Annotated in this window: 57 protein-coding genes and 5 pseudogenes (2 of these 62 only partly in view); 36 read left to right on the top strand and 26 right to left on the bottom strand. The window is 61.8% G+C overall.

Translation table 11 applies throughout. The annotated features are described in order from the left end of the window. Positions 1 to 141, top strand: partial view of an iron-sulfur cluster carrier protein ApbC gene (gene apbC, locus B2D37_RS11075; protein ID WP_079202734.1) — the end only. It extends 951 nt beyond the left edge of the window; only the last 141 of its 1,092 coding nucleotides appear in the window; the start codon falls outside the window, past its left edge; the stop codon is at positions 139 to 141. Positions 142 to 254: 113 nt separating this feature from the next. Here the strand turns inward: apbC and B2D37_RS11070 are convergent, their stop codons facing one another. Further along, positions 255 to 464: a cold-shock protein gene (locus B2D37_RS11070; RefSeq protein WP_079202733.1), complete on the bottom strand. Its 210-nt coding sequence runs from the start codon at positions 462 to 464 to the stop codon at positions 255 to 257. Positions 465 to 788: 324 nt separating this feature from the next. On the opposite strand from B2D37_RS11070, the gene dcd reads away from it, so the two are divergent. Then, entirely contained in the window at positions 789 to 1,355 is a 567-nt protein-coding gene (dcd, locus tag B2D37_RS11065) for a dCTP deaminase (RefSeq protein WP_079202732.1), read from the top strand. A gap of 73 nt (positions 1,356 to 1,428) precedes the next feature. Here the strand turns inward: dcd and nadE are convergent, their stop codons facing one another. Further along, positions 1,429 to 2,256: an ammonia-dependent NAD(+) synthetase gene (nadE, locus tag B2D37_RS11060; protein WP_079202731.1), complete on the bottom strand. Its 828-nt coding sequence runs from the start codon at positions 2,254 to 2,256 to the stop codon at positions 1,429 to 1,431. Positions 2,257 to 2,800: 544 nt separating this feature from the next. Between nadE and B2D37_RS11055 the strand changes: the two genes are divergently transcribed. Further along, complete coding sequence (locus B2D37_RS11055) at positions 2,801 to 3,028, top strand: hypothetical protein (protein ID WP_079202730.1); 228 nt, start codon at positions 2,801 to 2,803, stop codon at positions 3,026 to 3,028. A gap of 163 nt (positions 3,029 to 3,191) precedes the next feature. Here B2D37_RS11055 and B2D37_RS11050 read toward each other — a convergent pair whose 3' ends face one another. The 4 genes from B2D37_RS11050 to B2D37_RS11035 form a co-directional block, all read right to left on the bottom strand. Further along, on the bottom strand, positions 3,192 to 5,729 hold the full coding sequence (locus B2D37_RS11050; RefSeq protein WP_079202729.1) for a penicillin acylase family protein: 2,538 nt from the start codon (positions 5,727 to 5,729) through the stop codon (positions 3,192 to 3,194). 80 nt (positions 5,730 to 5,809) lie between these two features. Next, positions 5,810 to 6,268, bottom strand: coding sequence for a DUF2489 domain-containing protein (locus B2D37_RS11045; protein WP_079202728.1), 459 nt, complete (start codon positions 6,266 to 6,268; stop codon positions 5,810 to 5,812). Positions 6,269 to 6,275: 7 nt separating this feature from the next. Then, positions 6,276 to 6,482 carry an SEC-C metal-binding domain-containing protein gene (locus B2D37_RS11040; RefSeq protein ID WP_079202727.1) on the bottom strand — a complete coding sequence of 69 codons (207 nt, stop codon included), beginning with the start codon at positions 6,480 to 6,482 and terminating at the stop codon, positions 6,276 to 6,278. Positions 6,483 to 6,488: 6 nt separating this feature from the next. Beyond that, positions 6,489 to 6,986, bottom strand: coding sequence for an LEA type 2 family protein (locus B2D37_RS11035; protein ID WP_079202726.1), 498 nt, complete (start codon positions 6,984 to 6,986; stop codon positions 6,489 to 6,491). 112 nt (positions 6,987 to 7,098) lie between these two features. Here B2D37_RS11035 and B2D37_RS11030 point away from each other — a divergent pair, with 112 nt between their 5' ends. Continuing rightward, positions 7,099 to 7,656, top strand: a complete 558-nt coding sequence (locus B2D37_RS11030; protein ID WP_079202725.1) for a hypothetical protein — start codon at positions 7,099 to 7,101, stop codon at positions 7,654 to 7,656. Between the two features lie 255 nt (positions 7,657 to 7,911). Here B2D37_RS11030 and B2D37_RS11025 read toward each other — a convergent pair whose 3' ends face one another. Further along, a complete protein-coding gene (locus tag B2D37_RS11025; RefSeq protein ID WP_079202724.1) occupies positions 7,912 to 8,400 on the bottom strand; it encodes a YchJ family protein in 489 nt (162 codons plus the stop codon). 5 nt (positions 8,401 to 8,405) lie between these two features. Next, a complete protein-coding gene (locus B2D37_RS11020; protein WP_079202723.1) occupies positions 8,406 to 8,903 on the bottom strand; it encodes a DUF6231 family protein in 498 nt (165 codons plus the stop codon). Positions 8,904 to 9,341: 438 nt separating this feature from the next. Here B2D37_RS11020 and B2D37_RS23665 point away from each other — a divergent pair. The 4 genes and pseudogenes from B2D37_RS23665 to B2D37_RS11000 all read left to right on the top strand — a co-directional run. Continuing rightward, positions 9,342 to 9,698: pseudogene (locus B2D37_RS23665) on the top strand (OmpA family protein); the annotation flags it as partial. A gap of 104 nt (positions 9,699 to 9,802) precedes the next feature. Next, a complete protein-coding gene (locus tag B2D37_RS11010; protein ID WP_177345212.1) occupies positions 9,803 to 10,534 on the top strand; it encodes an OmpA family protein in 732 nt (243 codons plus the stop codon). A gap of 133 nt (positions 10,535 to 10,667) precedes the next feature. Continuing rightward, positions 10,668 to 10,973, top strand: coding sequence for a DUF1145 domain-containing protein (locus tag B2D37_RS11005; RefSeq protein WP_079202721.1), 306 nt, complete (start codon positions 10,668 to 10,670; stop codon positions 10,971 to 10,973). Further along, a complete protein-coding gene (locus B2D37_RS11000) occupies positions 10,966 to 11,727 on the top strand; it encodes a hypothetical protein (protein WP_079202720.1) in 762 nt (253 codons plus the stop codon). The genes B2D37_RS11005 and B2D37_RS11000 overlap by 8 nt, the downstream gene beginning before the upstream one ends. Before the next feature lie 46 nt (positions 11,728 to 11,773). Here B2D37_RS11000 and B2D37_RS10995 read toward each other — a convergent pair whose 3' ends face one another. After that, positions 11,774 to 12,238 carry a CopD family protein gene (locus tag B2D37_RS10995; protein ID WP_079202719.1) on the bottom strand — a complete coding sequence of 155 codons (465 nt, stop codon included), beginning with the start codon at positions 12,236 to 12,238 and terminating at the stop codon, positions 11,774 to 11,776. Positions 12,239 to 12,352: 114 nt separating this feature from the next. Here B2D37_RS10995 and dinG point away from each other — a divergent pair, with 114 nt between their 5' ends. The 4 genes and pseudogenes from dinG (at position 12,353) to pdxH (ending at position 17,206) form a co-directional block, all read left to right on the top strand. Continuing rightward, complete coding sequence (gene dinG, locus B2D37_RS10990; RefSeq protein WP_079202718.1) at positions 12,353 to 14,497, top strand: ATP-dependent DNA helicase DinG; 2,145 nt, start codon at positions 12,353 to 12,355, stop codon at positions 14,495 to 14,497. Positions 14,498 to 14,579: 82 nt separating this feature from the next. Beyond that, positions 14,580 to 15,725, top strand: a complete 1,146-nt coding sequence (locus tag B2D37_RS10985) for a serine hydrolase domain-containing protein (protein ID WP_079202717.1) — start codon at positions 14,580 to 14,582, stop codon at positions 15,723 to 15,725. Positions 15,726 to 15,821: 96 nt separating this feature from the next. Next, positions 15,822 to 16,439, top strand: a pseudogene (locus B2D37_RS10980) (OmpA family protein); the annotation flags it as partial. Between the two features lie 119 nt (positions 16,440 to 16,558). Continuing rightward, positions 16,559 to 17,206: a pyridoxamine 5'-phosphate oxidase gene (gene pdxH / locus B2D37_RS10975; protein ID WP_079202715.1), complete on the top strand. Its 648-nt coding sequence runs from the start codon at positions 16,559 to 16,561 to the stop codon at positions 17,204 to 17,206. Between the two features lie 108 nt (positions 17,207 to 17,314). Here pdxH and B2D37_RS10970 read toward each other — a convergent pair whose 3' ends face one another. Next, positions 17,315 to 17,551, bottom strand: a complete 237-nt coding sequence (locus B2D37_RS10970) for a hypothetical protein (protein WP_079202714.1) — start codon at positions 17,549 to 17,551, stop codon at positions 17,315 to 17,317. A gap of 148 nt (positions 17,552 to 17,699) precedes the next feature. On the opposite strand from B2D37_RS10970, the gene B2D37_RS10965 reads away from it, so the two are divergent. From B2D37_RS10965 to B2D37_RS10925, 9 genes and pseudogenes are all read left to right on the top strand, one after another. Continuing rightward, entirely contained in the window at positions 17,700 to 18,164 is a 465-nt protein-coding gene (locus tag B2D37_RS10965) for a glycine zipper 2TM domain-containing protein (protein WP_079202713.1), read from the top strand. A gap of 409 nt (positions 18,165 to 18,573) precedes the next feature. Continuing rightward, on the top strand, positions 18,574 to 21,366 hold the full coding sequence (locus B2D37_RS10960) for a monovalent cation/H+ antiporter subunit A (RefSeq protein WP_079202712.1): 2,793 nt from the start codon (positions 18,574 to 18,576) through the stop codon (positions 21,364 to 21,366). Position 21,367: 1 nt separating this feature from the next. Then, positions 21,368 to 21,697 (top strand): Na+/H+ antiporter subunit C, encoded by a 330-nt coding sequence (locus B2D37_RS10955; RefSeq protein WP_079202711.1) that lies wholly within the window; start codon positions 21,368 to 21,370, stop codon positions 21,695 to 21,697. Continuing rightward, positions 21,694 to 23,198, top strand: a pseudogene (locus B2D37_RS10950) (monovalent cation/H+ antiporter subunit D). The gene B2D37_RS10955 and the pseudogene B2D37_RS10950 overlap by 4 nt, the downstream one beginning before the upstream one ends. Then, on the top strand, positions 23,195 to 23,698 hold the full coding sequence (locus tag B2D37_RS10945; RefSeq protein ID WP_079202710.1) for a Na+/H+ antiporter subunit E: 504 nt from the start codon (positions 23,195 to 23,197) through the stop codon (positions 23,696 to 23,698). The pseudogene B2D37_RS10950 and the gene B2D37_RS10945 overlap by 4 nt, the downstream one beginning before the upstream one ends. Beyond that, positions 23,683 to 23,952 carry a K+/H+ antiporter subunit F gene (locus tag B2D37_RS10940; protein ID WP_079202709.1) on the top strand — a complete coding sequence of 90 codons (270 nt, stop codon included), beginning with the start codon at positions 23,683 to 23,685 and terminating at the stop codon, positions 23,950 to 23,952. The genes B2D37_RS10945 and B2D37_RS10940 overlap by 16 nt, the downstream gene beginning before the upstream one ends. 9 nt (positions 23,953 to 23,961) lie before the next feature. Beyond that, a complete protein-coding gene (locus tag B2D37_RS10935) occupies positions 23,962 to 24,294 on the top strand; it encodes a Na+/H+ antiporter subunit G (protein ID WP_079202708.1) in 333 nt (110 codons plus the stop codon). A gap of 290 nt (positions 24,295 to 24,584) precedes the next feature. After that, positions 24,585 to 25,490 (top strand): DMT family transporter, encoded by a 906-nt coding sequence (locus B2D37_RS10930; RefSeq protein WP_079202707.1) that lies wholly within the window; start codon positions 24,585 to 24,587, stop codon positions 25,488 to 25,490. A gap of 10 nt (positions 25,491 to 25,500) precedes the next feature. Further along, on the top strand, positions 25,501 to 26,595 hold the full coding sequence (locus tag B2D37_RS10925; protein WP_079202706.1) for a PLP-dependent cysteine synthase family protein: 1,095 nt from the start codon (positions 25,501 to 25,503) through the stop codon (positions 26,593 to 26,595). A gap of 267 nt (positions 26,596 to 26,862) precedes the next feature. Here B2D37_RS10925 and B2D37_RS10920 read toward each other — a convergent pair whose 3' ends face one another. Together B2D37_RS10920 and B2D37_RS10915 are read right to left on the bottom strand one after the other, a co-directional pair. Next, the gene (locus B2D37_RS10920; protein ID WP_079202705.1) at positions 26,863 to 28,479 is read right to left on the bottom strand and encodes an NAD(P)/FAD-dependent oxidoreductase; all 1,617 of its coding nucleotides are present in this window, start codon (positions 28,477 to 28,479) and stop codon (positions 26,863 to 26,865) included. A gap of 135 nt (positions 28,480 to 28,614) precedes the next feature. After that, entirely contained in the window at positions 28,615 to 29,286 is a 672-nt protein-coding gene (locus B2D37_RS10915; RefSeq protein ID WP_079202704.1) for a COG3650 family protein, read from the bottom strand. A 66-nt stretch (positions 29,287 to 29,352) separates the two neighbouring features. Between B2D37_RS10915 and B2D37_RS10910 the strand changes: the two genes are divergently transcribed. Further along, positions 29,353 to 29,748: a DUF488 domain-containing protein gene (locus tag B2D37_RS10910; RefSeq protein WP_079202703.1), complete on the top strand. Its 396-nt coding sequence runs from the start codon at positions 29,353 to 29,355 to the stop codon at positions 29,746 to 29,748. A 9-nt stretch (positions 29,749 to 29,757) separates the two neighbouring features. Here B2D37_RS10910 and B2D37_RS10905 read toward each other — a convergent pair whose 3' ends face one another. After that, complete coding sequence (locus B2D37_RS10905) at positions 29,758 to 30,459, bottom strand: YebC/PmpR family DNA-binding transcriptional regulator (RefSeq protein WP_079202702.1); 702 nt, start codon at positions 30,457 to 30,459, stop codon at positions 29,758 to 29,760. A 334-nt stretch (positions 30,460 to 30,793) separates the two neighbouring features. Here B2D37_RS10905 and B2D37_RS10900 point away from each other — a divergent pair, with 334 nt between their 5' ends. Beyond that, a complete protein-coding gene (locus B2D37_RS10900) occupies positions 30,794 to 31,225 on the top strand; it encodes a universal stress protein (protein ID WP_079202701.1) in 432 nt (143 codons plus the stop codon). A gap of 599 nt (positions 31,226 to 31,824) precedes the next feature. Beyond that, on the top strand, positions 31,825 to 32,703 hold the full coding sequence (locus tag B2D37_RS10895; RefSeq protein ID WP_079202700.1) for an EamA family transporter: 879 nt from the start codon (positions 31,825 to 31,827) through the stop codon (positions 32,701 to 32,703). 39 nt (positions 32,704 to 32,742) lie between these two features. Here the strand turns inward: B2D37_RS10895 and B2D37_RS10890 are convergent, their stop codons facing one another. After that, positions 32,743 to 33,000: a hypothetical protein gene (locus tag B2D37_RS10890; RefSeq protein WP_079202699.1), complete on the bottom strand. Its 258-nt coding sequence runs from the start codon at positions 32,998 to 33,000 to the stop codon at positions 32,743 to 32,745. Positions 33,001 to 33,357: 357 nt separating this feature from the next. After that, the gene (locus tag B2D37_RS10885; protein WP_154067080.1) at positions 33,358 to 33,714 is read right to left on the bottom strand and encodes a hypothetical protein; all 357 of its coding nucleotides are present in this window, start codon (positions 33,712 to 33,714) and stop codon (positions 33,358 to 33,360) included. Between the two features lie 384 nt (positions 33,715 to 34,098). On the opposite strand from B2D37_RS10885, the gene B2D37_RS10880 reads away from it, so the two are divergent. Then, positions 34,099 to 34,431 (top strand): carboxymuconolactone decarboxylase family protein, encoded by a 333-nt coding sequence (locus B2D37_RS10880; RefSeq protein WP_079202697.1) that lies wholly within the window; start codon positions 34,099 to 34,101, stop codon positions 34,429 to 34,431. Between the two features lie 50 nt (positions 34,432 to 34,481). On the opposite strand, the gene B2D37_RS10875 is transcribed toward B2D37_RS10880, so the two are convergent. Beyond that, positions 34,482 to 34,763 carry a peptidylprolyl isomerase gene (locus tag B2D37_RS10875; protein WP_079202696.1) on the bottom strand — a complete coding sequence of 94 codons (282 nt, stop codon included), beginning with the start codon at positions 34,761 to 34,763 and terminating at the stop codon, positions 34,482 to 34,484. A 311-nt stretch (positions 34,764 to 35,074) separates the two neighbouring features. Between B2D37_RS10875 and B2D37_RS10870 the strand changes: the two genes are divergently transcribed. Further along, the gene (locus B2D37_RS10870) at positions 35,075 to 35,413 is read left to right on the top strand and encodes a hypothetical protein (protein ID WP_079202695.1); all 339 of its coding nucleotides are present in this window, start codon (positions 35,075 to 35,077) and stop codon (positions 35,411 to 35,413) included. Between the two features lie 88 nt (positions 35,414 to 35,501). Here the strand turns inward: B2D37_RS10870 and B2D37_RS10865 are convergent, their stop codons facing one another. After that, positions 35,502 to 37,676, bottom strand: coding sequence for a retention module-containing protein (locus B2D37_RS10865; protein WP_177345211.1), 2,175 nt, complete (start codon positions 37,674 to 37,676; stop codon positions 35,502 to 35,504). A gap of 608 nt (positions 37,677 to 38,284) precedes the next feature. On the opposite strand from B2D37_RS10865, the gene B2D37_RS23105 reads away from it, so the two are divergent. The 3 genes from B2D37_RS23105 to B2D37_RS10855 all read left to right on the top strand — a co-directional run bounded on the left by B2D37_RS23105 (position 38,285) and on the right by B2D37_RS10855 (position 40,524). Continuing rightward, entirely contained in the window at positions 38,285 to 38,437 is a 153-nt protein-coding gene (locus B2D37_RS23105) for a hypothetical protein (RefSeq protein ID WP_154067079.1), read from the top strand. A 239-nt stretch (positions 38,438 to 38,676) separates the two neighbouring features. Then, positions 38,677 to 39,486, top strand: a complete 810-nt coding sequence (locus tag B2D37_RS10860; protein WP_256573174.1) for a CAP domain-containing protein — start codon at positions 38,677 to 38,679, stop codon at positions 39,484 to 39,486. Between the two features lie 648 nt (positions 39,487 to 40,134). Beyond that, the gene (locus B2D37_RS10855) at positions 40,135 to 40,524 is read left to right on the top strand and encodes a peptidoglycan-binding protein (RefSeq protein WP_079202692.1); all 390 of its coding nucleotides are present in this window, start codon (positions 40,135 to 40,137) and stop codon (positions 40,522 to 40,524) included. A gap of 262 nt (positions 40,525 to 40,786) precedes the next feature. Here the strand turns inward: B2D37_RS10855 and B2D37_RS10850 are convergent, their stop codons facing one another. After that, positions 40,787 to 41,155 carry an STAS/SEC14 domain-containing protein gene (locus B2D37_RS10850; protein ID WP_079202691.1) on the bottom strand — a complete coding sequence of 123 codons (369 nt, stop codon included), beginning with the start codon at positions 41,153 to 41,155 and terminating at the stop codon, positions 40,787 to 40,789. Positions 41,156 to 41,470: 315 nt separating this feature from the next. Here B2D37_RS10850 and B2D37_RS10845 point away from each other — a divergent pair, with 315 nt between their 5' ends. After that, positions 41,471 to 41,623, top strand: a complete 153-nt coding sequence (locus B2D37_RS10845) for a glycine zipper 2TM domain-containing protein (protein ID WP_256573173.1) — start codon at positions 41,471 to 41,473, stop codon at positions 41,621 to 41,623. 483 nt (positions 41,624 to 42,106) lie between these two features. Here B2D37_RS10845 and B2D37_RS10840 read toward each other — a convergent pair whose 3' ends face one another. The 3 genes from B2D37_RS10840 to B2D37_RS10830 form a co-directional block, all read right to left on the bottom strand. Beyond that, positions 42,107 to 43,351 (bottom strand): sensor domain-containing diguanylate cyclase, encoded by a 1,245-nt coding sequence (locus B2D37_RS10840; RefSeq protein ID WP_218190385.1) that lies wholly within the window; start codon positions 43,349 to 43,351, stop codon positions 42,107 to 42,109. Between the two features lie 614 nt (positions 43,352 to 43,965). Then, positions 43,966 to 44,268 carry a hypothetical protein gene (locus B2D37_RS10835; protein ID WP_079202688.1) on the bottom strand — a complete coding sequence of 101 codons (303 nt, stop codon included), beginning with the start codon at positions 44,266 to 44,268 and terminating at the stop codon, positions 43,966 to 43,968. 212 nt (positions 44,269 to 44,480) lie between these two features. After that, positions 44,481 to 45,077, bottom strand: coding sequence for an NAD(P)H-dependent oxidoreductase (locus B2D37_RS10830; RefSeq protein WP_079202687.1), 597 nt, complete (start codon positions 45,075 to 45,077; stop codon positions 44,481 to 44,483). 154 nt (positions 45,078 to 45,231) lie between these two features. Between B2D37_RS10830 and B2D37_RS10825 the strand changes: the two are divergent. The 4 genes and pseudogenes from B2D37_RS10825 to B2D37_RS10810 all read left to right on the top strand — a co-directional run. Then, a pseudogene (locus B2D37_RS10825) lies at positions 45,232 to 45,351 on the top strand (antibiotic biosynthesis monooxygenase); the annotation flags it as partial. A gap of 134 nt (positions 45,352 to 45,485) precedes the next feature. After that, positions 45,486 to 45,677 carry a CsbD family protein gene (locus B2D37_RS10820; RefSeq protein ID WP_079202686.1) on the top strand — a complete coding sequence of 64 codons (192 nt, stop codon included), beginning with the start codon at positions 45,486 to 45,488 and terminating at the stop codon, positions 45,675 to 45,677. Between the two features lie 260 nt (positions 45,678 to 45,937). Beyond that, on the top strand, positions 45,938 to 46,978 hold the full coding sequence (locus B2D37_RS10815; RefSeq protein ID WP_079202685.1) for a sterol desaturase family protein: 1,041 nt from the start codon (positions 45,938 to 45,940) through the stop codon (positions 46,976 to 46,978). A 393-nt stretch (positions 46,979 to 47,371) separates the two neighbouring features. Further along, positions 47,372 to 48,223, top strand: a complete 852-nt coding sequence (locus B2D37_RS10810) for a CAP domain-containing protein (protein ID WP_079202684.1) — start codon at positions 47,372 to 47,374, stop codon at positions 48,221 to 48,223. Positions 48,224 to 48,559: 336 nt separating this feature from the next. Here the strand turns inward: B2D37_RS10810 and B2D37_RS10805 are convergent, their stop codons facing one another. Then, the gene (locus B2D37_RS10805) at positions 48,560 to 49,078 is read right to left on the bottom strand and encodes a phage infection protein (protein ID WP_079202683.1); all 519 of its coding nucleotides are present in this window, start codon (positions 49,076 to 49,078) and stop codon (positions 48,560 to 48,562) included. A 343-nt stretch (positions 49,079 to 49,421) separates the two neighbouring features. Between B2D37_RS10805 and B2D37_RS10800 the strand changes: the two genes are divergently transcribed. Next, entirely contained in the window at positions 49,422 to 49,841 is a 420-nt protein-coding gene (locus tag B2D37_RS10800; protein ID WP_079202682.1) for a group II truncated hemoglobin, read from the top strand. A gap of 166 nt (positions 49,842 to 50,007) precedes the next feature. On the opposite strand, the gene B2D37_RS10795 is transcribed toward B2D37_RS10800, so the two are convergent. Beyond that, positions 50,008 to 50,319 (bottom strand): hypothetical protein, encoded by a 312-nt coding sequence (locus B2D37_RS10795; RefSeq protein WP_079202681.1) that lies wholly within the window; start codon positions 50,317 to 50,319, stop codon positions 50,008 to 50,010. Positions 50,320 to 50,677: 358 nt separating this feature from the next. Here B2D37_RS10795 and B2D37_RS10790 point away from each other — a divergent pair, with 358 nt between their 5' ends. Further along, positions 50,678 to 51,337 (top strand): twin-arginine translocation signal domain-containing protein, encoded by a 660-nt coding sequence (locus tag B2D37_RS10790; protein ID WP_079202680.1) that lies wholly within the window; start codon positions 50,678 to 50,680, stop codon positions 51,335 to 51,337. Between the two features lie 204 nt (positions 51,338 to 51,541). Here the strand turns inward: B2D37_RS10790 and B2D37_RS10785 are convergent. The 3 genes and pseudogenes from B2D37_RS10785 to B2D37_RS10775 form a co-directional block, all read right to left on the bottom strand. Continuing rightward, positions 51,542 to 51,948, bottom strand: a pseudogene (locus tag B2D37_RS10785) (NUDIX domain-containing protein). A 127-nt stretch (positions 51,949 to 52,075) separates the two neighbouring features. Then, entirely contained in the window at positions 52,076 to 52,762 is a 687-nt protein-coding gene (locus B2D37_RS10780; RefSeq protein ID WP_079202679.1) for a GNAT family N-acetyltransferase, read from the bottom strand. Between the two features lie 270 nt (positions 52,763 to 53,032). Next, positions 53,033 to 53,964: the 3' portion of a ribonucleotide-diphosphate reductase subunit beta gene (locus B2D37_RS10775; protein WP_079202678.1), read on the bottom strand. Its footprint extends 319 nt past the window's final position; only the last 932 of its 1,251 coding nucleotides appear in the window; its start codon lies beyond the right edge, outside the window; the stop codon is at positions 53,033 to 53,035.

Here is a 53,964-nt window from a genome sequence, read left to right as displayed (position 1 = left end):
GGCAAGCCGACCACAGTCGCCGACCCGGAAAGCCAGATCGCCATGATCTATCAGGAGATCGCGCGTAATGTTGGCGCGCGTATCGCCCAGGGTGAGCGGCAGGTGCAGGCCATGCCGAGCATCGTAGTCAGCGAGGACTGAATGAGTCAATGCCGTGCGCTTAGTGCGCACGGCATTGGTGTAGGCGACGGATCAGCGCCCACAAAAAAGCCCCGCACATGGCGGGGCTTTTTCTCAAGCGAGGTTAGATCAGGTTATGCAACCTGAACTTCCTCAGCTTGCATGCCTTTCTGACCACGGGTGGCCACGAAAGTCACTGCTTGGCCTTCTTTCAGGCTCTTGAAGCCATCGCTCTGGATAGCTTTGAAGTGTACGAACAGGTCATCACCGGATTGCGGAGTGATAAAGCCGTAGCCTTTCTCATCGTTAAACCACTTGACGGTACCATTCTGACGATTCGACATGTTATGTCTCCTAACAATTTTTAATAACAGCCCTGGAAAAGCCCAGGCCGGGACTGAGTGCAACGAGTACTAGGAGTCGGACGATGTTTGGATCGAGATCTAGGCATCAAGTAGCGATTCGCGGTGACACATGCAGCACAGTGGCGCTACTGTACGCGTTTTTTACGCTAAGCGCGAACGCTCTGTAGGCCTTTTTGTTATTTGGCGACGGGTGAAGTAAAGCCAGGCTTGCGCACTGACGTTGGTCGACAGCCTTTGAACCCTGTCGCTGGCCCCGGTAAGATGCGCTCACTTTTTCATCACCCGCTTATCAGGACGCCCGCCATGAGCATCAAATCGGATAAATGGATTCGCCGCATGGCGCAAGAGCACGGCATGATTGAGCCTTTCGTCGAGCGCCAAGTGCGCACCGAAGGCAGTCAGGCGCTGATCTCCTACGGTGTCTCCAGCTATGGCTACGATGTGCGCTGCGCCGATGAATTCAAGGTGTTTACCAACATCAATTCGGCCACCGTCGACCCGAAGAATTTCGATGAAAAGAGCTTCGTCGACGTAAAGAGCGATGTCTGCATCATTCCGCCGAACTCCTTCGCCCTGGCCCGCACCGTCGAATACTTCCGTATCCCGCGCAATGTACTGACCATCTGCCTGGGCAAGAGCACCTACGCGCGCTGCGGCATCATCGTCAACGTCACCCCGCTGGAACCCGAGTGGGAGGGCCATGTGACGCTGGAGTTCTCCAATACCACAACCTTGCCGGCGAAGATCTACGCCCACGAAGGCGTGGCCCAGATGCTCTTTTTCGAGTCTGATGAGGAGTGCGAAGTGTCCTATAAGGATCGCGGTGGTAAATACCAGGGGCAACTGGGCGTGACCTTGCCGAAAGCCTGATCGATCTGCTGGATCAAGAAAAGCCGGTTTACACACTACGTGGAGCCGGCTTTTTCTTGCCTGCGCTTTGTGATCAGGGCGCCAGTGGCAGTTCGCGTTTATGCCGGCTGTTGTCGTAGGTGCGGGTGATGATGGCGTAAACCTCGTCGCGAACCGGCTGGCCATGCAGGAACGCGTCGATCTCGGCGTAACTGACGCCGTGCGCTTCTTCGTCCGGCTTGCCTGGGCGCAGTTCCTCCAGGTCGGCGGTAGGCACCTTGACGACCAGGTTTTCCGGGGCGCCAAGCTGCTTGGCGATGGCGCGCACCTGGCCTTTGACCAGGCCACTGAGTGGCGCGAGGTCGCAAGCGCCATCACCGAACTTGGTGAAAAAGCCCATGACCGCCTCGGCAGCGTGGTCGGTGCCGATTACCAGGCCGTTATTGGCGTTGGCAATGGTGAACTGGGCGACCATGCGCATGCGCGCCTTGATGTTACCGACGATAAAATCGCGACGTGTATCGCTGAGCGTCTGCAGGTGGCTGACCTGCTCGCCGAGTGCATACACGCTGTCGGCGATGTTCACCGTGTCTTCTTCGTCCGCACGGATAAACTGCAGTGACGCCCGGGCGTCGTGCTCGTCGTGCTGGGTGCCGTGAGGCAGGCGTACGGCGATGAAGCGATACGCGTCGTCGTTCGTCTCGTTGCGCAGTTCTTCCACGCTCAGTTGCGCGAGGCGTCCTGCGGTCAGCGAATCGACCCCGCCGCTGATGCCCAGCACCAGTACTTTCAGGCCCGCGTTACGCAGGCAATTCTTGATAAAAATTTTGCGCCGCTCGATCTCTGCCAGCAGGGCGGTTTCGTCGGCAAAGGGGGGCACCACGTTCAGGGCGGTGGCGATCTCGGCTTGGCGGCTGCTCATGGTGGTTCCTTAGTGCAAGTCGGTTACGCGGAAGATAGTGGTCAGAAGGTGACAACCTGCTCGTTGGGGCATTGCGTCCAGTTTGACTGGCTTGGCGCAGGCGCTGCAGGATCATAAGCCAACTGTGGCCTTGCGTTAATCGTCAATGACCGTGCATAAGGCTGAATTTCAAGCAAAAAAATAGGCGCCATAGGCGCCCGGAGAATCAATCGATGCATCTGCTTTGAGGCATGTCGGCGCACAAGGTTCAGTCTTGGCGGTAATGCTGTTCACTTGAGGGGCGCTCATCCTCCGCTTCCACGTCCGTCGCGGCCTGTCGTCCGTGGCTTTTCGCCAATTTCATCCGGCTACAAAAATGCCGCTAACTTGGCTTAAATGAACAGCATTGCAGTCTTGCCGAGCTAGCGGCGCTGAAACATCTGGAAAGCCTGTCCGGCGGGGTGTCGCCCACAGTGACCGGGCGGCTTTGGTAAGGTGGGTCTAATCAGGACCGTGTCCGTCAACATGCGGATGGTCGAGTGTTTTAGCGCGGGAGGAATCAGTCATGACAACCTGGAAGATCACATACAGCAAAGATGAGCGCACCGAGGTGTTCGAGCTTCAGTCCGCCAGTAAACCGAGCCTGGAACAGGCGGTGATGCATCTGCTCAAAATGGCCGAGCAGGTCTACGAGCGCGAAGAGCCAAAAGACCTTCCCAATGAAATCCAGACCCCGGCCGTGCGTCTGGCTGAGTGTTACGGCATCACCATCACCGGAATTACTCGGGTCTGACCCTTGTCAGCCGCCCGGCAGAATGGGGCGGGCGATCAAACGGCTAAATCGCGCAGAAAAAAAGGGCGCCCAAAGGCGCCCTAAAATGATGATCTATGGAGTAAGTCCGTTAACTCAGAGCGGGGCCTGTCAGGTTGGTTCAGCAATCGCCGACGAACGGTAATTATTTTCCGGGGGTCAGGATCAGTCGTTTAGTGCCATAGACCTTCTCGAGGTTTTGCGGCTGAAACGGGAAGCTCATGTACTGGCCCTTGCGCCAAGCCTCAATACCGTCGGCGTAATGCTCACTCGCCGGGTTGCCGGATTGGCCGGAGCTGTTCAGGCCGATCAGCGGCTCTTCGCGGCCGAAGTCGACGACGATGCGCATGGCTGGAATCAGCCAGGTGTCGAAGTCCTGCCCCCAGCTGTAGGCCGAGACATTGAGGGTGCTGTGGTCGCCGCCGGCCGGGTAGGGGCCGCGGTCGAGATAGCCCTTCAGTGCGTTGATTGCGGCGTGCTGGCTGGTGCTCATGTAGGGCGCCAGTTTGCTGGTTTCGCTGGTCCAGCTGTAGCTGTGCAGCTTGCCCCATTGCCAGGCACTGCGTTCAGTGCCGAGCTTGGCTTCGGCGAAGCTCACGGCGGCGGCCAGGCTGCGGGCGAGAATGGCCGGCTTGTCTTCTTGCTGGGTGCTGCCGATATCGTTCCAGAATGGACTGTCGTCGCGGCCAAGCAGGTGGTCGGCCTGGGCCGAATAGGATTGATTGGCGGTTTCCACTAGGGCCAGCCAGGCCGGACTGGTATCGGGGCCCAGTTCATCGAGAAAGATCTGCCGCGCACTTTCGTGCAGGAAGGCGCCATAGAGTGCGGCATCCCCCGAACTTGCACTGAGTTTGCCGTCGAACGCCATCAGTCGGCTGTAGGCTTCGCGCGCTTTTGCGCGCTCCTGCGCTGGCAGGGCATTGATGGCTTTTTGCAGCGGCTCGGCCATGCCGGGTGCTTCGAACATGCTTTGCAGCTTGCTGACGAAGGGCGTGGTCTGGTCGTACTGCATGGCAATCATGCTGCGCGTGTCGTGCTTGCCGCTGCCAGCCAGTTGTGCGAGGCGCTCGTAGCGATCCGGGTAGAACCAGGAGTTGGACAATTGCATGCCATAACCGCGCGGCACGGTGCGATTGTTGGCGGTACCCAACCAGCCTTGCTGCGGGTCCTGGTCGTAGGGATGCAGCATCGGGTCGGCGAAGCCATCCCAGTCGTAGCGGCTATCCCAGCCAGGTGAGGGCATCAGACCAAGGCCTTCGCGGCGATTGGGGAAGCGCCCGGTGACCTGCCAGCCGATGTGCTGGGCGTCGGCGAAGACGATATTCAATGGCATGGCCCGCACGTCGCGGGTGGCCTCGAAGGCTTGCTCCACCGACTGCGCGCGGGACAGATCGAACAGCGCATCGAGGCTCTGGTCCGCCTCGAATTGGGTGGTTTGCAGGGCCAGGCCGTAACCGCTGCTCAGATGCAGCGGCTGCAAAGGGTGTTTGCGTTCGCCCAGTACCGAGTTGAGCAGCGGGCCGTGACGGGTCTCGAAGATGGTTTCGCGGATCGGTCGCTGGCCCTTGATGAAGAAGGTTTCCTGGCGCTCCCGGGCGGGTAGCCACTTGCCGTCGGCCTGATAATAGAGGCGGTTGCCTTGGCGTTGGATTTTCTCCAGGAACAGGTCCTGATTGTCGCCCATGACCATGGTCATGCCCCAGCCGAGCTTGCCGTTGAAGCCGGCGACGATGGCGGGCACGCCGGCAATCGAGACGCCGGCAGCCTGGAATTTCGGCGAGCGGATCTGGACGAAATTCCAGGCCGATGGCATCGACAGTGGCAGGTGGGTGTCGTTGGCCAGCAGGCTCTTGCCGCTGCGGCTGTTCTGCGGGGCGATGGCCCAGTTATTGGACGCGGCGACGCCAAGCATGTGGGTGCTGGCGAGTTGGCTGGCCGCATTGTTGACGGCGGCCAAACCGGGAATTTGTCCGCTCAGGGTCAGGCCCTTGAGCTTTTCGGCCTCATCGAACGGTAGCGGTTCGTCCGGGTAGGTGGGCAGCAGCCAGGCGAGGGGTTCGCTGCCGACTTTCTGCGCCAGCACCAGGGTGGCGATTTCTTCCTGCAGGTTGACCGCCAGGCCGAAGTTCAGCAGGCAGAACACCAGCACTGAATCTTCGGCTTTCCAGTAGGGCGGCCGATAGCCGGATTGGGCCAGGTCCATCGGCAGCTTGTCGCGATAGCGGAACAGGTAGGCATTGACGCCGCGGGCGTACACCTCGAAGAACTTCTTCAGGCGAGGCGAGGCGTTGTCATAGAGCACGGCGGCACTTTTTTTCAGGTTGACCGCGCGCATCAGACGGTCGATTTCCAGGACGCCGGGGCCCGCCATTTCCGCCAATCGGCCTTCGGCCAACAGGCGCATGCCGATCATCTGGCTGAGGCGGTCGCTGGCATGCACATAGCCCAAGGCGAACAGCGCGTCGTGGAAGGTATTGGTTTCGATCAGCGGCATGCCCAGGGCATTGCGTCGAACCACAACGGTTTGTGCCAGGCCCTGAATGCGCACGCTGCCCTGGTCCGGGTGCAGGCTATCGCGGTAACGGTTGTCGAGAAATGACTGGCAGCCGCTTAACGCCAGGCCGGTAGTCAGGGTGGCGGCGAGACCCAGGTGGGCCAGGGGACGGAATGCGCGCGATAGCATGCGGCGAGCTCCTTGCAGAACGCAGGACTGGAAAGTTCGGTGGATGATAGTGCCGGCCAAACCCTGAAAGCCGGCGAGGGTCAGTTGCCGGGTTGCTTCAGGCCTTCGTCGAGCAGCCAGCGTGCGGCTGTGCGAGTGGCCGCCTTGTGCTGCAGCTCCAGTTCATTGAAGCGTTTTTCGTGCTGGCGTCGCTCGCTCGGCTCCAGGGCCTTCCAGTTTGCATGGGTCGGCACCTGGGCGGTGGCTGCGAACAGCAGGTGAAACACCTGGCAGTGGGGGTCTTGGCTCAGCGCAGTGTCGTAGTTGTCCAGCAGCACCTTGATGCGAATAGCGCCTTCGATCAACGGCAGTTGGCCATCGAGCAGGCTGCTGGCGAGCATCAGCAAGTCGCCAGCCAGACGTCCACGGCGCTGGCGTTCTACCTGCGCCAAGTTGCGGCGTTGCGCCCAGACTCGGCGCCACAGCAGCAAGGCATACAGCGCAAGGGCCGTCACCAGCAGGGCGCCGGCCAGCAGAAGCAGCAGATTCAAGGTGCTCATGGGCACATCAGGCGCCGTGACATTTCTTGAATTTCTTCTGGCTACCGCATGGGCAGGGGTCGTTGCGACCGACATCTTTCAGGGTGTTGCGCACCGGCTCCTGGTGAGCATGGTTGCAGTCTGGGCCATGCACGTGACCGTGGTCATGATCATGCTGATGATCGGGCTCGGCGTGGTTGCAGTCGGGACCGTGTACGTGGGCTTGTTGGTTCATGTGCACTTACTCAGGAATGAAATCGCCGGGGATTATCTCGCCATTCCGCGACATGTGCACGCTGCGCCCGAACAACAAACCAGTTTTTACCTGACCTTCGAGTCGATAGCGGATCGGCTCTTCAGGTTGTTCAAGCAATTTGACGATTTGTCGTAGGTGCCGCCAGAGGTTGGTGCGCACCGGTACATCGAACACATGATGGCCATAGGCCGGAACCGTGAACCAAGTATTGGTTTCGCCTTCTGCCAGCTCCACCTCGTTGAGGTGCACCCGGTAATCCAGGCCGCGTACCGGCAGGCTCATGCTGTTGGGGTTGTCGATGCGAAATCGCAGGACGAACTGCTGCTCCAACAACTTGGCCCGGATTACTTCGACTTTGAGCAAGCGGACATCCGGATCCTTGAACCCTCCGCTCGTCCAGGTGGAACATCCGCCGATGCTGGAAAACAGGCCGAAAAACATTAATAGGCTGAGAATTCTTATAGTTAGCGCCTGGGAAAACATTTCATACTCCAAAGGACGCGTCAGTGTAACAAGCAGGTGCTTGGCTGCAACGTGTTGTGAGGGTAAAAAAACCTGCGCCATACTGGGCGCCGATGAAGACAGGAGTGTGACCATGGTTCGTTATGAGATCGCCTTTGCCGGCCAGCTAGTGGCGGGGGCGCAGTTGGAGTCGGTGAAAGCCAATCTGGCCAAGTTGTTCCAGGCCGATGCTCAGCGTATTGCCTTACTGTTTTCCGGGCGGCGCATTGTGATCAAGAACAATCTGGATGCGGCTGGCGCGGAAAAATATCGCAGCAGCCTGCTGCGCGCCGGTGCTCTGGTCGAAGTTAAGGACATGGCGGAGGAGATCGAGGAAATCGAACTGGCGCCGCCGCCTGCCGTTGCAGCGCCCGAAGCTGTGCCGGCTACAATCCCGCAGGCGCCGGCTGGCAAACGGCTGAAAGTACTGCCGCGGGATGAATATATGGCGGCGTTCTCCGAGGTCGATGCGCCGGATTTTGAAATCGCCCCGCTCGGTGAGGACTTGCAGGATGACAAGCCTGCGGCGCAAGCACCGCCTCTCGATCTGGCGCAATTCAGTCTGGCGCCTGCCGGCAGCGACATGGGTGAGATAAAGGCCGCACCTGCCGCGCCACCGCCGGACGTATCCCATCTGAAATTACAGGAATAGGTCGAGGTCGGGTTAGCTCCCGGCCTTGTCGCCGCACCTGGCAAGCGCGCAGGGCCGTTGACTAAAATCGAGTGCGGGCTTTGGGGTCGCATGGATGAAATACGGGGGCTGCAGTCTGCCGCGCCACTGCCGCATTTTCCCCGGGTTCCCCGCGCGACGCGCCGAGCACCTGGTGTGCAGCAAACGAGGGAGCTGGTCAATTAACGCAACTGGATTGTGTTATGGCCTGCACGGATCGGTCTGATGCGTTTTGTTTCAGACAAAGCCCGCGCAGCATTTCTTGAATTTCTGTCCACTGCCGCAAGGGCAGGGGTCATTGCGCCCAGCCTGTAGCGCCACCGTAGGATCGATAAAGTACCAATGGCCCTTGTGCTGGACGAAGGCTGAGCGTTCGCGGTGGGCATGTTCGCCGCCGCTATCGTGCCAGCGCGCGGTAAAGGTCACGAATGCATGTTCCGGCTGGCCGCCCAGGACTTCAGTGGTTTCGACGTCGAGGCCAAGCCAGGTGCTTTGCAGGCTCCAGGCGCTGATGGCGGCGCGATCCAGGCCCGGCTGTTGTGCCGCCAGGGTGGTCGCCAGCAGGTAATCGACCAGTCCCAGGACATAGGCGCTGTAGCGTGAACGCATGAGCACTTCGGCGCTCGGCGCCGGCAGCCCGGCATGGTAGCGGCCGCAGCACTCGCTCAGTGAGTCGCCACTGCCGCACGGGCAGCTTGGCAGGGTCTCGGCATTGACTGTCGTCATGTGACTTACCACCAGTATTTGCCAAAGTTTTCCGGGTTGGCCCAGAACTTGGCATTCAGCCAGTCGGGTACCTGTTTGTAGTCAAGCAGGTCGTAGGTGAACAGGCTCAGGGTCTGTTCACCCCGCTGAAAGCGCTCGCTGGACTGCAGGGCCAGGGCAAAGAAGTCGGTGTCCTGCCAGGCGCAGGCCTGCAGGTCGACCAGCACCGCCAGGCGGCTGGCATTCAGATTGCGGATGCCGCCGAGCAGCTCCAGCCCTGTGCGTTTGGGCAGGTGTTCGAGGCAGTCGACGACCAGTGCCAGGTCGAACCGTTGTGCGGCCAGTTCGGCCGGCAGGGCACCTGCGGCGGCGTGTGCGACCTGGCAATCGGCATGCGCGGCCTGAAAAGCGGCCAGCGCTGGCAGTTCGCTGGCGCCTATCAAAAGCAGGCGACTGGGGGAGTAACGTTCTAGTAGAGCAGCCAGCGCTTGTTGTGGCGTGCGGGAAGAAATGCGCTCAGTCATCGATAATCCTCAATCGGTTCTGAAAAGACTAACGTGTGGTTGCGTGTAGGCCTAGCGCCATCATTCTTACCGGGTAAGTAAATCAACTCTGGCGGATTCTAAAACGGAGGTCTTTACTCCATAAGTATCGGTTTAGGTCCGATTCCCACTGGAGATATGCATATGAGCATCGTAAGGAACGCTGTACCCCTGATTCTGGCGACCAGCTTCTTGACGGGCTGCGCCGGCTTGCAGAAAACCGATTGGCCGATGTGTGCGGCAGTCGGTGGCGTGGGTGGCGCGGCACTGGGCGCTATTGAGAGCTCTACCTGGGCGGGTGGTGGCGCGTTGGTCGGTGCCGGCATGGCGGCAGCCTATTGCTGGGTGCATGGCGCCGGAGCGCAAGAAATGGTGATGGTCGAGGAGGTGATGGTCGAGGAGCCTGTCATGCCTGAACCGGTCGCGGAAGCTGTTCGTGTCGAGCTGGATGTGAAGTTCGATTTCGACAAGGCTCAAGTGAAGGACGGCAGCTTTGCCGACATCAAAAACCTTGCAGACTTCATGGCGCAATACCCACAAACCACCACCGTGGTTGAAGGGCATACCGACTCCATCGGTACCGACACTTACAACCAGGGGCTATCCGAGCGTCGCGCCAACGCCGTTCGCGATGTGTTGGTCAACCAGTATGGTGTGGGAGGTAGTCGTGTCAACGCAGTAGGTTATGGCGAAACTCGACCAGTTGCCGACAACGCAACCGATGCCGGGCGCGCGATCAACCGTCGAGTCGAGGCTGAAGTCGAGGCGCGGCCTTAACTACTTTGATCATGCGCCCTCACGGGGGCGCGCTTGTACTATCCCGAGGGGGCGACTTAACTCCTGTGTTACCGGCAGTGCGCCGGTGACACAGGAGATCCGCCATGAGAACCAGACTCTTCAGAGTTGCTTTTCCCCTTCTCTTGGCCAGTAGTGTTCTTTCTGGTTGTGTCACGACTTCCAGTACGGGAGACGCGGCGCTTAACCAGGGGAACTGGCCCTTGTGCAGTGCGATTGGTGGTCTGGCCGGTGGTGGCCTGGGCGCAATCGAAAGTTCGGCTTGGGCAGCAGGTGGTGCCGTGGCCGGTGCGGTCATAGGCAGCATTATTTGCTATGCCCAGGACGGTGACCAAGACGGTGACGGTGTATTTGATCGTCGCGACCGTTGTCCCGATACACCGGCCAATACTCAGGTGCGCCACAATGGCTGCCCACTCCCAGAGTACGCGAGTCCCGCGCAAGTGATTGAACCTGATGAACCTGCAATGCCGGTTCGCGTCGAGCTGGACGTCAAGTTCGATTTCGACAAGTCGGACGTCAAGGAAGGCAGTTACGTCGATATCAAAAGTCTCGCTGACTTGATGAGGCAGTATCCGCAGACCACCACGACTGTCGAGGGACACACCGATGCCGTTGGCTCCGATGCTTATAACCAGGGGCTGTCCGAGCGGCGTGCCAATGCCGTGCGTGATGTATTGGTCGAGCAACATGGCATCGGAATCGGGCGGGTCTCGGCGGTAGGTTATGGCGAATCACGGCCGGTTGCCGACAACAACACCGAGTCTGGACGCGCTATCAACCGAAGGGTCGAGGCCGCGGTCGAAGTGCGGCCGTAGCCGACGTTGCCTGATGCGGGCCGGTCTTTGACCGGCCATGTATCTGGCGCGGCGGCAGGCCTCGGCAGTTTTTGCTAGCCCGGCGCAAAGCAGTTAAGGTGCGGCGGACCAAAAAATACTGCCAGGGGCGGACATGAAAATCTTGTTGGGGCTGGGGAAAGTGCTGACCGCGATATTTTGGGGCGTGGTCTTGGCCAATCTGATCGATCCGTTCGCGCAACCTTTCGCACTGCTGCTGAATCTGGCGGGTGCTGTGCTTGTGCTGATCCATGGGCTGGAGTTGTGGCTATTCAATGAGCGCGTGAGCGGGCGTACTCGGCTGGGGCTCGAACGCGTACAGATTTTACTGTTTGGCATTTTTCACTTGCAGGGGTTGTCATCGGCACCGGCGCAACTGGTGAGCGCGGAGCTGGCGCAGTTGGAGGTCGAACATGCGTAGCCTGTTGCTGCTGGCCGCACTCTGTAGCCCGCTGGCATTGGCGCAGAGCCTGATCGATGTGCAGCCGCATACCTTGCTGCGCTTGCCGGCGACAACCAGCGTGTTGCGGGTGGAGCGCTTGCACATCGCCGATCATGGCACCTTGCTGATTCCGTCCGGGCTGACTGACATGTATGTCGCGGAACTGCGCCTGGGGCGTGACGCGCGGATTGCCATTGCACCTGGCGAGCAGGCATTTCGTCTGGATGTGGAGCGCGGTGAGGTCGCTGCCGGCGCGCAGATCAGCGTGCGTGGTGCCCCGGGTTCGTTCCTGCAACCGGCATTGCCGGGCCGTACGCTGAGCCTTCGCCTGGTGAGCGTGGTGACCGAGGCCCTCTTGGTCGATGCTCGAGGTGGCATGGGCGCACCAGGTTACTCCGGCCTGGATGGTGCGGATGGCAAACCGGGTGGCTGTACCTGGGGTCAGGCCAGTCGCGGTCATGACGGGTTGAACGGTGGCGATGGCCAGGTCGGCGCCCGGGGTGCCCAGGTGCGCCTGGAAGTGCCGCTGGATTTTCCCCTGCAGCGGCTGCAGGTACTCCTCGATGGCGGCGCTGGTGGCGCAGCCGGCAATGGCGGGAACGCTGGGGTCGGTGGCGCGAGCAAGGGCTGCTGGCTGTACAGCACGGCGCATGCCGGTGATGGGCGCTCCGGTCAGAGCGGCCAATCGGGCGTTGCGGGGACGGCCGGCAGTCTGGATGTAGTGCGCTTTTAACTCTGCGGCTCCAAGGCCAGGAGCGCCATGCGCTCCTGGCTCGTCCTCAAAAGCCTGGGCGGGTGGCCGCGATGCTGATCAGTGCCAGGCCCAGAATCAGGTTGATCCCCACCAAGCGGCGAATGCGCCCGAGCACGGCACCGCCGCTCGGCCAGTCTTCGGCGGCCACTGCGCGACGCAGTTCGGGCAGTTGCAGGGCCTGCACGCGGAGAAACAGCGCGAGCATGGCGATATACAGGCCGATCATGATGTGCACGTAGCGCGGCGCGGCCTCGAAACCGGAAAAGCGCAGATGAAGCATGCCCATGCCGGTAATCGGCAGCACTATCACGGCCGCCCAGACCCAGTAGAAGAAGCGCTGAAATACCTCGAGCCACAGTTTCAAGCGAGCCGGCGCCTCGAGTGCGCTGACCGCGGCGGGGCGCAGGATCATCCAGGCGAAAAACATACCACCGACCCAAACGAGTGCGGCGAGCAGATGCAGGGCGTAGGTCACAGCGTAAGGTGTCATGTAAAACTCCAGTCCGGGTTCTGCGCATTATCGATTAGCGCGCTATGATAGCGGCCGATGTCAGACACTGAAAATTTATCCAGCCTTTTTGCGCCAAGACCCCGTCCATATCCCATGCTCAGTACCGAACTCAAGTCCCAGATCCAGGGCGCCTACACGCGTTTTCTCGAAGCCAAGTCGCTCAAACCTCGCTATGGCCAACGGCTGATGATCGCCGACATCGCCAAGGTGTTGGGGGCGATCAAGGTCGATGGGGAAGGTCGGCGTGAGGGTGAACCGGCCGTGGTGGCGGTCGAGGCCGGTACTGGCACCGGCAAGACGGTGGCCTACTGCCTGGCGGCGATTCCCGTGGCCAAGGCCGCCGGCAAGCGTCTGGTAATCGCCACCGCGACCGTGGCCCTGCAGGAGCAGATCGTCCACAAGGATCTGCCCGACCTGATGCGCAACAGCGGTCTGAGCTTCAGCTTCGCCCTGGCCAAGGGCCGTGGTCGCTACCTGTGCCTGTCCAAACTCGACATGCTGTTGCAGGAGGGCCATGCGCAAACCGCCACTGCCCAGTTGTTCGAGGAAGAGGGCTTCCGGATCGACGTCGACGAGCAGAGCCAGAAACTGTTCGTGCTCATGATGGAAAAGCTCGCCGGCAACAAATGGGACGGCGATCGCGACAACTGGCCCGAGGAACTGGAGGATACGCGCTGGTCGCAACTGACCACCGATCACAGCCAGTGCACCAGCCGGCATTGCCCGAACTTCCAGCAGTGCGCCTTCTACAAGGCGCGCGAGGGTATGAGCAAGGTCGATGTGATCGTCACCAACCATGACATGGTGCTCGCCGACCTGGCGCTGGGCGGCGGCGCGGTGCTGCCCGATCCGCGGGAAACCCTCTATGTGTTCGACGAGGGACACCATCTGCCGGACAAGGCCATCGGTCACTTCGCCCATTTCACCCGCTTGCGCTCAACCGCCGACTGGCTGGAGCAGACCGCGAAGAACCTCAGCAAGCTGCTGGCCCAGCACCCGTTGCCGGGAGATCTGGGGCGCTTGATCGAGCAGGTCCCGGAGCTGGCGCGGGAGATCAAGACCCAGCAGCAGTTCATGTTCAGCGCCTGTGAGCAGGTGGCCGAATTCAAGCCCGGCGAAGACATGCAAGGCCGTGAACGACCGCGCCATCGTTTCGTTGGCGGCCAGGTGCCGGAGCACCTGCGTGAGCTGGGCACGGAGTTGAAGAAGGGCTTTTCCAAGCTGTCCGAATTGTTCACCGGGGTGACCGAGAAGCTCAAGGAAGCCATGGATGGCGAGGCCACCATCGGCATCGCCAGTCACCAGGCCGAGGAGTGGTACCCGCTGTTCGGCAGCCTGCTGGCGCGTGCCCATGGTAGCTGGGAACTGTGGCTGGCCTTCACCGCCGAAGACCCCGAAGACAGCCCGCCGATGGCGCGTTGGCTGACCCTGGCCGACAGCGGTGCGCTGTTCGACATCGAGGTCAACGCCAGCCCGATCCTGGCCGCCGAGACCTTGCGGCGCAACCTGTGGAACGTGGCCTATGGCGCCCTGGTGACTTCGGCAACCCTGACCGCGCTGGGTACCTTCGATCGCTATCGGATGCGTGCCGGCCTGCCCAAGGTGGCGGTGACCTCCGTGGTGCCGAGCCCCTTCCATCATGCCGATGCCGGCGTCTTGCGGGTGCCGAATCTGCATGCCGATCCGCGTGATGCGGTGGCGCACACGGCGGCGATCATTCGCGACCTTCCGGCATTGGTGGAGGGCTCGCGCGGCACCCTGGTGCTGTTCTCCTCGCGCAAACAGATGCAGGACGTGTTCGAGGGGCTGGAGCGCGATTGGCGCAAGCGGGTATTTATCCAGGGCAACCTGTCCAAGCAGGAAACCCTCAACAAGCACAAGGCGCGGGTCGACAGCGGCGAAGACAGCGTGTTGTTCGGCCTGGCCAGTTTCGCCGAAGGCGTCGACCTGCCCGGCGCCTACTGCGAGCATGTGGTGATCGCCAAAATCCCCTTCGCGGTGCCGGATGACCCGGTGGAGGCGGCGCTGGCCGAGTGGATCGAGGCGCGCGGCGGCAACCCCTTCATGGAAATCGCCGTACCCGACGCCTCGCTGCGCCTGGTCCAGGCCTGTGGGCGCTTGCTGCGTACCGAAGCAGACCGCGGCACCATCACCTTGCTCGACCGGCGAGTGGTGACCCAGCGTTATGGCAAGGCGATTCTCAATGCCTTGCCGCCTTTTCGGCGGGAGATCAGTTAGCCGGCTGCGCGGGTTCCCAAGCGCAAGCTGGGCTGGAACAATGCGTGGCTGATCATCCATTCCCCAGTTCAAGGAGCCGTTTGTGCAGATTCAGGGCTATTTCGACCTCAAGTTCGAGGCGGTCAAGGACACCTTCGCCGCCCTGTTCGACGATCCCCAGGAGCGTGGTGGCGCGCTCTGCGTGCAGGTCGCCGGCGAGACGGTGCTGGATATCTGGGCCGGAGTGGCCGATAAGGACGGTCAGCAGGCCTGGCACAGCGACACCATTCTCAACCTGTTTTCCTGCACCAAGACCTTTACCGCCGTGACCGCCTTGCAGCTGGTCGGCGAGGGCAAACTCGAGCTGGACGCGCCCGTGGCCCGTTACTGGCCAGAGTTCGCCGCCGCTGGCAAAGCCAGGATCACCCTGCGTCATTTACTCTGCCATCAGGCCGGGTTGCCGGCGCTGCGCCAGATGCTGCCGGCCGAAGCCTTGTATGACTGGCAGACGATGACCAGCGCCCTGGCGGCCGAAGAGCCCTGGTGGCCACTTGGCGAGGGGCATGGTTATGCGCCCATCACCTATGGCTGGCTGGTTGGCGAGCTATTGCGGCGCATCGAAGGCCGCGGCCCGGGTGAGTCGATAGTCGCGCGCACCGCCAAACCGCTGGGCCTGGACTTTCATGTCGGCCTGGCCGATGAAGAATTCGACCGCGTGGCGCATATCTCGCGCGGCAAGGGCAGCATGGGTGATGACGCTGCCCAGCGCCTGCTCAAGGTCATGATGAGCGACTCGACGGCCATGAGTACGCGAGCGTTCACTAATCCGCCGTCGATCATGACCAGCACTAATAAGCCGCAGTGGCGTCAAATGCAGCAACCGGCGGCCAATGGTCACGGTAATGCGCGCAGTCTGGCCGGTTTTTACAGCGGTTTGCTCGATGGGCGCTTGCTGGAAAGCGAGCTGCTCGATGAGTTGACCCGAGAGCATGGTATCGGCGAAGACAAGACCCTGTTGACCCGTACGCGCTTCGGTTTGGGCTGCATGCTTGATCAGCCCGGGGTGGCCAACGCCACCTATGGCATGGGTGCGCGTGCTTTCGGTCATCCGGGAGCGGGTGGTTCCAGCGGCTTTGCCGATCCGGAGCGCGATGTGGCGTTTGGTTTCGTGGTCAACAATCTGGGACCGTTCGTCTTGATGGACCCTCGTGCGCAGAAACTTGCGCGTGTTTTGGCAGATTGTTTATAGAAGGCTCGGCTAAACTCCGGGCACAGTGTGGTTGTTTCAAGTGCTCATGCCGGCCCGTCGCCGGTTTCTTTAGACTATTTTGTATGTGGATAACCGATGCGCGCCAACAAATCTCTCGCCTTCGCCCTGTGTCTGCTCCTTGCCGGTTGCGCTGGCTCTGAAAAGAGCAAGCAATCAGTGGCGGCCGCCATGCCCGACCCGAAAGTCACCCAGGCCTGGCTGGACGATTACGAACCGCGCGTGCGTGAGGCGATCAAGGACAGCCACTTCGAGCTGGAGCGGCGTGAGAACCTGCTGGTGGTGACGGCCCCGGTGCAGGGAACGTTCAATCCGGACCGCCCCTTTATGCTGCTGCCGGTGACCCTTGGGCCGATCAGCCGGGTGGCCAAGTTGCTGGAAAAAGACCAGAGCGTTGCCGTGTTCGTGCTCGGCCATGCCGACACCTCTGGCGCCGCCGCGGCCAACCGTGAGCTCAGCCACGAGCGAGCGCGGGCCTTTACCGCAATCTTCCGCTTGAGCGGGTTGAAGCAGAATCGCCTGATGGTCAAAGGTATGGGCTCGGACATGCCGCGAGCGGCCAATGACAGCGTCGAGGGTCGTGCGCTGAATCGGCGGGTGGAAATTCTGCTGACCTCGAAGGACACCATGCAGGCGCTGGTTGCCAAATACAGCCAGCCGGTTCCAGCTGCTGTGCCCGAGTTGGTCGCAGTCAGAGGCAAGCAGCAAGACAGTGCCGATTCGCTTGCCGCCAAGAAGTAGAGACTTGCCCCAGATCAAGCCAAGTCAGGTGTGTCCGGGTAAGCTAGGCAGCCTCCGTTTTCGAGGGCTTCGTCATGACCCAGACCCTGGCCGATATGCGCCGCGACTACACCCGTGATGGCTTGAGCGAGGCGCAAGCGCCTTCCGAGCCATTCGGCTTGTTCACACAATGGTTTGCCGATGCGCTGAAAACCGAGCAACCGCCGGTTGAGCCCAATACCATGACTCTGGCCACTGTCGATGCCGAGGGCCGTCCGCATTGTCGGGTGCTGCTGCTCAAAGGCCTGGACGAGCGCGGCTTCACCTTTTTCAGCAACTACGACAGTGCCAAGGGCGAGCAATTGGCTGCCCGGCCGTATGCAGCCATGACTTTCTTCTGGCCGAGCCTGGAGCGTCAGGTTCGCATCGAAGGTCGGGTCGAGCGCGTCACCCCGGCCGAGTCTGATGCTTATTTCCAGGTGCGTCCGCTGGGCAGTCGCCTGGGCGCTTGGGCTTCACCGCAGAGTCAGTTGATCAAGGATCGCGCTGAACTGGAAAGTCTGCTGGCGCAAGTCGAGGAACGCTTTCTCGGTCAGGCGCCACACTGCCCGCCACACTGGGGCGGTTACCGCCTGCTGGCCGAGCGAGTCGAGTTCTGGCAGGGCCGTAGCAGTCGTCTGCATGATCGTCTCGATTACCGCTTGCACAACGATGTCTGGACGCGCGAGCGGCTGGCACCCTGATCGCAGGGGTGGATGTGATCTGTTGCATACGGGGCGCCTGCGGGCGCCTCACTGTTTCTGCGCGGGTGAAGAAACCCTCGCCGCATGGTTTTGGTTTGTCTCTACCCCTCAGGGCGCGCGGTAATCGGCGGCGGCACGTTCCAGCCAGGCGTGCAGTGCACGACGTTTGACCTTATCTGTCTGGGCTTCGGCCAGGCGCTGGAGCATATAGTTCTTCTTCGCTGCGTCCTTGCCGGCCATCGATAGGGCCAGGTCGCGGTCGGCCCAGCGCTTGATGCGCACGAACAGCCACCAGTGGAAATAGAGTCCGGCGCAGGTCAGGCTGACGATGATGAAATAATCCATGGATGCTTCCTCCTACGGCGAAGCCTAGCCGATAGCCTAAACTGACTGAAGCGGACAGGTTGTCGCGGCGGGTTTTTCCATGGTCAGGATGACAGGTGCCTGCTTTGCCGGTTTAATGAGCTATATATTGAAAACGGAGGTGGTTCTCATGCGTAAGCCAGTCGCGTTGGTTACAGTTTTTACGGCATTGGCTCTGATCCTGGGTGGTTGTGCGTCCAGCCTCACGGGTGACAGCTATTCGCGCGATGAAGCCCGCGCGGTGCAAACCGTGCGCATGGGAACTATCGAATCGCTGCGGCCGGTGAAAATCGAAGGCACCAAGACGCCGATCGGTGCCGGTGCTGGTGCGGTGGTGGGCGGCGTGGCGGGTAGTGGTGTCGGTGGCGGTCGCGGCAGTGCCGTCGCGGCGGTGATCGGTGCGGTGGCCGGTGGTTTGCTCGGTGCTGCCACCGAAGAGGGCTTCACTCGCACCCAGGGCGTGGAAATCACCGTGCGTGAAGACGACGGCACCATGCGTGCCTATGTGCAGGCCGTCGAAGAGAATCAGGTCTTCCGGGTTGGCCAGCGTGTACGGATCATGACCGTCAACGGCACCAGTCGCGTCGCCCTGTAACCCGTGTTCAAGCCGGGTCAGCGTCAGCTGATCCGGCTTTTTCGTGTGTGTAATTCAATGATGTCTACCCGGCCGCCTGGCGCCCGCTAGAGTCAGGCAATCGCTCAGGTTGCGATTTAGTAATACTTATATTCATGACGTCGCATCGATAGATATGGATAATCGGGAAATAATCCTGTGCCGACAAAGGCTTAGCTGGCTCTGATCAGAGTTGGCGAGCGCCAGTTGCAGCAAATGAGGGCCGGGGCCCTGGCCTTTGCAGGTCATGCAGCAGGCGTAGACCTGCCAATACAACAAAGCACGCCAGCCCCATGACGGTGAATCCATGTCATGGGGCTGGCGTAGCAGTTTGGACGCTAGCCGTCGGCCACGATCTGGCTGGCGGGCAGGCAAAAAAGGGGTTTTGTGTATGGCGCTTGCGCTAATTGTCGCCTTGCCATTTTTGGGGATGATCCTGCCACTGTTGGCTGATCGGTTGGGGCGTTCGGCCTGCTCGGTGGCGGCGGGGCTGGCGCCACTGGCGGCCTTGATCCTGCTGCTGTCGCAACAATCGTCGGTATTTGCCGGTGAGTTGATCAGGGTCAAACTGAGCTGGTTGCCGTCGCTGGGGCTGAACCTGAGCCTGCGTCTGGATGGCCTGGGCTTTCTGTTCGCCCTGCTGATTCTCGGCATCGGTCTGCTGGTGATCCTCTACGCCCGGTACTACCTGGAGAAGCAGGAGCCGATGGGGCGTTTCTACGCTTTCCTGCTGCTGTTCATGGGCTCGATGCTCGGTGTGGTGCTGTCGGAAAACCTGCTGCTGATGCTGATGTTCTGGGAGCTGACCAGTCTCTCGTCGTTCCTCTTGATCGGCTTCTGGAGTGGCCGTTCGGATGCTCGCACTGGTGCGCGCATGGCTCTGGCGATTACCGGTGGTGGCGGCCTGGCCCTGCTCGCGGGGATTTTACTGATCGGTCATATCGCCGGTAGCTTCGAGCTGTCGCAGGTGCTCGCCGCCGGTTATGCGATTCGTGCCCATGCGCTGTACCCCTTGGCCCTGGTGCTGGTGCTGCTCGGGGTGTTCACCAAGTCGGCGCAGTTTCCCTTCCACTTCTGGTTGCCTCATGCGATGGCCGCGCCGACGCCGGTTTCGGCCTATCTACACTCGGCGACCATGGTCAAGGCTGGGGTGTTTTTGCTGGCGCGGCTGTACCCGGCGTTGGCCGGCACCGAGTGGTGGTTCTACCTGGTCAGCATCACCGGCCTGGTGACTTTGTTAGTCGGCGCCTGCATGGCTCTGTTTCAACACGATCTCAAGGGTCTGCTGGCCTATTCGACCATCAGCCACCTGGGCCTGATTACCCTGCTGTTTGGTCTGGATACCCGCTTGGCGACGGTGGCCGCGGTGTTCCATATCATCAACCACGCGACCTTCAAGGCTTCGCTATTCATGGCCGCGGGCATCATCGACCATGAGACTGGCAGCCGCGATATGCGCCGAATCAACGGCATGTGGAAATACATGCCGCATACCGCCATGTTGGCGATGGTCGCGGCCTCGGCGATGGCCGGGGTGCCCTTGCTCAACGGCTTCCTGAGCAAGGAGATGTTCTTCAGCGAGACCCTCAACCAGCACCTGCTCGGTAGCTTCAACTGGGTGATTCCGGCGACGGCGACCCTGGCCGGGGTATTCTCGGTGGCCTATTCGCTGCGCTTTATCCATGACGTGTTCTTCAACGGCGAACCGATCAATCTGCCGAAGTACCCCCCTCATGAACCGCCGCGCTATATGAAGCTGCCGGTGGAAGTCCTGGTATTCCTCTGTCTGCTGGTTGGCATAGTGCCGGCTTACACGGTCGCGCCGCTGCTCGCGGCGGCAGCGTCGTCGACCCTGGGCGGGAACCTGCCCGAATACAGCCTGGCGATCTGGCATGGCTTCAACCTGCCGTTGCTGATGAGCTTTATCGCCCTGTTTGGCGGGATTCTCGTGTATTTATGTCGCCAACCGTTGTTCCGCTGGTATTCCGGCTTGCCGAGCATGGATGCCCGCTTGCTGTTCGAGCAGGGCATGCTGCTGCTGGTGCGGGTTTGCGTGGCGATCACTAAACGCCTGGAAAACGGTTCGTTGCAGCATTACCTGGGGTTGCTGCTGGGCGGCGCGTTGCTGGTGGTGACCTTCGCGCTCAGCTCCTTGCCGCAAGTTACCGGCCCGCTGGCAATGACCCCGATCGATGGCATCACCGCATTGGGTTTGGCCATCCTGGCCCTGGCCGCGCTGACAACGGTGGTGTTTCATCGGCAACGCCTGGTGTCACTGCTGATGCTCAGTGTGGTCGGCCTGATGGTGGCGCTGGCCTTTGCCCGCTACTCGGCACCGGATCTGGCCCTGACCCAGCTCTCGGTGGAGGTGGTGACTATCGTCCTGCTGATGCTGGCGTTGTTCTTCCTGCCGGCGCAGACGCGCAGCGAGTCGAGCAGCATCCGTGGTCTGCGCGATTTCATCCTGGCGGTGGGCTTCGGGCTGATGGTCGCGATCCTGGTGTTTGCCGTACTGACCCGGCCCTATGACAGCATTTCCAGTTTCTTCCTGGAGCACAGCCTGTCCGGCGGCGGTGGCAGCAACGTGGTCAACGTGATCCTGGTGGACTTCCGCGGCTTCGATACCCTGGGTGAAATCAGCGTGCTGGCGATTGCCGGCGTCGGCATCTACGCCATGCTCGATGGCCTGCGCCTGTTCCAGCCGCGCGCCGATGCGCATGGCCGCAGTTGGGCGCGTGATCGGCATCCGTTGATCCTGGTCACTCTGTCGCGGGTGTTGTTGCCGATGGCCCTGTTGATTTCGGTGTTCATCTTCCTGCGCGGGCACAATCTGCCGGGCGGCGGTTTCATCGCCGGTCTGATCACCGCCGTGGCGCTGATCCTGCAATACGTCGCCAGCGGCGTGCAGTGGACCCAGTCGCGGCTGCCGCTCAACTATCACCGCATGGCCGGGGCCGGGGTGCTGATCGCCGGGTTGACCGGGCTCGGCAGTTGGCTATTCGACCGACCGTTCCTGACTTCGGCATTCGGTCATTTCGAGATCCCGCTGATCGGCGAGATCGAACTGGCCAGTGCCATGCTGTTTGACCTGGGTGTGTACCTGACCGTAGTCGGTGCGACCCTGCTGATTCTCGCCAACCTGGGCAAGCTGACCCAGGAAAAGGCCGGACAAGAGGTACTTTGAGATGGAAGCTTTGTTTGCCGGAGCCCTCGGCATCCTCACCGCCAGCGGTGTTTACCTGCTGCTGCGGGCGCGCACCTTCCCCGTGGTGATGGGCCTGACGCTGATCTCCTACGCGGTCAACCTGTTTCTGTTCGCCATGGGCCGACTGCAGACCGGGGTGACCACCGTGATCGGCGCTAACGCCGAGTATGCCGATCCGCTGCCGCAGGCACTGGTGCTGACCGCCATCGTGATTGGCTTTGCCATGACCGCCTTCGTGGTGGTGCTGGCGCTGCGCAGCGTCGGCGAAATGAAAACCGACCATGTCGATGGCCGGGAGTCCAGCCGATGAATCACGGGTTGATCCTGCCGGTGTTGCTGCCGATGTTCATCGGCTGCCTGCTGCTGTTCGGTGCTCGGTTGAGCATGCCGGTCAAACGCACCCTGTCGTTGACCTCCGCCGCCGTGCTGGTGCCGCTGAGCTTCTGGCTGATGTGGCAGGCCGACCAGGACGTGCTGCAGGTCTATGCCCTGGGCAATTGGCAAGCGCCGTTCGGCATCATCCTGCTGCTCGATCGGCTGAGTGCGCTGCTGCTGGTGGCCACCGCGGTGCTGGCCTTTTTCGCCCTGCTCTATGCGACACGCGGCGATGACGAGCGCGGGCGCAATTTTCATGCGCTGTTCCAGTTCCAGTTGATGGGCATCAACGGCGCCTTTCTGACTGGCGACCTGTTCAACCTGTTCGTGTTCTTCGAGATCCTGCTGATTGCCTCCTATTCGCTGTTGCTGCATGGCGGTGGCCCGGATCGGGTGCGTGCCGGTTTGCATTACGTGATCCTCAATCTGGTCGGTTCGGCCTTGTTCCTGCTGGCGGTCGGTGTGCTCTATGGCCTCACCGGCACCCTGAACATGGCCGACATGGCCGTGCGGGTCGCCGCCGCCAATGCCGATCAGGCGCCACTGCTGGGGGCCGCCGGCATGCTGCTGCTGCTGGTGTTCGGCTTGAAGGCGGCGTTCCTGCCGCTGTATTTCTGGCTGCCCAGGGCATATGCCTCGGCCACGGCGCCGGTGGCGGCACTGTTCGCGATCATGACCAAGGTCGGCCTGTATTCGATCCTGCGCGTGTACACGCTGATCTTCGGCGACGATGCCGGCATGCTGGCCAACATGGCCCAGGAATGGCTCTGGCCGTTATCCCTGCTGACCATCGGCCTGGGCGTCATCGGCGCGCTGGCGGCGAGCAGCCTGCATGGTTTGCTCGCCTACCTGGTGGTGGTCTCGGTCGGTACCGTGCTGGCGGGGATTTCCCTGGGCACGCCACAAGCCCTGGCTGCTGCCTTGTTCTACCTGCTGCACAGCACCTGGATTGCCGGTGGCCTGTTCCTCCTGGCCGACCTGATCGCACGCCAGCGTGGGGTAAAAACCACCCAGCTGATCCAGGGGGCGGAATTGCAAAACCCGCACCTGCTGGGACCCTATTCTTCGTCGGAGCGATCAGTGTGGCCGGCCTGCCGCCGCTGTCCGGGTTCATCGGCAAGCTGCTGTTGCTGCGGGCGGTCGAGCCGGGCCTGCAGGCACTGTTCCTCTGGCCGGTGGTGCTGGTCGGCGGCCTGGCCACCTTGGTCGCACTCAGTCGCGCCGGCAGCACCTTGTTCTGGCGGGTCGGTCAGAGCCAGTTGGACAGCGCCGAACTGGACACCGGGCGTTTGCTGGCCTGCATCGGGCTGCTGCTGCTCAGTCCGCTGCTGGTCGGTCTGGCCGCGCCTCTGCTGGCCTATGTCGACGCCACGGCCAACCAGTTGCTGGACCTGCAGTTGTATCGTCAGATGGTCCTGTCGGGAGGTGCATCATGAAAGCCCGTCGCTGGCTGCCCCATCCGCTGCTGAGCCTGAGCTTGCTGCTGGTCTGGCTGCTGCTGGCCAATGACATGAGCGTGGGCCACTGGTTGCTTGGCGCACTGCTCGGTTGGCTGATTCCGCTGGTGACCCAGGTGTTCTGGATCAACCCGCCACGCATTCGCAAACCGCTGAAGCTGTGCTTTTTCTTCCTGCAGGTACTGGGTGACATCGTCATCGCCAACCTGCAGGTGGCCAAGCTGATTCTTGGCCCCAGTTCCCGGTTGCGTCCGGCCTTTGTCGAGATCCCCATGCTGCTGGAGGACGAACTGGCTCTGACCATGCTCGCCAGCATCATTTCCCTGACCCCAGGGACGGTATCCGCCGACTTGAGCGACGACCGCAAAGTCCTGTTGGTGCATGGTCTGGATGTGGACGACGAGGCCGTTCTGGTCGAGCAGATCAAGCGCCGCTACGAAGCTCCGCTGCTGGAGGTATTTGCATGCTCGCCTACGTGATTCCGCTGTGCCTGGCGATCATGGGCCTAGCCCTGATACTGACCCTGGCGCGCCTGATCAAGGGACCCGATATGCCGGACCGGATCCTGGCTCTGGACACCCTGTACATCAACGCCATCGCCTTGCTGGTGCTGTTTGGTATCTGGCTGGGCTCGGATCTGTATTTCGAAGCGGCGCTGCTGATCGCCGTGATGGGTTTTATCGGCACGGTGGCGGTGGCTAAATACCTGCTGCGCGGTGACATCATCGAGTGAGGAGTTGTCATGCATAGCTGGATCGAAGCGTTGGTCGCCCTGTTTCTGCTGCTTGGCAGCCTGTTTGCCCTGGTCGGCGCCATTGGCCTGTACCGCCTGCCGGACTTCTTCATGCGCCTGCACGGGCCGACCAAGTCGACCACCCTGGGCGTAGGCTGTATGGTCATCGCCTCCATGATCTACTTCGGCAGCCGTGGCGCTGGCATCAGCCTGCACGAGTTGCTGATCAGCCTGTTTCTGTTTATCACCGCGCCGGTCAGCGCCCATATGCTGGCCAAGGCCGCCTTGCAGCAGAAACTGCGCCTGAGCGCCAAGACCCGCGGCAGGCCCTGGGAGCAGTAGGGCGAGTGGGGCGGCGTTCCGTTCGGAGCGCAGCAACGCCCGCCAGCTTTGTGCCGCTTCGATAGTCCATGGTGCACTGCCTGCGGCGAGTGACACCCTACATATCGCGGGATGCTCTAGCCCCTAGGGCCACTCGGAAGTGCGGCCGCCGGCCGGAACCCGAGTGGCCCTGCGAACTACGCCCCTATCAACCCACGCAACCATTGCCAAGCGCACAGTTCCTGCGCCTGACTGTACCTGTCCGCGCCGCACAGGCCTGGCTACACTCCAGCTTTTGCGTGGAGCGGTATATGAGCGGTCAGGGCAGGGCACTGGCAGTGGTCTGCCTGGTCGTGGCCATGGCGCTGTGGGGCAGTTCCTTCATCGCCCTGAAATGGGCCTTCGCCGAGTTGCCGCCGATGTGGGTGATCTTCGCCCGCATGGCCCTCGGCAGCCTGGTGTTCCTGCTCGCCTGGCGCTGGCGCGGACGTCTTCGCTACCGCCGCGGCGACTGGAAGTACCTGCTCGGCCTGGCCGCTTGCGAGCCCTGCCTGTACTTCATCTTCGAGGCCCTGGCGTTGCAGAGCACCAGTGCCTCGCAGGCCGGGATGATCACCGCGCTGCTGCCGTTGCTGGTGGCCATGGGCGCCTTCGTCTTCCTGCACGAACGTATCAGCCGCACCACCCTGGCCGGCTTTCTGCTGGCGGTAGTGGGGGCCGTTTGGCTGAGCCTGGCCGGTAATGCCGATGCCCATGCGCCGAATCCGCTGCTCGGTAACTTCTACGAACTGCTCGCCATGCTCTGCGCCATGGGCTACACCCTGCTGCTCAAACACCTGTCCGCGCGCTATTCGGCCTTTATCCTGACGGCGATGCAGGCGTTTATCGGTAGCGTGTTCTTCCTGCCGCTGGCGCTGCTCGGCGCGCCTCTACCGGCGAGCATCTCGCCGCTGGGCTTGCTTGCTGTGGTCTACCTGGGCGTGGTGGTCACGGTTGGCGCCTATGGTTTGTACAACTATGGTGTCAGCCAGTTGCCGGCCAGTCAGGCGTCGGGCTTTACCAACCTGATTCCGCTGTTCACCCTGGTGTTTGCCATGCTGCTGCTCGGTGAACGCTTGAATTCCCTGCAACTGCTCGCCGCTGCGCTGGTATTTAGCGGGGTGGCCTTGAGCCAATGGCGCAATGCGCCACCCGTACCGGTTGGCGTGCTGGATTGAGGAGATAGTGATGAGTGAATGCAGACTCTGGGCGCGCGAGGCGATCCGCATCATCGAGGCGGATTTTCAGCGCAGCGCCGACACCCATCTGATCCCCCTGGCGCTGCCTGGCCTGCCGGGCATCGAGCTGTACTTCAAGGACGAGTCCAGCCATCCCACCGGCAGCCTCAAGCACCGCCTGGCCCGTTCGCTGTTTTTCTATGCCCTGTGCAATGGCTGGCTCAAGCCTGGCGCGCCGGTGATCGAAGCCTCCAGCGGCTCCACGGCCGTTTCCGAAGCCTATTTCGCCGGCCTGCTGGGCCTGCCCTTTATCGCGGTGATGCCGGCATCCACCTCGCCGGAGAAGATCGCGCAGATCGCCTTCTATGGTGGCCAGAGTCACCTGGTCGACGATCCGACGCAGATCTACGCCGAATCCGAACGGCTGGCGCGTGAGAGCGGCGGCCACTTCATGGATCAGTTCACCTACGCCGAGCGCGCCACCGACTGGCGCGCCAACAACAACATCGCCGAATCGATTTTCCAGCAGCTGCGCAGCGAACGCTTTCCCGAGCCGACCTGGCTGGTGTCCAGCCCCGGCACCGGCGGCACCCTGGCCACCCTCGGCCGTTATGTGCGCTACCGCCGTCACGCCACCCGCGTGCTGTGCGCCGATGCCGAGCGCTCGGTGTTCTTCGACTATTACCGCAGCGGCGATGCCAGCCTGACCCTGGACTGCGGCTCGCGCATCGAAGGCATCGGCCGGCCGCGGGTCGAGGCGTCCTTCCTGCCGGCGGTGATCGACGCCATGTGCAAGGTCCCCGACGCCCTCTCGCTGGCAGCCATGCACTACCTGGCGCGACGCCTGGGACGGCGGGTCGGAGGCTCCAGCGGCACCAACTTGATAGGCGCACTGCTGGTCGCGCAGCGCATGGTCGCGGCCGGCGAATCGGGTTCACTGGTGGCGATTCTCTGCGATGGCGGCGAGCGCTATGCCACCACTTATTACGACGAGAGCTGGCTGCACAGCCAGGGCTTCGCGTTGGCGCCGCTGATTGATGCGGTGGCGGCGTGCGCCGAGCGGGGCGTGGCATTGCCGGGTGATTTGCCAACAGTTGGAATCTAGTGGCCGGTGTAGCGAGTTCAACTAGTCAGTGTCAGCGTCTGCGGCCCTGATACTGCGTCGCAGCGCCCTGTCTCAGAATCTCAGCCATCCGAGCCGTACAGGCCACGAGTAGGCCGACGCTGGGGAGGATAAATGAGTGAATTGCAGATACGCAGGGCGCGCCACGATCTGCTGCCTGCGCATGCCGTAGGGTGGATAGCGCCTCACCCCTCCACCCTGAGCGAGTACGCCAATGGTGGAAACGCTAAGCGTTGTCCACCCTAGCTCTCAGTCTTCGTTGAGACCCAACATATCCCGCGCCAATGCCTCGGCCACGCGGATGCCGTCGACCCCGGCCGAGAGGATGCCGCCGGCATAACCTGCTCCTTCGCCAGCCGGGTAAAGGCCCTTGACGTTGAGGCTCTGCAGGTCGGCGTTACGAGTGATGCGCAGCGGCGAGGAGGTGCGCGTCTCGATGCCGGTGAGTACCGCGTCAGCCATGGCGAAGCCCTTGATCTGCTTGTCGAAGGCGGGCAGTGCTTCGCGGATCGCTTCGATGGCAAAGTCCGGCAGGGCCAGCGCCAGGTCGCCCAGCTTGACGCCCGGTTTGTAGGACGGCTCGATACTGCCGAGCGCGGTCGAGGGGCGGCCGGCGATGAAGTCGCCAACCAGTTGCCCCGGCGCCTCGTAGGTGCTGCCACCGAGCAGGTAGGCCTGAGATTCCAGGCGTTCCTGCAGCTCGATGCCGGCCAGTGGGCCGCCCGGATAATCCTGCTCCGGAGTGATGCCGACGACGATGCCGGCGTTGGCGTTACGCTCGTTGCGCGAGTACTGACTCATGCCGTTGGTCACCACCCGCCCGGGTTCCGAGGTGGCGGCGACCACGGTGCCGCCTGGGCACATGCAGAAGCTGTAGACCGAGCGGCCGTTGCTGGCGTGGTGCACCAGTTTGTAGTCGGCGGCGCCGAGCTTGGGGTGGCCGGCGTACTTGCCCAGGCGCGCACGGTCGATCAGCGACTGTGGGTGCTCGATGCGAAAGCCTACCGAAAACGGCTTGGCTTCCATGTACACGCCCCGGCTGTGCAACATGCGGAAGGTGTCGCGCGAGCTATGGCCCAGGGCGAGGAGCACATGGCGGCTGCGCAGTTGCTCACCGCTGTCGAGCACCACGCCCTGCAGCTGGTCGTCTTCGATCAGCAGATCGCTGACCCGTTGCTGGAAGCGTACTTCGCCGCCCAGGGCCTTGATTTCCTCGCGCATGGTGGCGACCACCCCGGTCAGGCGGAAGGTGCCGATGTGCGGTTTGCTGACGTAGAGGATCTCCTCCGGTGCGCCGGCCTTGACGAACTCCTGCAGGACCTTGCGGCCCAGGTGCTTGGGATCCTTGATCTGGCTGTACAGTTTGCCGTCGGAGAAGGTGCCGGCGCCGCCTTCACCAAACTGCACGTTGGATTCCGGGTGGAGCACGTTCTTGCGCCACAGGTCCCAGGTGTCCTTGGTGCGCTGGCGCACTTCGGTGCCACGCTCCAGCACGATCGGCCTGAGCCCGGCTTGCGCGAGGATCAAGGCGGCGAAGATTCCGCAGGGGCCGAAACCGACCACCAGCGGACGCTCTTCGAGGCCTGCCGGCGCCTGGCCGACCGGCTGGTAGGTGATGTTCGGTGCGGGGGTTAGGTGGTGATCGTCGGCGAATTTGGCCAACAGCGCCGTTTCGTCGCGCACGCTGCAGTCGATGGTGTAGATGAACTGCAGTTCGCTGGACTTCTTGCGGGCGTCGTAGCTGCGCTTGAACAGGCTGAAGTCGAGCAAGTCGTCATCGCCGATCTCCAGGCGCTGGACTATGGCTGGGCGCAGGGCCTCTTCGGGGTGATCGAGAGGCAGCTTGAGTTCGGTGATACGCAGCATGAGGCAATCCAGGATCAGGGCCGGAGGCAACCCGGCAGCTTTGACAAGGTGGCGATTATAGGCGCTATTGGGCCGGAAGGGGCACGCGGCGCTGGCCTGGATCCATCATGCAGCCCACCACAAACATCAATTTACTCAATCGTCGCGTGCGCCGCCGAAATAGGCGCAGCCGCGCATCACTTCACCATTGAGGCGCAGTTCGGCAGACAGGTGCTGTACGGCGCCACTCATGCTGTCGACACAACGTTGCGGCGCGGCCCACAGCTCCAGGCGCTGGCCGTTGGCTTCACTGGTCAGGTTGAAGCGGCCTTCCGGCAACTGTTCTTCCAGATAGGGCAAGGCCAGCGGTTTCTGGCCGGCGCGATTGAGAACCAAGCCCTGGCTGCTGACGGTCACGCTCCAGCTTGGCTCCTGGCCGCTGGCGTGCAGGGTGGTACGCTTGAAGTTGGGGTCGTCGCAGCCCGGGCCTTCGCGTTGCAAGCGGTACACCCGGCTGAGCGTCAATTGACCATCGACGCCGGTTCGCTGGCTGGCCGCCAACTGGCCGCGCAGATCGGCAAACAGCGGGCCGGGGCCGTCGGCCAGCAGCTCGGCCGCATCGCGCATGATGCCGGTCGCGCCGTCATTGGCGATGACAAAATGCCGCTGCTCCTGGCAGGGGCGCAGCAGCAGTTGGCCGGCGTCCAGGCTCAGCTCGCCTTGCAGGCGGGTGTGTTGCACCGAATCGGCCTGGGGTTTTTCGCTGAACACCTGGCAGCTGGCAAATAGCGGCAACAGGGCAAACAATAAAATACGACTGGCGTGCATCGAAGCTCTCCTGACAAGAGCGGCCACGGTACTCAGGCATATGGGCGATCACAAGGGCAGAGGCCGATGATTCAGTGCAAACGGGTATACGAGGAGGTGGCTGCAGCGGATGGCCGGCGGGTATTGGTCGACCGTCTATGGCCGCGCGGTTGTAGCAAGGCAACCTTGCAACTGGACGCCTGGCTGCGCGAGGTGGCGCCGTCCACTGAGTTGCGCCGCCAATTTGGCCACGCGCCTGAGCGGTTCGCCGAGTTTCGCCAGCGCTATCGGCGCGAACTGGCCGGCCATCCGGAATATTGGCAAGGGCTGCTGGAAATCGCCGAGAAAGGTACCCTGACCCTGTTGTTCGCCGCGCGCGCGCAGCAGTCGAACAACGCCCAGGTGCTGGCCGAGTTTCTCGAAGAGGAGCTGGACCACCGAGCCGAACCCAGCTCGGCGGTGTGTTACGCGGACAGGCTGTAAGTCTTGCGCCTAGCCGGCCAGGCCGACGTAGACATTCTGCACATCGTCGTGGCCGTCGATGGCCTCGAGGAAGGCTTCGACTTCTTCCATTTCGGCGTCCGTCAGGCCGCTGACCGGGTTCTTCGGGCGATAGCCCAGGTTGGCCGAGTTGACCGTGAAACCCTGGTCGGGCAGGGCGCGGCACACCGCGTCGAGATCGGTCAGCTCGGTGATGAATAGGGTGTTGCCCTCATCCGACGGCTCGAAATCCTGGGCGCCGGCTTCGATGGCGGCCAGTTCCGGATCGGCGCCGCTGTCGCTGGAGGCTTCGATCAGGCCAACGTGGTCGAAGTCCCAGGTCACCGAGCCGGAAGCACCCATCTGGCCTTTGCGGAACAACACGCGGATCTCGGCCACGGTGCGGTTGATGTTATCGGTCAGGCATTCGACGATCACCGGCACCTGATGCGGCGCGAAGCCTTCATAGGTGGTGCGTTCGAAGTTGACGGTTTCACCGCTCAGCCCCGCGCCTTTTTTGATCGCCCGGTCCAGGGTGTCCTTGGGCATCGAGGCTTTTTTCGCCTGATGCACGGCCAGGCGCAGCTTGGGGTTCATGTCCGGGTCGGCGCCGTTACGCGCGGCGATCATGATTTCTTTCACCAAGCGGCCGAAAATCTTGCCTCTGGCGTTGGCGGCGGCTTCTCTAGGTTTGGCTTTCCATTGTGCGCCCATGCGGATTCTCTTGGTCTGTGCGGGTGGATAAGTAGCCGGCCGTGAGGTTTTACCGGTGATGCCACGTCCAGATGAGCGGCGGCCAGCAGAAAACCAGGGCTACGGAGTTAGACCACGGATTTTAATCGCTCCGCCTGCGCCTGGCACCCTTTGATTGACCATGGCCGCTTCGTCAGCGCTAGCGGGTAGTTGCAGGCCGGCGCTTGATCGGTGCAAATCGTCCAGGCGCTGGCCGCTCGGGTCGAATGTGCATCGCTGGCAACCTTGTCCTGGCGCAACTGACTGCTCGATACCCTGGTCTATGCTTGTCGTGAATCAGCAGAGGAGACAGGTTATGCGCAAGGTATTGGTTGCATTCGATGGCTCGGACAGCTCCAAGCGTGCTCTGCAGTACGTCATCGACTTCGCCCGTGATCATGCTGCGACGCTGAAGGTGCATCTGCTCAATGTGCAACACGAACCGGTGCTGTATGGCGAGTACGTGACTGGCGCAATCATCGAGCAAATGCAGCAGTCACTGCAGGCCACCGCGTCCGAGACTCTCGTGTGGCCGGCCGATCAGCTGAAGGCCGCCGGTATCAGTTACATGGCGCACACGGCGCTCGGCAATGTGGCGGCACAGGTGAGCGAGTTCGCCGATCAACTGGGCTGTGACACCGTGGTGATGGGTACGCGCGGCCTGGGCAGTTTCACCGGCATGCTGCTGGGCTCGGTGGCCACGCGGGTGGTTCATGAAGTGTCGATGCCGGTGCTGCTGGTGAAGTAACCGGCCAGCACATGATGGTGGTTGCCAGCTGGCGGTGGCCTTGCCCGTTCAAGGGCAATGCCGAGTGGCGGCCACTCGCCAGCTTCACCACGCCAAGCGCCAAGTCGCGACGTGCGGCGGCGGAAGATCCCGATTGCTTTTCTATCCTTTCCCCAGGTTGTGTGGCTTAGGCCGATGGCGGCCGTTGCGTCATGTGCGAGGAGGACGCGATGAAGACACCTCTCCAGTGGCTTGCCAGCTGCCTGCTGGGCATCAGCCTGGTGCTGGCGGGCAACCTGCTGCACGCCGATAGAGGTTGCGCCAGATCAGCTGGACGCCCGCCAGCAGCATGCCCAGGCGGGCGATACGGTAGAACCAGCGGTGACTGACCCGCGATTACAGCCACCGGCCGCTTCACACGCCGAGCGCGCCGCCGAAGCCGCCTTTGCAGAGCCCGTGAGGAATACTGGCGGGAGGGCAGGCAGGAGAAAATCAGACCGGCTCATAAGTAAGGCCACAGCGCAGCGGACTGTGTGGCTGTTTTGTCTAGCGACTGTGTATATAGGCGATATGCCAGCGCTGCTCTAATGGCCGCTCACCCGTGAAGACGAGGAAGCGCTGTGTCGCCCAAGGATTTGCTGTTGGCGCTGGTCGTGATCATCGTCTGGGGCCTGAACTTCGTGGTGATCAAGATCGGCCTGCATGACATGCCGCCGATGCTGCTGGGTGCGTTGCGTTTCATGCTCGCAGCCTTTCCGGCGATTCTGTTCATCAAGCGCCCGCAGATCCCGTTGCGCTGGCTGCTGCTTTACGGGCTGACCATCTCGCTGGGCCAGTTCGCCTTCCTGTTCTATGCCATGTCGGTGGGCATGCCGGCGGGCCTGGCTTCGCTGGTGTTGCAATCCCAGGCGTTCTTCACCCTGTTGTTCGCCGCGCTGTTTCTCGGCGAACGCCTGCGCATGGCCAATCTGTTCGGGTTGTTGGTGGCGGCGGCTGGTTTGCTGTTGATCGGCCTGCAGGGCGACCGGCTGATGACCATGGCCGGGTTTTTCCTGACCATCGGCGCGGCGTCTATGTGGGCGCTGGGCAATATCGTCACGCGCAAGCTGGGCAAGGTGAACCTGGTGGGTCTGGTGGTGTGGGGCAGCCTGGTGCCGCCGCTGCCATTCCTGGCGCTGTCCTGGTTGCTTGAAGGGCCCGAGGCGATCGAGGCCGCCCTGCGTGGGATCAACCTGGATTCGATCCTGGTGCTGATCTACCTGGCGTTCGGCGCGACCATTCTCGGCTATGGCCTGTGGAGCCGCCTGCTGTCGCGCTACCCGGCCAGCCAGGTGGCGCCGTTCTCGCTGCTGGTGCCGGTGGTGGGGCTGACGTCTTCGGCGCTGCTGCTCGATGAACACCTCGGGCCGCTGCAAGTGCTTGGCGCGCTACTGGTCATGCTCGGGCTGCTGATCAACGTCTGTGGCGGCTGGCTGTACGGGCGTCTACGCCTGGGTTGAGGGCACGTGCTACCCGCGTCGGGCGCGGCGTTAGTGCGGTTAGCGCTTGCCCATGGAGCGGCGGGTGCCATTCGGTGCCGGGCCGATCTTCTTTTCGTGAGCGGATTTATTGCCTTTCAGGTGCCAGGCCTGACCGTCGTTTTTGGCTGAGGCGTCTGCTGCCGCGGAGAACAGCGAGGCAAAGCCTGGCAGGCCGGGTTTCTTTGCCGCGGTCGGCTCGCTGGTTGCGGCTGTAGCGGGTTCAACGTCGGCAGGCTGAGCGGCGAGCGTTGGGTCAGGCGAGTGGGTGCTGGTCATGGAAGGTCCGCGGCTGCCGAGGGAAAAGTGGGGCGCGAGTATACCTGTCTATCAAGCGCCGCCCTATTCCGTTGATCGAGGGGCGCTCAGTTCGCTTCGACAGGCGCCCTGGTCGCTTGCAAGTGTTTAGCCGCGCCCTGGCAATCCATGCAACCGATGGCTCCACGCTTGAGCGTGGGCGCCCAGTCGGCGCCGCTGCGCATCGTCCTGGATCGTGGGTAGCCTTGTGAATCTTTACCCGCGGCTTACTCACGGCTGACCTCAGCTGACGCGTATCCGTTGTTTGCTGGACGTAGGGGAATACGTCCCCTTGGATACCAGGAGGTACTTATGCTGAGTCGAATTTCCAAGGTAGTACTATTGGCCGGGTGTCTTGTGGCGGCAGGCAGTGCTTCCGCTTTCGAGCGAAGCCAAGTCGTTCCCGTAATCGCCGGCGTTGCAGTCGGCGCGTTGCTGGTTTCTGCGTTCAATAATTCGCATGACGATAGACAACGCCATGATTACCGCCAGCCGCAACGGGTGGTGCATTACGCACCACGCCACAACCGGCATCATCGCAATAGGTACGCACCACGACAGGTTCGCTACGTGGCCGTGCCGGTCCGCGAGGTTCGTGGCGACTATCGCAATGATCGTGGCTATCGCGACCAGCGTAACCATCGTGATCGCCGTGATTATCGTGATTATCGCGATCAGCGTGATCAGCGTGATCATCGCCGCAATTGAGTACAAGCCGCGTGGCGGGGTCTTACTCAACTGAAGACATAGAGGTGCATTTTTTACACCATGGCTCCCTCCCTGGCCCGCGTCCTGCGGGCCTTTCTTCGTCGCTGTCCGCGCTCTGCGCCATGCTCTAGCCAGCGTTCAGGCGCAGTCAGTCCCGCCTGTCCTGGGTAACTGCGTGTGCTGGAATAACGCCGGCGGGTCGACATGGCTGCGCTTACTCCGCTCGGCAGCTTGGGCCACGACGTGCAGTGTGGCGGGAGGCCGTCTGGCCGTAATCCATGATTTTTCGCGCCAGGGGACTACCCTGACTAAAGCCGCTCTGCCTGAACCGAAGGGCAAACTCCGGCGTACTTCCGGCATGAGGAGACCAGTATGCAAAAGAAAAGAGAACTCGAGACCTATCAACGCTTGCGCAAGCAGCACCCGGAATATTTCGACGCGGTAGAGGCGCTGGGCAAGGCCGTGCGGCATGCCGGCCCGCTGGAGGAGCAGGTCATTCAACTGGTGCAACTTGGCGCCGCGGCGGCCATCCGCTCCGAGGGCGCGGTGCATAGCCATGTCCGGCGGGCGGTGGAAGCCGGTGCCACTGCAGAACAGATCCATCACGCCTTGCTCTCGCTCACCAGTACCATCGGTTTCCCGACAGTCATTGCGGCGTTGAGTTGGGCGGACGATGTGATTGGGAAGGCTGAGGCCAGTGGCTAGGGGGGAGGAGGGTGATCGTACCTGTGCAAGGCACAGGTACGATCGAAAAGTCAGTCCTGGCGGCTGGTGACTTCGAGCAGGTGGTAACCGAACTGGGTTTTCACCGGGCCTTGTACGACATTGATCGGGGCGCTGAACACCACGGCGTCGAATTCCTTGACCATCTGGCCTGGGCCGAACGAACCGAGGTCGCCGCCGCTGCGGCTGGACGGGCAGGTGGAGTTGTCTTTGGCGACCTGGGCGAAGTCGGCACCGCCTTCGATAGCGGTTTTCAGTTCGATGCACTTCTCTTCGGATGCAACCAGGATGTGACGGGCAGTGGCTTTGGCCATGGGGGATTACTCCTTTTCAAATAAGGTGCAGAGCCTACCGCAATCACTGCGGTATTCAAACGCCGGGCAGCTGTAATCGTGGATAAGGCCGGCGTCTCGCCCGCTTGTGTGGGCGATGCCTTGGCGCCTATCGCGCCGCTTTGCGCGCAGCCCGCAGGGTGGCTGGATTGAGCGTTGCACTGGGGCCGGCAGTGCTACTGCCTGCCCCGGCTCGGTAGGGGAACAACGGATCAACATCTCTTCAGCGGTTGTCTAAAATTCAATAGGAGGGCGTGACAGCCCCCCACACATTCACAGCAGGAGGTCTTGCCATGAACACCTTGACCATTGAAGGCTGGTGCAAAGCCAGTGGCGCCACCAAGTCCACTCCGGCGGGCAGCTTCCATTTTCGCGTCAGTGAGCCCGATCATTTGCGTCTGGAACAGGCCGAATTGCGTTTGCAGAAGACTCACGAGGCAGAAACCATGGTCGATGCCGATATGACCAGCATGGAGTTGGGTACGCCGGAGGCATGCGGCCTCTTGTCCGATTGCCAATGGCGCGTCTATTTGGATGCGGATCAGCGCGGCCAATTTCATCTGGTCGGGCATCGGGCGAGTGACGGCAGTTTGGTTTATACCAATGCGGTCATGATCGACCAACTGGGTTAGCCGAGGGGCGGAGCAGGGCGCCGATCATGCCCAGGCGTTGGCGGAGTACGAGTGTCGCGCGACCTGCTCAGCGGGGCAGTTTGTGTCTTCAGACCGTATCCAGTCGCAATACGTTGTCACCGAACAGCCCGTCGATTATTCGCGTGGTATCCGCGCCGCTGCTGATCATGCCGCCTGGGCCGGTAGTGACCGCATAGTGCGCGGCCAGGTCGACGCCGGACAGCTCGATCATCTGACTCGGCGGGCCACCGGCAGCGGCGCTGATCGAGATCAGGGTGCTGACTGAGCCGCCGCCGTCGAGCACGGAGAAATTCAAGTAATCGGCCAGAACGCCGGATTCCTCTGTGCCCAGCAGATCATGCAGATTCAGGGCATCGCCCTCGGGGCCACCCAGGGTGAAGTCGGAGACGCGGTCGTGGCCCTGCTCGCCGGCATTCCAGACAAAGACATCCTGGCCGCTTCCGCCAATCAGGATGTCGTCGCCTTGCCCACCGATGAGCCTGTCGTTGCCACCTTGGCCGAACAGGATGTCGTTACCGTGGCCGCCGTTGAGTAGATCACTGCCGCCGCGTAGGTCGCTGGCCGGGCTCAGCTCGAAGGCCTGCCCGACAATAAATTCACGCACCTGGGTCAGGCTCGGTGCTGCGCCGCCATTGTCGGCCTGCAGGTAGTCGAGCAGCGCCTGATAACCCTGGCCATCGTGACTGCCGGCAGGGTGCCCGGGCCAGGCGAGAAAGTCGGTGTTCAAGCTGTCGCCGAACAGCATGTCGTTACCCGCTCCGCCGAACAGCTGGTCATCGCCCAGCGCTAGCGCGACAGCACTGGTGGAGCCGGTAGTGAGCAAGGCCTGTAACTCTTCGGCACTGTGGACGGTCTGCGAGCTGCCGGCCGGGGCGGTCACTACCGTGCCATCGGGCAGGTTCACCGAACGCGTGCCGCTCGGCGCGGTATTGTCGAAAAGGTCCAGCACCGCCGAGGTGCTGGCCGAGCCGATACTGATGCTGTGCAGTTGGATCTGCTCACCACCAATGCCTTCGTGCAACATGCCGCGCCCGGCCTGCAGGGCTTCATCGATGTCACGGAAATTGGTGATGTTGGCCGTGTCCAACACCGGTTTGCCCTGTTCATCCAGGTACATGGTGGGCTGTCCGTCGGAGAGGAGAAAGGCCAGTTGTTCGAAATTGCCAGCACTGTCCGCGCCGGCGCCGATGATCTGCTGGTTGAACCATTGGCTGGCCCCAGCCAGGGCCGCCTCGTAATTGGTGTGCCCCGTCAGGCTCAGGGCGTCGATGGCGGACAGCAGGATGCCGACGTTGAGCGCATTGAGTCCGTAGATAGTGGTGACCGAGCCGACATCACTGTTGAACGGCAGCAGTTGCACGTTGATCACGCCATCATGACCCTTGAGTTGGTTGGCCAGATGGCTCAAGGCATCCTTGGTCAACTGGATGCGCGACTCTCCCGAACCCGACTCGCGGGCCATACTGCCCGAGGTGTCCACCAGCAGGGCGATGTTGTAGTTCTTGCCTGGTATGGTCAGGCTCTGCGTCCCGCCGGCATCACCGATCAGCACATCGTTGCCCGAACCACCCGCCAGCATACCGGCAGGCTCCGAATCCAGCGGGCTTGGCTGCAGATGGGGAGCAGTCGCGCCTGGAACATCGTCGGCGTTGCTACCTACCACCAGTACGGGCGGTTCAGTGACCTGAGGAACTGGCGGCACGACCGGTTCGCCGGGCACTATCGACTCGTCTGACTCGGCGTCCGCCAGCATGCTGGGCAAGACGATATCGAGGTTCGCCAACGCCAGCAGCCCGGTGTCGAAACCGATTTGCGCCTCTAGCTGGCCGGCCGTCTCCTGCAACAGGACGAACGAGTGACCACTGTTGCTCCCACCACTGCTGCCCGCCTGAGCGCCTGCCGCCGGAGCTTCGGTATTAGTGCTGGGGTCTTCACCCGCCGCGATAGCGCGCTGCAGCTCCTGTATTTCCCGCAACTGCGCGGTGCTGATCAGCGGCTCCACGGGCTCGGCGCCAGCGTCGTCGGCGAGCACTGCAGGGCTGAGCAGCAGACTGCTGGCGCTGCCCATGGCCAGTTCGCCGCCCTGGTTGAGACTGATCACCACTGAGCCATCACTCCCGGAAACCAACTGGTCACCGAGAAACACCCGGTCGCCTTCAATCACACGGCGTGTAACGCCGTCGTTACCGACTAGCGAAACCTCACCGATAACCTGCTGTACCACACCTATGGATAGGCTCATGCATTCTCTCCTGGAAACCGTCATACCCATGTCGGGGGTGGTAATCGCGCGGGTTTTTCAGCCCTGCGCGATAGACAGACCCGCTCCGAGCGCGAGTGCCTGGGCAATGCGAACTGCATGTTGGGCAAGCAAATTGGCCAATTGGTTTAGAAAGTTTTTAAAAAATGTTCATTTATAACCGTTGGGTGGTTCTCTTCATTGCGCTTGGCCGCACGTTTGTGTGCCTGCTCGCGGAGCCTTTACAGGGGCACTGGCTATGTGCCCCGCGGCTATGACCGGCCGGGATATGACGGGCGGCGGAAGGCGGTTGTCCAACCTTGAAACCCTGGGGGCGGAGGCTCGGCGATGGCTGCCACAAGAGGATTCCGGGCTTGTCTCCAGGGCAGGTTGCGCAGCGTGGATAAGCCTGGGTGCAATCGGGCAAACCCGCCCGGATTACCCTGGAGCTGATCCGGGCGATGAGAACCGGCTGGATGGATAAAGCGTTATCCACCCGCTGTCGCAAACCTTGCATATGAACATAGGGTCTAGAGTGCTGATATTCGCCGCGGCTAGACGCCTGCCGAGGCCATCAAGCGCCATGACGTGGATGGCACGAACCATGCCCCATGCCCCAGGCCGCACGTTCGACCCGTCGTCGCGCGCGGCGCAACCGCCCGACAATGAACCCTGACTTCACGGAAATGGGTAGCGCCTATGCGCTGAGTCCGCAGCGCGATGCGGCCAGCTACTGGGCGCAGCTGTTCGGCACGCCGCAGTAGGGTCAGGTCGCCGGGCCAAGATCGCGCGGCCCATGGCGGCGCTGCCTGGTACAGGCATGCGCGTGGCTTGCGCATTTGCGCGAGTAGCGTTGTCTACACTGTGCCTGTTCAGGGTAAGCAGTACGCATGCATGCAACGTGATGACAGAAACCATGGCCGCGATACGACAACCATTGTCCGCACCTCGAATCCTTCCCGGCCGCTGCCGTCTGCGCGCAGTTGCGCTGCTGTTGGTCGCCATGCTGTCTGCCGCTGCGGCGCAAGCCTCCGAGACGCGAGCCCTGCTGACGCTGATCAACACGTATCGCCAAGCGTCCGCAACCTGCGACGGCCGGCAAACCGAGGCGCTGGGCCCGCTTGCGCCGGACGACAGGTTGGCGCGGGTGCTGGTGGCTTCCGAGGCGCAATTGCAGCGCGAACTGAAGAGGGCCGGCTATCAGGCCCGCAGGGTGCAGGTGATTGCCCTGGCGGGAGCCACTAACGTCAATGCCGTGATGTCTGCGCTCAAGCAGCGCTACTGCGGCCCGTTGCTGGATCCACAACTCAGCGAGATCGGCGTTTTGCGCAGTGGCCAGACCTGGCAGCTGATACTCGCACAGCCCCTGTTATCCCCAGAGCTGGGTGACTGGCAACACGCGGGGCAGGCGATCCTGCAACAGGTTAACCAGGCTCGCGCCACTTCCAGGAGCTGTGGCGGTCAGGTGTTCGCGGCGGCAGCGCCGCTAACCTGGAATGTGCGACTCGCCCGCTCCGCGCTGGCGCACAGCCGCGACATGGCGGCGCGCAATTACTTCAGCCATACCAGTAAAGGCGGCAGCCAGGCCGGCGGGCGCGCCCAGCACGCCGGCTACCGCTGGCAGCGCATCGGTGAAAACATCGCCGCCGGTCAGGGCAGCGCGAAACAGGCGGTAGCCGGCTGGCTGGCCAGCCCTTCCCACTGCCCCAATATCATGAATCCGCACTTCACCGAGATGGGCGCCGCCTACGCGGTGAATCCCGAGAGCGATGCGCTCATCTACTGGACCCAGGTGTTCGGCACCCCGCGTTAGGCTGTGCCAGCTGGCAGCATGGCAATTCGCCGATGAGTCGAGCAGAAAGTGCACCTCAGCCACGGTGCGAGTCGGGACCGGCTCGTCAGATTCGCGCAGCCGGCGCCAGCCACGGCGAGCAAAAGGCCTGCCCGTTTGCCTGCCCGGTAGGTGCGCAGCGTGAGCTATGTGCGTTGCCGAACAGATGGGGTCGCATTTCGTCCGTATGATCACAAATTGATATCATCGGATGCCATGAGCTTTTGGCGTTCATAGCGAAAGAGCCTATGGGGCGGCCATCCAGGGCTAGCCATCCGCTGAACAAGCACCCGTACATTCAGCATTCGTAGCGTTTTTGTGCCCTCGCTGCCAATAGTCGGGTTATGGCACCTAACATTGTTCAAGCAATACCGTGTATATGCCAAAATGCGCGGTTTTTGGCTAGAGCAGCCCCGGGTGGTGGTGCAAAACACTTGGGCAACGACGTTCGATATTTGCATAACCTGTGCGCCCGACAGGCTCCCAGGTCCCGCAGTACTTGATCCAAGGCAACTCTGATGCATCGTGAAACGCGCGGTGCTCGAGCGAGGCCCGCCTGCTTCGGACGGCTCACTGGCGTGGGGATGAGCACCGGCTCCTGGCTATTTATCCATTGACGAGGGTCGCAACATGCACGATTTGCGCAGTTTTTGGCGATATACCGCGTTGCTGGGTGGTTTCTCCCTGTGCTCGGCCTTCTCTGGCCTGGCCCTCGCGCAATCCGGCGAATGGCTGCATACCGTGGCCGAGGTGAAAATAGCCAAGGCCTCCTCCAGCAGTGCTGTGCTGGAAGTCCAGCGCGAACTGAACCATCGTGGCTACGGTGCCGGATCGGCGGATGGCGTGATGGGCGCGCGCACGCGTGCGGCAATCCTGGCCTATCAACGCTCGCATGGCCTGCTCGATGACGGCAACATCAGTTCGAGCCTGCTGACCCATCTGCGCGCCTCGGACCTCCAGCCCGCGGCAACGGTCTCAATGCCTGAGGCCACGGTTCAGCCTGTCGCCGATATCCAGTAAGAACTGCATAGCCGTGGCTACCGCAAGGGCGTCCGTCTGACCCGCTCACGGACGAGATCCACTCGGTTATCCACAGTCACGAGAGCGATCAGGGATTATTCAAGTCCGCTGAGCCAAGTGTCGACCTGCTTCGGCAACTGCGCGCAGGTTGAGGTTGCACCGATCGACGCCCTAGCCCGTCTCCGGTCACCTGAGATCGACGTCGCCGCGCACAGCCTCAGCGACCTTTGCAACGGCTGCTCGTTGATCAGTGCTGGCGCCGCTACTCGCGTCGCAACCAGGCTTCGGCTTGCTCCTCCTGAGTCAGATCGAAAGCCTTGATCTGCAGACCCGGAATCAGCGCACCCTCGATCTCGCTGGCCTTCCTCAGCCACTCCTTGCCGGCGACCACGGCCATGCGGTCGAAGCGCCGAACAAAGCGGAACAGTTGCGGGATACGCGACAACTCGACGCCCAACGCGCCCAGGGTCGGCAGGCTAAAGTCGCCAATTCGATACAGCATCAGGCCGTGCTCGATGCCCTCGGATTGCTCGATCAGTTCATCCAGTGCAACGCGCATTTCTGCGCTGTCGAGCTTGCCGGAAAACTCGACGTCGATGCGGTTTTCGCCGTTGCGCATTACCTTAAACATAGCGACTTCTCCACGGGGGATGTGACTTCCACCATACGCCTCCTGCCTGCGCACGGTAATGGGCACGCCGCTCTGTGGTACGGGCAAGCGCCGCTGTCCGAACCCGTTAAATCGCGGCGGCCCGACCCCTATGCTCGCTAGCGTACAGACGGCTCGCCGCCAGCCCATGGACAGTGAGGTGTTACCCACGCGTGAGCAAATCGAGCGCCAGGGATTTCCATAAGGTTTTGCACTGGAGTATCACCCATGGACATTTTCAAACTTGCTTCCACCGCCGTCCTGCTCTCCGTTTTAGGGCTGAGTGGCTGCTCTAGCATGACTCATCAAGAGAAGGGCACTGCCGCAGGGGCTGCCGTTGGTGGCGTGGCGGGCAACTTACTCTGTGGTGGCGTGCTCTGCACCGGTGCCGGCGCCGTGGTGGGTGGCGTGGTTGGCCACGAAGTCAGCGAAGACAAGGACAAGAAGTAGGCCAAACCGCGCTCAACGCCTGATAAGCACGCAATGTGCGTATAGGGCTGGCCGCAGGACGCGATCACCCCGAGGGCGGCACTCGGTGGATATATTGCACGGGAGCTTTGGCCGCGAAGCCCCGGTTCGGTTTACCCCTGATCGGGCAGCTGGATGCCAGCTGCCCGGTGACGAGCCATTCCCAAGATTAATCTGTACCAAGGTTTTACCTGCGAAAAAGCGACAGATCGACGTCTGCGCTGACTGGGCTAAGGGTGGTGTCCACATCCCGTCCCGCACCCTGTGGATCATCGAGCACCCTGGCCGTGCTGGCCCTCGGCGGCGTTTGCCTGCTGCTGGCCCGCGTGGCATATGGCCCGGCCGAGTAAGCCAATCCTATATAAAGCGGCTCAGTTATAGAGCCAGCGCCCCCGTTTCTCCACGTTGGCCTCCACGATCTGCTGGGCGCAGATCGGAAGGCATAACCAGGGCCAGCGTGGGCGACTACCGGGTTGGCCAGACAGGGCTGGATTCGCCAGTATTCAGCATGCCCAGGCAATATTGATTATTGCCGTTGCGCTTGGCCGCATACATCGCCTGGTCGGCAATGTGGATGAGGCTGTCGATGTTCGGCCCGTGCTCTGGAAACATGGCAATGCCAAGACTGGCGCCGACCTGATGGCTGGCATTGCCGAGGCTGATCGGCTGGGACAGTCGCTGCAGAATATTCTCGCTGATTATTTGCGCCTCGTTGTGCAGGCTCTTGCTCAGTTTCAGGCTCTCGATAATCACTACAAACTCATCGCCGCCCAGCCTTGCCACCATGTCGGATTCGCGCAACGTCTGCTGCAAGCGCCGTGCTGTGCTAACCAATAATTGGTCGCCAACGGCATGCCCGTGCTCATCGTTGATTTGCTTGAAACCATTGAGGTCGATAAATACCAAGGCCACCCGGGTTGCGTTGCTGCGTGCGCGCGCCAGTGCATGGGTTAAAAACTCTTCCAGCAGCAAGCGGTTGGGTAGCCCGGTCAGCGGGTCGTGGCGGGCAATTTTTTTCAGCCGGTTGACCGACGCCTTTTCTTCGCTGATGTCGCGTACCACGCCCATCATCTTGATCGGTTGGCCACTGGCGTCCTTGACCACGTTACCGGTCTCGCGTAGCCAGTGGACGCTGCCGTCAGGCCAGATCACCCGATACTCCTCGTCATGGTTATGGCCGCTTGCAATGCAGCGCAGCTCGCCGGCCCGCACTTGCTCGCGGTCATCCGGGTGGACGCAGGCACAGAACAACTCATAGCTCGGGGTTACTTCGCCGGCCTTGAAGCCGAACATGGCGTAGATGGCCTCCGACCAATACAGCTTGTCGGTATCGATCGACCAGTCCCAGGTACCAATGCAGGCGAAGTACTGACTGCGCTTGAAACGCTCGACATCTTCGCCGGGATTGTCGTGCTGATGCGTCGCCTGGGTCAGGACGAAGGCATGGCCGTGAGTGGCCGCAGGGATTCGATTTACGTCCACCATCTGCGGCGTGCCATCCGCCGGCAGCAGAATGTGCTGGCGAGTTGGCGTTACGTCGTGCTTAGCGGGTTGTGGCAACCAACGTGGTAGCGGCATGCCCTGTAGCGATGCGGCGGGATGGCCCAGCAGACGTGCCGCCGTTGCGTTATGCATGCTGATGCGACCGTCGCGGTTTACCAGTAACAGCCCCTCGGGGAGGGCGTGCAGCAAGGCGCGATGTTGCGCCAAAAATTTTTCTGTTCGGCGCAGGCGCAGTAGCACAAGTGCCAATGAAACGATCAGTAGCGCAGCGATAATGGCGAGGCTGGTAGCAATCATTGGCTTTTGTAAACAATAGGGAATGAACAGTCGCTGAAAAACGGCTAATTCCGGGCAGTATGCCCGGTAACTATGGCGTTATGTCGGTTGGCGTTCAGGCGCGGTTGCGCTGGCGATGACTGTATGAGCTTTTGCGGGCGCGGGCTTAGCGTCGTCTGAACTATTGCAGGTTGATGAGCAAAAGCACAAACACGGCTTTGTTGGCTGGGTTAATCCGCAGCCATCATCTGCCTTGCAGCATCATCTGCCTTGCAGCATCAGCGGCCAAGGCCGCAGCGGCGGCAAAGTTTCCGCCGCGGCGGTCGAGACCGCCCGCGGCGAGTGCTTCACGATGAGCGTCCAGATACGTCTAGCCGCGGTTCAAGGCATTGGCGTCGACTATAGCCGTCAGCAGCATCACCGCACGCGGGGGCACATCAGCCCGGCAGCCGTCGAGGTCTGGATCAGGACTTACACCCGGGTCCACGGCTGCTGGGCAAGCTCAGTTGTGCGCCAACGATCCCGCTAGGGGGTAATCGGGAGGGTTACTTGGCTGCATCCAGGCGCTGATCGGTGAACACGCAGAGCACGCCGGCCCGGTTGTGCATCACCTGATGGTTGAAGTCGCAATAGGCCGCTGCCACGCTGAGGGCCATTTCCTCCGTGATCAACTTGCCCTGATCTGGACGGAACCAGGCCATTTGGCCGGGCTTGCAGCGCTCCGCCTGAGGATCGGTGTTGTAGGTGCACAGACCGCTCAGATCGATGGGCGGGGCATCATTATTGAAGCAGGCGGATAAAGACAAGGTGGCGGTGCTGAGCAGGAGCAGGCGGACGATGGTGCGCATGGCAGGGTATCCCGACTTTGGAGGAGAGGTTGCGGGGTTAGTACCGGAAAAACCGCGAAGGTTCCGTTGCCACCGGGTCGCTGCGCGATCTTGAATGGCGTTGAGCGCGGCGATCGTCCGAGTCAGCGACAAGGCGGCGGTTATCCAGAGTGAAAAGACCGCGCCGTGGGCTCGGCGAAACGCTGAGGTTGTCCCCTGATGACCTCGGCGGATCAAGCCGCCAGCGCGAGAACCTGGGCCAGGTGTTGCTGATAACGGGCGATGTCCGCCGCGATGGCCGGACGCTTCATCACGTCGACACAGAGGAAGGTCGCCAGCGGGCTCATGCCGAGGAACTGATTGGCCTTGTGGAAGGGCAAGTACAGCGCATCCACGCCCTTGGCCTCGAAGAAGTCCGTCGGGTCGTCGAAGGCCTGCTGCGGTGCATTCCAGGTGAGCGAGAGCATGTATTGCTTGCCTTGGAGCAGGCCACCGCTGCCGTACTTCTGCACGGCGTCGGTGCGGGTGCGGGTGCGACCGTCGTTGGCGTACAGGCTGCCATGGCCGGCAGTGAAGACTTCGTCGATGTACTTCTTCACCGTCCAGGGCGCGCCCATCCACCAGCCCGGCATCTGATAGATGATCACATCGGCCCAGAGGAATTTCTCCACTTCCTCGACGATGTCGTAGCCGGCATCGATCCGGGTTTGCTTCAGGTCGCAGCCAGCCCGGTCGAGAACGGCCAGCGCCGTGTCATGCAGGGTGGCGTTGTAACGGCCTTCGGAATGGGCGAACTGTTTACCGCCGTCGAGCAGCAGAATCTTTTTCATGGCATGAGCCTCGGTCAATTGGATGGCGGCATGCTATGGGCTGCGGGCGGTGAGAAACACCGGGTTCCAAGCAAATGATATGTGCTTGAAAGGCATGAATCAGGTGGTTTTTCCCGTTGTCAGGTAAATCAATCCTTACCCTAGGAGCGCCACGATGCCTGACCGATACGGATTCATCCTGCATGCCCACACCCGAGCGGAAAAGGCCGCCGAGTTCGAAGCGCTGTTCCGCGCCTATGTCGAACCCAGCCGGACCGAAGCGGGTTGCATCGAATAGCACATGCTGCGCGATCACCAGGACCCGAGGCTGTTCAGCTTCGATCATCTGGGCCATTCACCCGTGAATAAACAGAACGATAACGCCGCGCAGGGTTCCACTCTCTATAACCCATCGCAATGAGGTGTGGCATGAGCAGCACGAAAGACAAAATTACCGGCAAGACCAACGAAGCCATCGGCAAAGTGAAAGAAAGTATCGGCAAGGCTACCGACAATCCTGACCTTGAAGGCGAAGGTCTTGCCCAACAAGTGAAGGGCAAGGGCCAGCAAGTCAAGGGCGACGTCAAGGACGCGGTCAAGCGCGGAGTCGACAAGGCCTGATCTAGCCACGACCAACCAAACCCGGCCATTGTCAGCAATGGCCGGGTTTTTTATGCGCGACCAGAAACGGTTACAGCGGGTCAATCAGGGGCGGAGCTGATGACTTCGAGGGGGCTCGGGGGCGGAGCTACCCAACCAACTGAAATTTATAGAACGCCATCCAGAACACTGGGTGGTTGCGTTCGCTGATATGTATTCGTATTAGCGAACGATTGCGATTGTATTTATAATTCGCGGCTTTTGACTGAGGCCGACCTGCCGTGGGTGTTCTCTCGACTATCCATGACCATCTGAACGAACTGGCGATCGAGCCGGTTTTCGAGCAGTTTTCCGGTATTTTCGACCTAAACGGGCGCTTCGGCGTGCTGTTTCTCGGCGTGTCCTATGCCGTCGCCTACGGTCTGTTTCGCTGCAGGCGGCAGCGCGGTCTGACCGACGCACGTTCGTTCTGGCAGTTCATCGGCGGCAGCCGGGTCAATTTTCATCGCTCGGCCTTGCTGGATTATCGCTACTACTTCGTGCGGGCCATCCTCAAAGTCGCGCTGGTGTTACCCATCGTCGGCCTGGTCGACCCGCATATTCTGCGCGCCGCCGATTACATGGCCTTATTCAGCAACCTCTGGGGGGCGCGCCCGCAACTGGGGCAGAACCTCTCGCTGTCCCTGCTCTATGGGCTGGGCGTGTTTCTGCTGAGTGATTTCACCCATTACTGGACTCACCGGGCCTTTCATTGCCGCTGGCTGTGGGCGTTCCACAAGGTCCATCACTCGGCGCCCGTGCTGGTGCCGGTGACGGCAAGCCGGGTGCACTTCGTGGAGAAGATCGTCGGCAAACTGGCCAGCGCCATCTGTCTCGGCGCCTACGCCGGTGCCTTCTGGTACGCCTGCGGCGGAGAAATCAGCCGGTACACCCTGTTCGGCGTGACCTACCTGGTGTTCATCTGCAGTGCCCTGGCGGCCAACCTGCGGCATAGCCATGTCTGGCTGTCGTTCGGGCCACTGATCGAGCATGTGCTGAACAGCCCGGCCCAGCACCAGATTCACCACAGCGACGCGCCCCGGCACTTCCACAAGAACTTCGGCACCAACCTGTCGCTGTGGGACTGGATGTTCGGCACGCTCTACGTCACCCGTTCAAAGCCGGAAGCCATCAGCTTTGGCACCGCCGAGCAGGATGCCCATCGCTATCTGACGCTCTATGGCTTGATCGTCACGCCCTTCGTCGACACCGCTCGCCAGCTATTCCCGGCGAAGCGCGCGCAGGCAGTTGCGCCTGAATCCACCGAGACCTCCTATTCGTAGCGGGCCGTTGAACATCTAGCGAGCGACGGCTAGGCAAGGCGAAAACCGCCGCAACGCAGCGAAGCGGAGTACCAGCCACAGGCTGGCCCGCAGGGTGAGCGTAGCGAATCAAAAGCGCAGTTTACGTGTGGTAAATGAGCATTTTGAGACGCCGCGTCCCGGGCCGATTTCAACGCTGCATTGCCTAGCGCAGTCGTTTTTCAACGGCCTGCTAGTGGGCGCGGGCGGCCTACCGCTTGCCGGCGCTGGGTGGTGCATTCGGCGCCTGCTGTACAGGACAGAGCCGCTACGGTGAATATGTGTCGTTGCTCGAGCCGCCTTGTTGGTCGGGTATTAAATGACGCCAGTTCTTTTGGCTCATCAATGGGTGCACTCAGGTCGAGGGAAGTTGCCATGCATGTCAGGTCATCCGTTCTGCGTTTCGCCGCGTGCGCGCTGGGATTGGTAGTTACCGTCGCCGCCGGCGCGGCCGAGGAGGCGCGGCTGGTCGAGTCGATCAACGCCTATCGCAGTCAAGTGCAGCGCTGCGCGGAGCAAGCCTCCGAAGAGCTGTTGCCGCTGACGGCCGACCCGCGCCTGGTGCTGCCCGTCAGCGGTGGCGGCGACCTGCAGCAGGCGCTGGCGCGCACCTCCTATCCCATGGTCAATGTGCAGGCCATCAGCCTGTCCGGGCCGCGCGATGCGTCTGCGGCGATGAAGGTGCTGCAGGAGAGCTACTGCCAGGTGTTGCTGGACCCGCAGTTCGTCGACATCGGCGTGAGCCGGCTGCAGCGCGACTGGCGCATCGTGCTGGCGCGGCCGCTGCTGGGCGGACGCCTGGGCGACTGGCAGGCAGAAGGGCAGACGCTGCTCGAACAGGTCAACGCACTGCGTGCACAGCCGCGCCAGTGCGGTGCCCAGCCGTTCGCCGCGGCGACGCCACTGGTGTGGAACGCCACACTGGGCGCGGCAGCCGAAACCCATAGTCGAGCCATGGCCAACGGTAACTTCTTTGCCCACCAAGGCCGTGATGGCCGCACCCCGGGCGACCGGGCGGAACTGGCCGGCTACAGCGGTCGACAGGTCGGCGAAAACATCGCCGCCGGGCTGGACGCCACGCGCCAGGTGGTCGACGGCTGGCTATCCAGCCCCGGTCATTGCGCCAACCTGATGAACCCGCAGTTCAGCGAGCTGGGCGCCGCCTATGCGACCGACCCCAAGAGCGATGCGGGGATCTACTGGACGGCGCTGTTCGGCGCGCCCTGAGGGTTGAGTCGGCGGGCGGAGAACCGCGAAGCCTTTTTCCACCGTGTGGCTGTCCAGGCTACACGCCGACCCAGTCGAGCGCGGAGCCACCCCAAGCAGTCATCCACTGCTGCAACTATCGGCTAGGCAGAGATAGTCAGTTGCAGGCGCAGGAAGAGTCGGAAATCTGCCAGCAGCGGTCAGTCGGGCCACTGCGTTAAAACGGAAAATTGTGGTCTGTTCCCTGGTGTTTTGAATCGGCAGGCAAAGAAAAGCCGGCTGATGAGGCCGGCTTCATATCTGGCAGCAGTTCCGATTCAGTCATACGGAGTTCTCGATCAGACAGTCGGAGCTACCTTAGGCAACGCGGTTGTCGATCAGACGATCCGAACCACCTTCGGCGACGCGGCTGTCGATCAGGCGATCCGAACCACCTTCGGCGACGCGGCTGTCGATCAGACGATCAGAGCCACCTTCGGCGACGCGGCTGTCGATCAGACGATCAGAGCCACCTTCGGCGACGCGGCTGTCGATCAGACGATCAGAGCCACCTTCGGCGACGCGGCTGTCGATCAGACGATCAGAGCCACCTTCGGCGACGCGGCTGTCGATCAGACGATCCGAACCACCTTCGGCGACGCGGCTGTCGATCAGACGATCAGAGCCACCTTCGGTAATGCGGCTGTCGATCAGACGATCAGCGCCACCTTCGGCGACGCGGCTGTCGATCAGACGATCCGAGCCACCTTCGGCAATGCGGCTTTCAATCAGGCGATCTGAGCCGCCTTCAGCGACAAGCGGTTGAGCGGAGGAGGCGGCAAAAACGTTGGCGGCCAGTACAGAGAAAGCAAAGCTGAGGATGAGTTGGCGTTTCATGGTGGTGTGCTCCGGGGGTGTTGGTTGGGTACGGAGCAGATGGTACGCCCGAGGTTTTTTAAGAGAACTTCATTGGGCTGATGGTAAACATCGACGCCAGTAATAGCGCGGAGATCAGCACCTCGGCTGGCAGGCGAGGGGATCACGAGCGTTACTGGGTTTGATCGTCACGGCCTTTGTCGACACGGCGCGCAAGCTCCTCCCGGCGCAGCATGCGCAGGCGAATGCGCCAGGAGCTGCGCAGCGTCCCGTACATAGCGCCGACTAAGCCAGCCGCCGATCCCGATTGACAGGCCCGGCCCGGCAGGCTTGTACACTGTGGTTTTCCCCAGGAAGCTTTGCCATGAACAATCCGCCTTTCGGCGCCGGTGACGCCTCTTACCAGGCCGCAGGGGGCATCGATGGCTTGCGCCGCCTGGTCGATGATTTCTACCGCTTGATGGACCAGTTGCCGGAGGCGGCGGCGTTGCGGCGCATGCATTCGCCGAGCCTGGAAGCGGCCCGGGACAAACTGGCCAGCTTCCTCAGCGGCTGGCTGGGCGGCCCGCGCCTGTTCAGCGAGAAGTACGGCGCCATCTCGATTCCAGCCTTCCACGCCCAGTGGCCAATCGACCAAGCCGGCAGCGATGCCTGGTTGAGTTGCATGGCGCAGGCGATTGAGTTGCAGGACTACACCCCGGCGTTCGCCGAGTACCTGCTGACTCAGTTACGGGTGCCGGCCCAGCGCATTGTCCAGGCCAGTCAAAACCGCCACGGCGTTTAGCTCGGGATTGACGACAGCTCTGTCGGCTTTGGCCTTCGACGAAGGGGGCGTCGTCTGTGCCATTGCGGGTAATGGCTAACGGTAGAACCGCCACTCTGTCGCATGGGTTGCGCAGAGCGATACCCATGCGCTGGTTGGATCGCCTGTTTGATGGGTATCGCGGCGCTCAACCCAGCCTGCGAGTTATTGCGCGAGCGCTACTCGACAGCCGTTGCAATAACGCATGCTCACACAACCTAAAGAGCAGGTAGCAGGCCATGGCCAGCAGCGCTAGCAGCGTTAGTTCGCCAAACTGTAGTAAGCCGCCACTCATCAGCGCCAGCCAACCATGCCTAACGAGAAAGGCAGCATTGCTGCCGAGTAACTGCACCAGGTCGATAGTGAGGTAGCCAAAAGCCAAAAAACTCGCCGTCATGAGGAGGAAACTAACCAATAGATGACGGTGTAACCATAGATAAAATGAACTGTAAGTTGGCATGCTCACTCCCGTTGTGCGGGCAGTTTGGTTGGGCAACCTTTGCCGCCGGCACGGTTATGCCATTGCGGCAAGGACGTACAAGAAATGTAGCTTAGGCGGGGAGAGGGCGGGCCAGCTGACGGGATGATGGGTATCGCTGCGCTCAACCTATCCTACGAATTAGTAGACCACTACAGGATTGACGATAGATCTGTCGGCTTTATCCAGGTGGGGCGTTCGGCATGGCAGTCGCTCCAGCTGACAAGCCCGCCCGCTCCGACAGCTGGATTGCGAACTAGACTGACTGCATTCGGGCCGGGCCCTTGCCACGGGCTGCGGTGCTTGGCATGCCGGGGCAGACCCCGGCCAGGAGGTCGAGGTGGACAAACGGCAAAGGCTTGGCGCAGGCCTGTCACGGCGTCGATTTCTCTATGGCAGTGCGGTCCTCGGCGCAGGCTTGCTGGCCGCTCCGGCCCTGGCGCAGCAAGTATGTCGACCCACGGCGGGCGACATCCTCGGTCCTTACTACCGCTTCGGCTCGCCTTTTCTGGCGAAACTGGTCGGGCCGGAAGAGGCGGGCGAGCGGCTGGTAGTTAGCGGTACGGTGCTCAGCGAGGATTGCCGCACGCCGATTGCCAACGCCCTGGTCGAGGTCTGGCAGGCCAACAGTACCGGCCTGTACGACACCCAGACCCCCGGCAACTTCACCGACAAGGGCAACTTCCACCTGCGCGGCATGCTCTACACCGACGCCCAGGGTCGCTACCGCATCGAGACCGTGATGCCCGGACGCTACCCGGTACCGCCGAACCTGCCGGGGCTAGAACAGTACGCCGGGATCACCCGGCCGGCACATATCCACTTCCGGGTGATGGAGTCGCTGCACGTGCCGGTGACCCTGCAGCTGTACTTTGCCGGCGACCCCTACATCGCCAAGGACCCCTGGGCCAGCGTGCACCCGGATAACGTCATCGCGCTGGAGGCAGACGGCGAGGGCCGGCGTGGGGCGTTCGACATGGTGCTTGCCCGAGGGTTTTAGCGACGCCTGACGTCCACTAGTCGAGCAACCCCGGACCGAGCTTGCTGCGGGCTCATGCCGACGCATGCCCGTCGGCCTTGCTCACTGCCGAGCCAGTAGGGCGGAAAACCGCGAAGCGTTTTCCGCCATTTGGCATCCACGTTCGATTTTTGCCTTCTATCCTGTTTCTGATCTAACGGTTGCTCCGTTCAACCCGTCTTATGGCTATTGAACCGCTGGCCACAGCAGCGGCAGCACATGCTCGCGCAGCAGCGGTGCCAGTGTGTCCGGCAACATGTCGTCGGGCGCGAGCCAGCGCAGTTCTTCCAGCTCGGCGGCGGCGCTGACGCTATGGGTCAGGCGGGCCTGGAAGACACTTGCCTCGATCCAGGTATCGGCTTCGTTGGCCGCTGCGGCACGAAACTGCCCTAGCGGGCGCAATGCGTTGGCTGGCAGGTTGAGGTTGAGTTCTTCATTCAGTTCGCGGATCAATGCGGCTATTGGGTCTTCGCCGGGCTCGGCTTTGCCGCCTGGCAGCATAAAGGCCAGGGTGTTGCGTTTGCGTACCAGCAGTAAGTGGCCGGCATCGTGAGCAGGCAGGCGGCTGCAATGGTCAGGGTGACAGGGGGCATAGGTGCCTTTGTTCTTTTCGCTTTGGTTTTGCTCGTGTAGACGCTGTTAGCCGTTCTACAGGTTGCGCCCCGTTCATTGCCGGGTCACTCGGGGCTTGCCTAGCCAAGCAACTGAAATTTATAGACATTAATGCAAAATAAGACGCTCGCGTACCAGCGCCTGAGCTTGCTGGGCCATCTGGTCGAGCTGGCGGTCGCGCTGTTTCTCCGCCTCGCTCATGGCCTTCTTGCCGTTCTGCTTCAGCAAATACGCGTGGATCTGCCGGACTTCCTGGGACTGGTAGATGGGCGCCAGGTCCTGCACCGCGACCATGCCGTCCGAGCCATGATCCTGGGTATTCATCAGCACTTGCGGCCCCCGCGCAGCCAGCACCTGAAAACCCATGGCCTCGAAGTACGGCACTTTGCTTGCCACACAGGCCAGTTCGGCATGGGGGTGGCGAGTGATCATGTGCTGCAGCATGGCCCGGGCAATACCGCGCCGGCGGTGGCTGGCCTGGACTGCCATATAGGCTAGGGTGCAGGCCTCGGGGTCATCCTTGGCCGGCAGGTACAGGGCAAAGCCCAGCACCTGGGAAGGATCCAGATCGTCCAGCGCCAGGACCAACTGCGCGGTGCTATCCAGGGCACTGTCCATGGCCTGCAGGTACAGGTGCATCTCGTAGCCAATCACGTACTGGTACAACTGGTAGAGGGGATTGCTGGGCGTCAGCGACACCGGGCTGATGTCGCTGAGGTAGTCCACCACCATCTGCAGAATCTGGCTTTTCAGCGACTCCGGTGGCGGGTTGTCTAGGTGTACAAGGGTGAACATCGAGAGTCTGGCTCCGGGGCGTGCCCGATTGGGGGAGTCGGTGTTGGCGGCATTGTAACCCCCACCGATCGTTCCCACGCGGACGCCTCGACGTGGGAACGATCTGAAAAACAATGCGGTCCCCGAATCCCGTCAGGAGGCCGAGTGGAGGTGCTGTGTAGAGGGGCGGTTGGCATGGATGCCAAATGAGGCGTGCCGGGCCATGGATGGCCCGTCACGCCGACCCTAGGAACAGCACCGGAGCGAGGGAAGTTGAGCGGTGACTTGGAATCAATCCCAGCTCAACGCCCCACCGGTCTGGTACTCAATAACCCGCGTCTCGAAGAAGTTCTTCTCTTTCTTCAGGTCCATGATCTCGCTCATCCACGGGAACGGGTTGCTGGTGCCTGGGTACTCTTCCTTCAGGCCGATCTGGGTCAGGCGGCGGTTGGCGATGAATTTGAGGTAGTCCTCCATCATCGCCGCGTTCATGCCCAGGACGCCGCGCGGCATGGTGTCGCGGGCGTATTCGATTTCCAGTTGGGTGCCTTCCAGAATCATCTGGGTGGCTTCGTCCTTCATCGCGGCATCCCACAGGTGCGGGTTTTCGATCTTGATCTGGTTGATCACGTCGATGCCGAAGTTCAGGTGCATGGATTCGTCGCGCAGGATGTATTGGAACTGCTCGGCGACGCCGGTCATCTTGTTGCGCCGACCCATGGAGAGGATCTGGGTGAAGCCGCAATAGAAGAAGATGCCTTCCAGTACGCAGTAGTAGGCGATCAGGTTGCGCAGCAGTTCTTTGTCGGTGTCGTCGGTGCCGGTTTCGAACTTCGGATCGGAGATCGAGCGGGTGTACTTGAGGCCCCAGGCGGCCTTCTTCGCGACCGAAGGAATCTCGTGGTACATGTTGAAGATCGCGCCTTCGTCCATGCCCAGCGATTCGATGCAGTACTGGTAGGCGTGGGTGTGGATCGCCTCTTCGAAGGCCTGGCGCAGGATGTACTGGCGGCACTCGGGGTTGGTGATCAGGCGGTAGACGGCCAGCACCAGGTTGTTGGCGACCAGCGAGTCGGCGGTGGAGAAGAAGCCGAGGTTGCGCATGACGATGCGGCGCTCGTCATCGGTCAGGCCGTCCGGGGTTTTCCACAACGCGATGTCCGCGTTCATGTTCACTTCCTGCGGCATCCAGTGGTTGGCGCAACCATCCAGATACTTCTGCC

Source organism: Pseudomonas sp. CC6-YY-74, assembly GCF_002025205.1.
Classification (GTDB): domain Bacteria; phylum Pseudomonadota; class Gammaproteobacteria; order Pseudomonadales; family Pseudomonadaceae; genus Aquipseudomonas; species Aquipseudomonas paeninsulae.
This window is presented reverse-complemented; position numbering and strand designations above follow the sequence as displayed.

Excerpts from the sequence above, each read along its gene's own strand:
- B2D37_RS10830 (WP_079202687.1), bottom strand. The coding sequence starts at position 45,077 with ATGAAAAAGATTCTGCTGCTCGACGGCGGTAAACAGTTCGCCCATTCC.
- pdxH (WP_079202715.1), top strand. The coding sequence starts at position 16,559 with ATGACCCAGACCCTGGCCGATATGCGCCGCGACTACACCCGTGATGGC.
- B2D37_RS10860 (WP_256573174.1), top strand. The coding sequence starts at position 38,677 with ATGCTGTCTGCCGCTGCGGCGCAAGCCTCCGAGACGCGAGCCCTGCTG.
- B2D37_RS11045 (WP_079202728.1), bottom strand. The coding sequence starts at position 6,268 with ATGAGCACCTTGAATCTGCTGCTTCTGCTGGCCGGCGCCCTGCTGGTG.
- B2D37_RS11005 (WP_079202721.1), top strand. The coding sequence starts at position 10,668 with ATGAAAATCTTGTTGGGGCTGGGGAAAGTGCTGACCGCGATATTTTGG.
- B2D37_RS10855 (WP_079202692.1), top strand. The coding sequence starts at position 40,135 with ATGCACGATTTGCGCAGTTTTTGGCGATATACCGCGTTGCTGGGTGGT.
- B2D37_RS11070 (WP_079202733.1), bottom strand. The coding sequence starts at position 464 with ATGTCGAATCGTCAGAATGGTACCGTCAAGTGGTTTAACGATGAGAAA.
- B2D37_RS10810 (WP_079202684.1), top strand. The coding sequence starts at position 47,372 with ATGCATGTCAGGTCATCCGTTCTGCGTTTCGCCGCGTGCGCGCTGGGA.
- B2D37_RS10910 (WP_079202703.1), top strand. The coding sequence starts at position 29,353 with ATGATTCAGTGCAAACGGGTATACGAGGAGGTGGCTGCAGCGGATGGC.
- B2D37_RS10850 (WP_079202691.1), bottom strand. The coding sequence starts at position 41,155 with ATGTTTAAGGTAATGCGCAACGGCGAAAACCGCATCGACGTCGAGTTT.
- B2D37_RS10995 (WP_079202719.1), bottom strand. The coding sequence starts at position 12,238 with ATGACACCTTACGCTGTGACCTACGCCCTGCATCTGCTCGCCGCACTC.
- B2D37_RS10960 (WP_079202712.1), top strand. The coding sequence starts at position 18,574 with ATGGCGCTTGCGCTAATTGTCGCCTTGCCATTTTTGGGGATGATCCTG.
- B2D37_RS11025 (WP_079202724.1), bottom strand. The coding sequence starts at position 8,400 with ATGACGACAGTCAATGCCGAGACCCTGCCAAGCTGCCCGTGCGGCAGT.
- B2D37_RS10845 (WP_256573173.1), top strand. The coding sequence starts at position 41,471 with ATGACTCATCAAGAGAAGGGCACTGCCGCAGGGGCTGCCGTTGGTGGC.
- B2D37_RS23105 (WP_154067079.1), top strand. The coding sequence starts at position 38,285 with ATGCCCCAGGCCGCACGTTCGACCCGTCGTCGCGCGCGGCGCAACCGC.
- B2D37_RS10940 (WP_079202709.1), top strand. The coding sequence starts at position 23,683 with ATGCTCGCCTACGTGATTCCGCTGTGCCTGGCGATCATGGGCCTAGCC.
- B2D37_RS10935 (WP_079202708.1), top strand. The coding sequence starts at position 23,962 with ATGCATAGCTGGATCGAAGCGTTGGTCGCCCTGTTTCTGCTGCTTGGC.
- B2D37_RS10795 (WP_079202681.1), bottom strand. The coding sequence starts at position 50,319 with ATGCCAACTTACAGTTCATTTTATCTATGGTTACACCGTCATCTATTG.
- B2D37_RS10915 (WP_079202704.1), bottom strand. The coding sequence starts at position 29,286 with ATGCACGCCAGTCGTATTTTATTGTTTGCCCTGTTGCCGCTATTTGCC.
- B2D37_RS10900 (WP_079202701.1), top strand. The coding sequence starts at position 30,794 with ATGCGCAAGGTATTGGTTGCATTCGATGGCTCGGACAGCTCCAAGCGT.
- B2D37_RS10925 (WP_079202706.1), top strand. The coding sequence starts at position 25,501 with ATGAGTGAATGCAGACTCTGGGCGCGCGAGGCGATCCGCATCATCGAG.
- dinG (WP_079202718.1), top strand. The coding sequence starts at position 12,353 with ATGCTCAGTACCGAACTCAAGTCCCAGATCCAGGGCGCCTACACGCGT.
- B2D37_RS10820 (WP_079202686.1), top strand. The coding sequence starts at position 45,486 with ATGAGCAGCACGAAAGACAAAATTACCGGCAAGACCAACGAAGCCATC.
- B2D37_RS11055 (WP_079202730.1), top strand. The coding sequence starts at position 2,801 with ATGACAACCTGGAAGATCACATACAGCAAAGATGAGCGCACCGAGGTG.
- B2D37_RS11000 (WP_079202720.1), top strand. The coding sequence starts at position 10,966 with ATGCGTAGCCTGTTGCTGCTGGCCGCACTCTGTAGCCCGCTGGCATTG.
- B2D37_RS10865 (WP_177345211.1), bottom strand. The coding sequence starts at position 37,676 with ATGAGCCTATCCATAGGTGTGGTACAGCAGGTTATCGGTGAGGTTTCG.
- B2D37_RS10920 (WP_079202705.1), bottom strand. The coding sequence starts at position 28,479 with ATGCTGCGTATCACCGAACTCAAGCTGCCTCTCGATCACCCCGAAGAG.
- dcd (WP_079202732.1), top strand. The coding sequence starts at position 789 with ATGAGCATCAAATCGGATAAATGGATTCGCCGCATGGCGCAAGAGCAC.
- B2D37_RS10870 (WP_079202695.1), top strand. The coding sequence starts at position 35,075 with ATGAACACCTTGACCATTGAAGGCTGGTGCAAAGCCAGTGGCGCCACC.
- B2D37_RS10970 (WP_079202714.1), bottom strand. The coding sequence starts at position 17,551 with ATGGATTATTTCATCATCGTCAGCCTGACCTGCGCCGGACTCTATTTC.
- B2D37_RS10945 (WP_079202710.1), top strand. The coding sequence starts at position 23,195 with ATGAAAGCCCGTCGCTGGCTGCCCCATCCGCTGCTGAGCCTGAGCTTG.
- nadE (WP_079202731.1), bottom strand. The coding sequence starts at position 2,256 with ATGAGCAGCCGCCAAGCCGAGATCGCCACCGCCCTGAACGTGGTGCCC.
- B2D37_RS10965 (WP_079202713.1), top strand. The coding sequence starts at position 17,700 with ATGCGTAAGCCAGTCGCGTTGGTTACAGTTTTTACGGCATTGGCTCTG.
- B2D37_RS10930 (WP_079202707.1), top strand. The coding sequence starts at position 24,585 with ATGAGCGGTCAGGGCAGGGCACTGGCAGTGGTCTGCCTGGTCGTGGCC.
- B2D37_RS10835 (WP_079202688.1), bottom strand. The coding sequence starts at position 44,268 with ATGCGCACCATCGTCCGCCTGCTCCTGCTCAGCACCGCCACCTTGTCT.
- B2D37_RS11035 (WP_079202726.1), bottom strand. The coding sequence starts at position 6,986 with ATGTTTTCCCAGGCGCTAACTATAAGAATTCTCAGCCTATTAATGTTT.
- B2D37_RS11020 (WP_079202723.1), bottom strand. The coding sequence starts at position 8,903 with ATGACTGAGCGCATTTCTTCCCGCACGCCACAACAAGCGCTGGCTGCT.
- B2D37_RS11050 (WP_079202729.1), bottom strand. The coding sequence starts at position 5,729 with ATGCTATCGCGCGCATTCCGTCCCCTGGCCCACCTGGGTCTCGCCGCC.
- B2D37_RS10885 (WP_154067080.1), bottom strand. The coding sequence starts at position 33,714 with ATGATCACGCTGATCACGCTGATCGCGATAATCACGATAATCACGGCG.
- B2D37_RS10955 (WP_079202711.1), top strand. The coding sequence starts at position 21,368 with ATGGAAGCTTTGTTTGCCGGAGCCCTCGGCATCCTCACCGCCAGCGGT.
- B2D37_RS10805 (WP_079202683.1), bottom strand. The coding sequence starts at position 49,078 with ATGAAACGCCAACTCATCCTCAGCTTTGCTTTCTCTGTACTGGCCGCC.
- B2D37_RS10800 (WP_079202682.1), top strand. The coding sequence starts at position 49,422 with ATGAACAATCCGCCTTTCGGCGCCGGTGACGCCTCTTACCAGGCCGCA.
- B2D37_RS11030 (WP_079202725.1), top strand. The coding sequence starts at position 7,099 with ATGGTTCGTTATGAGATCGCCTTTGCCGGCCAGCTAGTGGCGGGGGCG.
- B2D37_RS11010 (WP_177345212.1), top strand. The coding sequence starts at position 9,803 with ATGAGAACCAGACTCTTCAGAGTTGCTTTTCCCCTTCTCTTGGCCAGT.
- B2D37_RS11040 (WP_079202727.1), bottom strand. The coding sequence starts at position 6,482 with ATGAACCAACAAGCCCACGTACACGGTCCCGACTGCAACCACGCCGAG.
- B2D37_RS10905 (WP_079202702.1), bottom strand. The coding sequence starts at position 30,459 with ATGGGCGCACAATGGAAAGCCAAACCTAGAGAAGCCGCCGCCAACGCC.
- B2D37_RS10880 (WP_079202697.1), top strand. The coding sequence starts at position 34,099 with ATGCAAAAGAAAAGAGAACTCGAGACCTATCAACGCTTGCGCAAGCAG.
- B2D37_RS10875 (WP_079202696.1), bottom strand. The coding sequence starts at position 34,763 with ATGGCCAAAGCCACTGCCCGTCACATCCTGGTTGCATCCGAAGAGAAG.
- B2D37_RS10780 (WP_079202679.1), bottom strand. The coding sequence starts at position 52,762 with ATGTTCACCCTTGTACACCTAGACAACCCGCCACCGGAGTCGCTGAAA.
- B2D37_RS10890 (WP_079202699.1), bottom strand. The coding sequence starts at position 33,000 with ATGACCAGCACCCACTCGCCTGACCCAACGCTCGCCGCTCAGCCTGCC.